The sequence below is a fragment of the Salibacterium salarium genome (assembly GCF_030813635.1).
GTDB lineage: Bacteria > Bacillota > Bacilli > Bacillales > Marinococcaceae > Salibacterium > Salibacterium salarium.
Genome location: NZ_JAUSUM010000001.1, coordinates 1 through 57,671, shown reverse-complemented (window position 1 = coordinate 57,671; position 57,671 = coordinate 1). Strand labels below are relative to the sequence as shown.

Here is a 57,671-nt window from a genome sequence, read left to right as displayed (position 1 = left end):
GGTATTATTAAATTCAATAGTGAAGTTATCACCGTTATCCTGGATCGTATACTCAGATTCATCCATCGAAGTAACTTCCACCGTCTCAGGTTTTAAGCTTAATCCCTCATTAGTAAAGACTTCCTCCAGGACAACATTATCCATAGAGTAATCGTCGTGGTTCAAGGTGATGTCCCACCACACTGTTTTTTCCTGATAATTCGGATCGTGATTACTTTTGTGCAAAATACCCTGTCCAAATTCTCTTTCCGCCCATGCTGAGTTTTCACTAGCAGTTACATCATTCCTTATTGTACCTCCGTCAAAAACACGATCTTTCGCTTCGGTCTGAAAGGTGATTTTATAAGCATTATTAATATTATTGTTGAACTGTAAGTCAAATCCACTCTCATCACTATCTGGCGTTACGTTATAATTTGTTACTATTTCAGATTCTGAGGCATTTCCATTTTGATCAATCGACATTTCTGTGACTTCAATGGAATCCGATACTAAGGCATGACTATCCGTGAAGTCATCTTCAAGAAGAGCATCTGCCTGACCAATAGATTTTTCATTGTAGTTGTATTTAATTTCCCAGGTAATTGTTTGATTCACATCATCATAGTTGATGGTATTTTTCTCAAGCGGTGTCCCTCTCTCTACAGCAACAGTTGCTGTCGCATCTCCTGCATTTGAGCCGTTTTCCAAAAGAGAAGCTGTGTTCTGAAACTCCGTTTTATTTTCATCTACTAATTGTGTTTCAAATACAGCTCGATAGGCTGAGCTGATATTTCCTCCAAAATCGATTGAAAAATCTCCACCCTCTGAACTCGTTCCGATACTGTATTGACTAGGGTCCACCAACTCACCGCGTTCTACTTCTCCGTTTAAATTTACGTTAAGGTGGTATAGTTCAATAGAGTCTTCAGTCAATTGCTGCCCGTCCTGAATAGGATCATTGAGAGAGGCGTTTTCAATAGTTTTCATTGTTTTATTGAAGTCTACTGTCCACTCCGCACTCTGAGCATTGTAGTCACTTTCGGGGATGCCCTGTTTTTCAACCGCCGAAGCGCCTGAGTTAAAATTTACTGGTATACTGACCGATTCTCCGCCTTGAATAGGGGTTACCGTTATGGTTTTGTCCTCTTCCACCTTTGTCGTTTCATCCATCTCCGTCCATACGCGGATTTCACCGTTGATATTCGAATACTCTTCAATAAATTCGTTAAATTCAACCGTCACTTCGCCGTCAGAGGTGACGGAAAAATGTCCTATATCTTCGCCATTAAACGGAAGTGGCTGATTATCAATGGGGTTGTAGACATTAAACTCCTGTGGAAGGTTAAACGTGAACTGAGCACCTTCTGTATATCCGTGACCATCCTCGAGTTCAAAGTTATACAGCAGTTCCACTTCAGAGTTGGAATTGACCGATTCTACCGGATTCCCTTCCTCGTTTAATAAATCCGCATTTGTTAATATATTCTCATTGATAGTAGTATTTTGAACTTGGACTTCCTGATCCTCTGTCTGCTGTGACTGCTGTTCTGTCAGTTCATCATCTTGGTCTTGAGACTGCTGATCCTGTTTCGTTTCTTCATCTATATTACTCTGTTGTTCGTCTGCAGCCCCCTCTTTATCGGTGTCATTCTGCGAATTATCACTGTTGCTCTCATCCATATCGTCCTGTTTTTCATTAGTTGTACTATCTTCACCTGTACTTTGTTGCTGGTCACCACTTGTTTCGTCCGTACTACTATCTCCCTCTTCGACAGTAGTGTCAGTGTCATCTGGATTGGTCTGTTGATTATCCGTTGTAGTTTCATCGTTGCTGTTCTGTGTGTTTTCTGTTGATTCCTCATCGGTGTTATTCTGTTGGTTATCTGTGGTTTGATCTTCGGTACTGTTCTGCGTGTTTTCTGCAGTGCTCTCACTAGCACCCGTTTCGGTCGCTTCCTGTTTGTTCGGTTCAGCAGCAAAAGCTTGATGGGTTATCCCCATTCCGCTTCCCATCATCTGAAAAATTAAGATGAATGTAATAATTAGTATGTTAATTTTTCTTCCCAACTTAATCTCTCCCTCTATATGTCTTTATGGACTTTCTGAACTAAATGCTGCCGACGATGAACTGGAGCAGCTCGCTGTTTGAACGGAAATTCCAGCGTTCGGAAAAGATACTCTCTCCTTTGCGCAGTACCCTCCTAGATTGTTTGAATTTGGAAACAAACATGAAAATATTTTGTATATAAAACAAAATTAAACATCGTATATATTAAAAAAACGGATAACCCACATGATTTCCCTCCTTTGCCTTTATGAGTTGACACTTATGTATTCATTATGGTGGACATTCGAACCCCCTGTATGGTGATTCTATTTAACTTTTGGTAATACTTGAGAATGATATATATGTACTTGAGATGCTTAAATAAAATAAAACCCGGAGAAAGACAAAGTCTCCGAGTTTTAGCTAGGGAAGCGGCGGCCTATTTTTTCGATATTGAAGCGGCGTCTGCTTAGCTATTTTTTTGAATACTTTAGTAAAATAGGTCTGATCATTAAAACATAATGACACCGCTATGTCAGAAATGGATATATCGGAATAATGAAGCATCCGCTTTGCTTCCTTTATCTTTTCTTCCAATATGTACCGTTTTAGTGACAGGCCACACTCCTGCTTAAAAACAGTCGATACATAGCCGGCGCTTAGGTTCATATGATCTGCCACACTCTGTACATCAACCCTTTCATTCAAGCGAGCATAAATGAAATCACGGATTTTCCGAACAAATGGAGTAAATGTTTCATGGCGCTCTTTTTGAACCATCGTGAAAAAAGAATCCAGGATCTTGCTATTTAATTCATTTAACTGTCTAAGATTATCTGCTCTTTCAATTTCAAATAAATAGTTGATGTTCATGGTCAATGCTTCAGAAGCCGGTACCCCGGATTCTATAATCGTCCTAGACAAAATAGTACCGATAGTAATTAATTTATTTTTCAGATGCCTCTGTGGATCTCCTGAGCCGAACTTTATATTTGATTGACTTTCAATTTCACTTAGCACTTCAAAAGTGGCTGGATCTGTCTCTCTAAAATAATCAAGAAACTCCTTTTCCAATGTATAAGGATAATAAACATAATCCGCATGAAAACCATTTAATTCTTTTGTGATCCAGTCATCGCTCTGAACAATCCCAGGATAATAATAGAAATAATGACGTACGATGCTATTCATCATAGTACGAACCGATTGGTGCTCAGATACATATGTACGATCTGTGTGAAGCATTCCAGTAAGCTGAAGTATTACCCGGCATTTTTCCGGTAAGGTATCTAAAGATTGGTACGGACCAACGATAATAAATCCTTCAAGTGTAGGAACCCACAAGGAAAAATAATAAATAGCTGTTTCTTTATCATGGAGAAAACATTCAACAGTTTCTACATTTTTATATAAAAAGGGAAATATTTCTTTTTCATTTTTGTTTTCATTCCAAAACTGTTGAGCAGAGGAAATAACAAATTTTTTTGAATAATAGCCAACAGCAATGTTCGTAATATTCGTAAACATTCGTATCAGCTCATTTAATTTAACATGATTCGTATCGAGAAACGTCATTGTAGCCCCCTCTTGATCTGCATTTACTGTAACTTTTAATATATCCAAGCATTGCAAAATCCTGGAGAGAAGCTTCTATTATATAATACTTACCTGACGTTTGTAATTTTTTATTAAAAAATGCCAAAAAATTAAATAAATATGCCAAAATGGATGTTTCCTTTGTTATATAATAATTGTTTTTTAAAATCGTTCTAAACAGAATCATCTCATCCAAGTCCACATCAATAGCAATATTATTGATCGGTTACATTTTCTACTGTACTATCATTAGCATTATGCCGATGCCTATTTGGAGTGTAGCTTTATTGTTAAAATATATGACCTGCATCCTTCATGCCTTATGGGCCTGATCCCAAAAATGCTAAATTTTTCTATTGTCTAATCTCACAAAAAAAAGACCGCACATCGCGGCCTTTAGGCTCCGGGCGGCGCTTCGCTTTCATCATGACGCCGATCCAGATTCACAAATTTATTATATTCCTTAATAAACGCAAGTTCTACAGCGCCTACAGGACCATTTCTCTGTTTAGCCAAAATAATTTCAATAATGTTCTGATCTTCGGTTTCTTGATCATAATAATCTTCCCGATATAAAAATGATACAATATCCGCATCTTGTTCAATACTTCCTGATTCCCGCAAATCCGACATCATCGGACGTTTATCCTGACGGGATTCGACACCACGCGATAGCTGAGATAAGGCAATTACCGGTACATCCAATTCACGAGCTAGTCCTTTCAGCCCTCTGGATATCTCTGAAACTTCCTGCTGACGACTCTCGCCTCCTCTAGATCCAGAACCTTGAATCAATTGCATATAATCTATCATTATCATGCCCAAACCACGTTCTTGCTTCAAGCGTCGACACTTGGCTCTAATTTCATTCACTTTAACGCCTGGCGTGTCATCAATAAATATACCGGCTGAAGATAAACTTCCCATCGCCATCGTCAGCTTCTCCCAATCTTCTTCCTGAAGCGAACCGGTTCTCATTCTAGTTGCATCAATGTTTCCTTCCGCACATAGCATTCTTTGTACAAGCTGAGATGCTCCCATCTCCAAACTAAACACCGCCACATTTTCCGCTGATTTAGTCGCAACATTTTGAGCAATATTTAAGGCAAATGCTGTTTTTCCCATGGAAGGTCTTGCTGCTACAATGATCAAGTCACTTCTTTGAAACCCAGTCGTCATCTTATCAAGCTCCGCAAAACCACTCGCGATTCCTGTAATGTCATTTTCGCGGTTTTGGAGCATTTCAATGTTATCATACGTTTCAATTAAAACATCTTTAATAGATACGAAGGCACTAGAACTACGCTGTTGAGCAACTTCTAGAATCGAACGTTCCGCATCACTTAAGATATCTTCTACTTCATCTTCTCCGTTGTATCCTTCCGATACAATGGTCGTTGCTGCATAAATAAGGCGCCGAAGAATCGACTTTTCCTGAACAATTTTACTGTAATAGTCCACGTTAGCAGCGGTTGGAACGGCATTGGCCAAATCTGTTAAGTAAGTGATACCGCCCACTTCTTCAAGCCACTCATAATCTTGCAGCGTAGAAGTCACTGTTACTAAGTCAATCGGGTTTCCTTTTTCCCCTAATTCAAGCATCACCCGAAAAATGCGGTGATGAGACACGCGATAAAAGTCTTCAGGTGCTAATCGTTCTGTGGCCGTAACCAGTGCCCCGCCTTCTAAGAATACAGCCCCTAACACGGCTTGTTCTGCTTCAATATTTTGAGGCGGAGTCCGGTCTGCCATTATATCGCTCATGTCCATCTTCCTGCCTTTCTCATACTAAATTATTCCAATAATAATTCTTCTTAGTGAAAAACCGACTTATCACCAACACTGTTGGTATAAGCCGATTTCAACCTTTACATCGTTTTTACTCTTCTACAACATGCACATCCACTGTAGCTGTCACTTCTTTATGAACCTTTATTGGAGTTTTTGTTACCCCTAGTGTGCGAATAGGGTTATCCAATTCAATTTTCCTTTTATCGACCTTCATTCCCATTTCTTTTAAGGTTTCTGCAATCTGCTTAGTGGATACCGCTCCGAATAAACGCCCGCCTTCTCCAGCTTTTGCTTTCACTTCTACTTTAGTATTTTCAAGTTCTTCTTTGAATTTTTTAGCATCTTCTAGTTGTTGCTGTTCTTTTTTCGCGTCACTTTCCTGCTTTGCTTTTAAATTTTTCACATTCCCAGCAGTGGCCTCAACCGCAAGCTTGTTTGGTAAAAGATAGTTACGGGCATACCCTTCAGAAACATCTTTAAGTTCGCCTTTTTTCCCTTTTCCTTTTACATCTTGTTGAAAAATTACTTTCATTCTTTTGTTCCTCCTTCCAAGTAGTCATCAATGGCTTCTTTAAGTTTTTCTTCCGCATCTTCTAATGTTGTATCCGCTAACTGTGTCGCAGCATTGGTCAAATGTCCGCCTCCATTGAGGGCTTCCATAATAATTTGGACATTCACTTCGCCCAGAGAACGGGCACTTATGCTAATCTTTTCATCATCTCGTTTTGAAATCACAAAAGAACCTTTCACATCGTTCATGGTTAATAGTGTATCTGCTGCTTGTGCTATAAGAATTTGATCATACGTTTCTTCTTTAGAGGCCTTTGCTAAGGCCATTCCCTCTCGATAAATAGAAGCTTTTTCTATTAAGTGAGATCTTCGGACGTATTGATCAATATCCTCCTTTAAGAGCATTTGAACCATGGTTGTATCGGCTCCGTGTGATTTTAAAAACGAGGCAGCATCGAAGGTTCGAGAGCCCGTACGAATGGCAAAACTTTTCGTGTCCACTATAATACCTGCGAGCATCGCTGTAGACTCCAGCGCATCCATCGATAACTTATTCGGTTGATACTCTAACAGTTCTGTAACTAATTCTGCTGTTGAAGATGCATATGGTTCCATATAGACCAATACAGGGTCTTGTATAAACTCTTCGCCTCTGCGATGGTGGTCTAACACGACTACTCGATCTACCGCATCTACTAAGCGGGGTTCTATGACAAGGGACGGTTTGTGTGTATCGACGACAACTAATAACGTATGACGGGTTAAATCATCCAACGCTTCCTCTGGTGTAATAAATTGTGACCACAAGTAATCATGATCCCCAACTTCCTCCATAAGTTTTTGTACGTCAGGATTGATATCACTAGGATCAACGACGACATAAGCGTCTGTATTGTTAACTTCTGCTACTTTCAAGACGCCAATAGCTGCACCGATCGCATCCATATCCGGATTCTTATGTCCCATAATAATAACTTGATCGCTTTCTAACACAAAATCGCGGAGAGCATGAGAAATCACACGAGCTCGAACCCTGGTTCTTTTTTCCATGGCATTGGACTTTCCTCCGTAAAAACGGACTTTCCCATTTGTTTCCTTAATAGCTACTTGATCCCCGCCTCTTCCTAACGCAAGATCAAGACTGGATTGAGCAAGGCTACCAAGTTCTCGAAGGGAAGAATCCCCACTTCCAATACCTATACTGAGAGTAATCGGGACTTTTTCTTTCCCGGTCACTTCCCTTATTTTATCAAGTATCTCAAAACGAGTATCTTCTAAGTCCTGAAGAGCTCTATGATTCATAACAGCAATGAAACGATCAGAAGAAATACTGCGCATTAATATTTGATTTTCACTCGCCCATTCATTCAAAGACGATGTGACGTGACTCATAAGTTTGCTTCGGATTTGATCATCCATACCCTGTGTCACTTCATCAAAGTTGTCCAAGTAAACAAGTCCGATAACGGTTTGTTCTTCTTCATATAACTCTTGGGTCTCTGCTGTGTTTGTCATGTCAAAGAAGTACAGTAACCGTTCCTCTTGTCTAATATATATCGTGTAATGTCTATCATTCAATGTTAGTTCTGTTTCTGTATCGCCTTTTTTAATGGCAGGAATTAACCCGTCTACAATTTTATCTAACGACTCACCCAGAAACTCTCGAGGGAGATAACTCATCATAAATGGGTTCGCCCATTGAACTTGATAATCTTGGTCATACAAAATAATCCCGATCGGCAGTTTTGTAACAGCTTCCTCTCCTGCCTTATTCACGCGATGAGTTAATGTTGTAATATATTTTTCAAGATCTCTTTCAAATGACTTTCTTGCTTGGAGAATGTATATAAGCATTAATGCCAACAATACAAATCCAATCACTCCAAGTACCCATTGATACATCATCAATAAGCCTATAAAAAGAGCCGCAACGACAAATAATGCTATGACGTGAAAACCGTGCCAACGTTTCATTAAAAACTCAGGCATAATGTCAACCCCTACTTCGTGTCAGATTCCAGACGCTTTTTCAATTGAAATCCTAAATCAATTATACCCAAAATTCGAGCCAGCAGAAGAACAAAGGGCGAAACTATTCCAAAAATGATTAAAATAACCGGAAAAATTTTAGGAACAGATTTAATATAACAATAATGGAATACCACCGTAAAACCTTGAACAGCCATGGCTACTTCCAACAAAGGAAACAGGTTCCACATCACTAAATCCATTACCGTCCCTTCTTCCACTCCGATCCAGTAAATGATGGAAACGACAAGATAATACCATAATAAAGAGCGGGGGAAATCCCACTTTCGCAGCGGCGGAAAAGGTTCTATTTCCATCTGCAAACGTCGGAGGACAAATTGAGCGATAAGTTGTGTAAGCAAGGCAAATCCAATCCCTGTGAACACTATCAGCAAAGGACCGATTTTTACAATCTGACTAATCATATCCTGCCAGACTGCCATATCCTCCGAAGCTTCTTGTCCTAACGATTCAAGCATCGACTCCGCCTGCTGTGTCGATTGTCTCATTACATCTTGTAAAGACGCCAACGGATCGATATCAAGGATTAGAATAGACCCGGCATAGAGAAATACCAACACCCCTATATATGCTATACTGCTTGCTGAAAACACCATCAAGGCTTCTTTTTTTCGTCGCATAAGTTCTCCAGCTGTCACCCCGCCACCGGCAGCCAGCAAAACAAACGGCAGTCCGACAAGCGTGCCTGTAAGAAAGGACAGCAGGAATGTCACCACTGCCATAATCAGTCCTGACTTCCAACCATATCTAACAACGAAAATAATGAAAGGCAGAGGTAAAAACAATAGTAAAATAGTACCGAGAAAAGGGACAAAAACAGAAAGAAGCAACATAACAATAAAAATACCGCTTAAAATGGCTCCTTCTGTTAACCTTCTCGTATGTTGCAATGACGTCACCTCATCTGTCTATTATCATTCATTTCACTTTTAGTCTATGTAGATTCCATTCGTCTATTGTAATCTATTCTCTCGAAAAAAGAAAGAAATCATTGATGAAGGAATACTGTTCCCACTTGATACAGGCAGGGACTACTTGCTTACCAGTCACTTGTATCAAAAATCAAACCTTTCATACTTGGCACCAATACAAGCTTATTATTTCTGAACGGATAAGAAAAACGGAGTTTGGAAAACCACCGCATAAAATCTTTTCGTTTTGTTATCATTCATCCACCTTGGAAAGCTCCTTTTGCTTTATTACAGGAATGTCTAATCGCAGTGGATGGACATTTGTTCCGTCCTTGATCTGCTTCGCTCCCGTAGAAATCGCGCCCCTTCTTCTATTCAAACAGGTTCCCCCAAAGAGCAGAAATTCCATACTTTCTTATCTTATAAGAAAAAAACGTTTCCCGAAACGACCGGGAAACGTTTTTAACAGCTAGTTTTACTGTTCCTTAACATATGGGAGCAGCGCAACGTGACGTGCACGTTTAATAGCTTTCGTCAATCGACGCTGATACTTAGCGGAAGTACCAGTCACACGACGCGGCAAAATCTTACCACGTTCAGAAATGAATTTTTTTAGAAGTTCTACGTCTTTATAGTCAATCTTTTCAATCTTATTGACTGTAAAGTAACACACTTTTCTTCTCTTACCTCTGCGACGTGCCATCGAGTTTCAACCTCCTTTAAGAAAGCTTGGCTTCCTTGTCATTGTTTATAAGATATTATTGGGAGACCTATTCTAAAATGGTAAATCGTCATCAGAAATGTCAACCTGTTGACCATCATTTGCAAATGGATCGTCATTAAGGTTGGAAGAACCGCCGCCTTGACCTTGTTGGCCGCTATTGGAACTTCCTCCCCCTGGCTGGGAATTAGCAAAGTCATTGCGGTTACCCGAACCACCAGATGCATTACGAGGTTCCAAGAATTGGACACTTTCCGCCTGAACTTCTACAACGGTAACACGCCGTCCTTCTTGGTTTTCATACCTACGGCTTTGTAAGCGGCCATCAATGCCGGCTTGACTACCTTTTTTCAAGTAATTTGCAACATTTTCCGCCTGTTTTCTCCATGCTACGCAGTTAAAGAAATCGGCTTCTCTTTCTCCCTGCTGGTTCGTAAACGGACGGTTAACGGCAATCCCAAAGTTAACGACAGCTACACCGTTTGGCGTATACCGCAATTCGGGGTCGCGGGTCAGGCGGCCGACCAAAACAACTCGATTTATCATTGGAACCCCTCCCAATTATTTAGTCATTAATCATCGTCTCTAACTACAAGATGACGAATGATGTTATCATCCATCTTAACTAGACGTTCAAATTCATTTGTAGTATCTGGCTCTGCCTTAATGTAAACTACGACGTAGTATCCATCTTTTAGGTCATCAATCTCATATGCCAGACGACGTTTTCCTTTTTCGTCTACTTTTTCTATCTCTGCTCCACTGCTTGTCAACACGTTGTTGTAACGTTCGATTGTTTGTTTCACACCGTCTTCATCAACGCTTGGAGCAATGATATAAAGCACCTCATATTTACGCACGTTGCGTCACCTCCTTTTGGTCTTACGGCTCTTCTTTTTCATAAAGAGCAAGGAGCAAAATATATTCTAGACATTTCACTCGCAACTTATGATTATAGCAGAACCAATCATCATTGACAATCTTTATTGGACACTTCTTTTTCTTAAACATACAGATGAAACCTATTCTTTCTGAAAGCATGAAAAAACCCCGTCTTTATTTATCAAGACTAGGGGTTCATATAGATGATTTTTATACATTGAAACGAAAATGAATAACGTCACCGTCTTTTACAACATATTCTTTTCCTTCTAATCTTACTTTTCCTGCTTCTTTTGCTGCATTCATTGAACCGTTAGCCATTAAATCATCATAACTAACCACTTCTGCGCGAATAAAACCTCTTTCAAAGTCAGTATGAATCACACCTGCAGCTTGCGGGGCTTTCATACCACTTCTAATCGTCCATGCTCTAACCTCCGGCTCTCCAGCCGTGAAGAAGGTTTCGAGTCCGAGCAGGTTATAGGCTGCACGAATTAATTGATCAAGGCCGGCTTCTTCTATACCGAGATCATCGAGAAATTCTTGTTTTTCTTCTCCTTCTAACTCTGCAATCTCGGATTCAATCTTCGCACATACAGTAATAACCTCAGACCCTTCTTGGGCCGCATAATCTTTCACGGCTTGGACGTATTCATTATCCTCATCACCAAGTAAATCCTCTTCACTTACATTTGCCGCATACAACACCGGCTTCATCGTCAATAATTGAAAGCCGTGAATCAATTTCAACTCATCTTCCGTTAAATCAAGACTCCGCGCTGGTTTTTCTTCTTGAAAGGCAGTGATCAGTTTTTGAAGCAGTTCATGTTCAGCCATTGCTTCTTTATCTTTGGATTTAGCCAACTTAGCAACCTTTTCCACTCGTTTTTCGACAGTCTCTAAGTCAGCCAGTATTAGTTCAAGGTTAATCACTTCAATATCCCGAATAGGATTAACACTTCCAGAAACGTGCGTAATATCTCCATCATTAAAACAGCGGACAACGTGCGAAATCGCATCCACCTGGCGGATATGGGATAGAAATTTATTCCCCAACCCTTCTCCCTTACTTGCTCCTTCTACAATCCCCGCAATATCAGTAAATTCGAATGCTGTTGGGATTGTTTTCTTTGGTTGGAACATGTCAGTTAATTTATCCAAGCGTGGATCCGGAACTTCTACGATCCCAACGTTTGGGTCAATCGTACAGAATGGATAGTTTGCTGATTCCGCACCCGCTTGTGTTATCGCATTAAATAAAGTGGATTTCCCAACGTTGGGAAGTCCAACGATACCAGTAGTTAAAGCCATGTCTTCATTCACTTCCTTTAAGATTTTCTGTTAGAAAAGGTAATAGTTCAAAGATTAAAAATATCTCTTTCGTTTTTCACCATTCCCAATTATAGAGAGAAGCATGGCAAAAAACAAGCGCCCTAAAAGCCGCGGTAGGTTCTGAATCGGACGTGTAGGGCTAACTGCACGTCCGAATGAGACTGGGAAGAAACCTCCATCGGCTGGGCGCTTGCGCTAAACATGGAAGACGCAAAAATATATATTTTCTATCTTACGGGAAAAGCGTAAAAGCATCTGCAATTTAATAAAACAAGTGCTGAAGACGTGACAATGTGCATGTTAACTTCTGCAACCTAAGCTTCTTCCGCTTTCTCAATGATTTTTTTTATTTTTTTTCGAAATTCCCTGCGCGGAAGCATTACACTATGTCCACATCCTTGACACTTAATACGTATATCAGCACCCATTCGAATAATTTTCCAGCGATTTTCACCGCATGGATGCGATTTTTTCATCTCCACAATATCGTTTAATGAAAAAGGCAAATCCGCCATTCTAGACACCTCATTTCTACCACTTAACAAGAAACTGAATATATGTAATATCCTATCCTATCTAATCAAAAGAGACAATCCTCAGCTTATTTTCTTTTTTCAACATTTCCCGGGAAATAGTGCAGATTCCTGATTTCTTACATTTGTCACGTCTTGTAATACACAATTAGGTAGAACAAGGGACGTTATCTTCGCTTTAGAAAAAAAGGATGTATGACTACGACGACCAGTAAATACAAATTTAACATTCCATATATAGGATATAAGAAGGAAACAAGTCTAGAAAAACCGAATTCCGTTAAAGGGATCATTAAACAAAGTAAAAATAGAGCCATAAACCAAGGACGAACGGAGAAAACGTGTCGAAGTCGATTGGATAAGCCGAATAACCCCGACGCCGCTGTAGTAAAAATCGCTGTCCATAATAACACTGCCATAAATGCCGTAATGGTGCTGGGAAAAGTCTTCAAAAGAGCAAATAAAGGAATTTCATACAGCATAATATCTTCAGCAGCTGCTAACAACGACTCATTATATAAAAACGATACACCACCCAAAGTAAGACCACTGCCAATGCTTGCAATCCAAATTTCACCTTTATGTTTAATTTTTTTGCCCGCTGCAGATAATACAGCAACAAGCGGTAATAAATTTAGTGCTGTAAAGGTAAAGGAGGATGTCCAATTACTTTGTGTTTTCCAATCTATTGTTTCCAATCCACCATGAGTCCAAAAAAAGGCAATTAATGTTACAGTCAAACTTATAATTAACACTGGTATTAGCACACTGTTTAAGCCCGTTAATCCCTCTACGCCTCGTACCGCAACGATAAGCAGGAGAACACACATAGAAATAATTCCAACCGAAAACGGGACATGAAAGTATTCTAATGCTGCGCCTCCACCAGCAATCATAATACCCGTTGTCGTAAATAAATAAAAAATAATAATCAAATCATATCCTTTTGCAAACCGTGGCCCCATAAGCTTGGACAATACCATGGAATAATCATCTGTCTGTTCTTGATAGCTTATGTTCAGTACAACGTAACAACATATAATGAATAAAAAGCTAAATATAACAATAGCTAGTCCACTTTCATGGCCAAAAAACTGCCAAATTTCACGTCCTGATGCATACCCGGCCCCTATTGTAGTACCAATAATTAAGAACATCCACTTCAGTCCATCAGCTATCATGTACAATTCTCCCTTTAATAAGACTCATATCAACGACCGGTCCATGTATAGAATAAATAAATGGTTCCTATACTGGAACTAATATGAAGAAGGAGAGACGAATATGCTTGGAAAAAACTCTGGTACCGCCTTTACCTTTCAAGTACATGTAGATGACGTACATGCTTCTTATCATCTTTCAACTCAATTGATAGAACAGCTTCAATCGATTTCGATGTACCAGGATATCGTTATCGTTTGCATCGGAACAGATCGCTCCACTGGAGACTCTCTTGGTCCGTTGATTGGATCCTCTTTGGAGAAAAGAATGCTGAAACGAATGTTTATTTACGGCACATTAAAAGATCCCGTTCACGCTGTAAATTTGGAAGAGACTTTACAAGAAATACATGTACGTCACCCTGATTCCTTTATCATAGCCATTGACGCATGTTTAGGCCGCCTTAAAAATGTAGGTAATATAAACTTTTCCAAAGGACCTGTTATTCCAGGAGCAGCCATGAAAAAAAAGCTCCCCCACGTCGGCGATATGCATATTACTGGCATAGTAAATGTTAGCGGAATGATGGAGTACTTTGTATTACAAAACACCCGTCTTCATTTAGTAATCGCTATGGCAGAGTCAATAGCAAGAGCTCTGGCAACAGCGGATAGAAAATTAAAGACGCCTACCGTTCCACCCGTATCGCCGCCAAATTCCTCTCCACGCACTATTTACAATACAGGTACTTGCAAAACAGAAAGCGCTTTATCCCTACAAAAAAACTCACCGCAATAAGAAAAGCGCAAGCAAAAAGCCTGTCATGGCACGGTGCTCACGACAGGCTTTCATACTCTCTTCTTATTCTTGGGCTGACTCATTGTCCAACAATTCCAAAATTCGTTGCAAATCATCATCGGTCAGGAATTCAATTTCTATCTTTCCTTTTTTCTTTCCTTTTTTTATAGACACAGACGTCCCAAAATACGAACGCAATTCTTCTTCTTTTGATTGAATAAATACAGAAGGTTTTTCTTTTTCTATATGCTTGGTTTGCGGGACTTCTTGATTGTTCAACTGCTGAACCATTTCTTCTGTTTGGCGGACATTCAACGAGTCTTTTTCAATTTTATCCACGACTTCGTCTGCTTTCTGCTTATCCTTTAAGCCAAGCAGCGTGCGACCGTGCCCCATAGAAATATCCTTATTTGCAATCTTTTTTTGAACATTAGACGAAAGTTGCAGTAGGCGCAGATGATTTGCAATATGAGGTCTGCTTTTCCCTAATCGTTTCGATAGCTCATCTTGAGTAACATCCAAATACTTCATCAGCTTTTCATAAGCTCTTGCTTCTTCTAGCGGGTTCAAATTTTCACGTTGCACGTTTTCAATTAAGGCAACTTCCATTAATTTTTCATCACTTAGATCTTTCACTACTGCAGGCACCGTGTCTAAACCAGCTTCTTTAGCTGCTCGAAAACGCCGTTCTCCGACAACAATTTCATATCCCTTAATACTTTTTCTCACAATGAGTGGTTGGAGAATCCCATGCTCTATAATGGAATCTCTTAATTCTTCAATGGCTTCCTCGGTGAATGATTTTCTCGGCTGATAGGGGTTGGGACGTAAATCTTTTGTTCTTACATCTTCTACTAGATTTTCTTCCGCGCTTGATTCTTCTGGAAAAAAAGCATTTAATCCTCGGCCTAATCCTTTACCCACCGGTCACCACTTCCTTTGCTAAGTCTAAATATACTTGGGCACCTTTGGATTTTGCATCATATAAAATAATCGGGAGTCCGTAACTAGGGGCTTCTCCTAGTCTTATATTTCTAGGTATGATCGTTTCAAATACTTTTTCTCTAAAATACTTTTTCACTTCTTCAATCACTTGAATACCTAAATTTGTGCGGGCGTCCAACATTGTTAACAGCACTCCTTCAATTTCAAGGTCTGTGTTTAAATGTTTTTGGACGAGCCTGATTGTATTGAGAAGTTGACTCAAGCCTTCTAATGCATAATACTCACATTGCACTGGAATTAATACAGAGTCTGAAGCAGTTAGTGCATTGATGGTTAATAGACCGAGAGATGGAGGACAGTCAATAATCATATAATCATACTCATCATCCATTTCAGATAAAGCCTTTTTCAACCTAATTTCCCTGGAAATAGTCGAAACTAATTCAATTTCTGCCCCAGAAAGCTGGATGGTAGATGGTACTACATCCAGGTTTTCAACACTTGATGGACGGATGACCTTCTCCACACTGGTGTCTTCTACAAGAAGGTTATAAATACATTCGTCTACATCGCCTTTTTCAATCCCAGCTCCGCTCGTTGCATTTCCCTGTGGATCAATATCAACAAGTAAAACTTTTTTGCCTATGTATGACAAGCAAGCACTAATATTCACGGCTGTCGTGGTTTTGCCTACTCCGCCTTTTTGATTGGCGATAGCAACGACCTTTGCCATCGGTACACCTACTTTCTTCTAGATCCCCAATCTATTTTGTCTATGGTAACTTATTCTCTTTCTTTCATAACTCTGCTTTTTATTCTATCACGTTTTAGACTGACTTTTGCAAAGGGTTTTCATTTAAGTATAAAATAATCTACCATTTCACCGGTAGATTATTTCTTCGGTATCCGAATAGTGAATTGATAATAATCTTCATGATCTTCTTCATCCGTATCGATATTCAAGCCGCTTTTTTCCACCATATCAACAGATTGCCGAATCGTATTCATCGCAAGACGCGTATCTTTCGAATAGTGTTTACGGGTTGGCTTAGGCTTTTTCGGTTTTTCCTCTGTATGATGTTTAATTAGCTGTTCTGTCTGCTTTACGTTTAGCTCTCGTTTCAATACTTCTTGTAAAATAAATTCTTGCTTTTCCGTATCTTTTACAGCGAGAAGCGCTCGAGCATGTCTTTCTGTTATTTGTTTATCCTTCAATGCTTGCTGGGTCGTTTCGTTTAAATATAATAGTCTTAATTTATTGGCAACAGTTGACTGGCCCTTCCCTAATCGCTGCGCTAAGCTTTCCTGAGTGAGTCCGTGCAGTTCCAACAATTTCGAATAAGCGGATGCTTCCTCAATAGCTGTTAACTCTTCTCTCTGAAGGTTTTCAATCAGAGCCACCGAAGCTGTTTGTGTATCATTAAAATTTTTAATAATTGCCGGAATCTCTTTCATGCCTAAACTTAATACTGCACGCCAGCGACGTTCTCCAGCTATAATCTCAAAAGACCCTTCCCTTTCGCGCACAGTAATAGGCTGCAAAAGCCCGTGAGTACGAATTGATTGTGCAAGCTCCGCAATCTTTTCCTCTTGGAAAATAGTCCGCGGTTGAAATGGATTGGCCGTTATTTTTTCAATAGGCAGATGCTTGATTTCGTCTTCCAAATAAACGTCATTTTCTTCTTGGCCTTCTTGTTGATCCCCCAGACCAAACCATTTTTGAAGCGATTGCTTCATTGCCTGACACCACCTTACTAGAAACTACAATCTATCTATATACGTTCTGTAAAATAGGATAACATACCTTCAAATATCCTCATTCTTTCTTTTATCTCATTCTATTTTACCATGCTTATATCGAGTGTCCACTACAAGCCTATAAAAGAGGTTTTTTTGCGGGAGTCCCTGCTTTTCTAGGATATTTTCGAGGGGTTGCGTCTACTTTTTCCATCGTTAGAATATACCGTTCACTTTCTTCATTTGGAAGTGTTAAGGCATGAGGAGAAAGCCATCTTCCGCCAATTGTTCGGCACGCTTTTCCCGCTTCTTTTTTTTCGTTTATGCCATTCGATCCTTTTAATGCCATAAAAACTCCGTCTTTTTTCACAAAAGGTAAACAGAGCTCCGTAAGTACCGGCATTTTTGCGACGGCACGAGCAATCGCGATATCATATTGCTCACGGTGAGAAGTATCGTGTGCAACGTCTTCGGCGCGTCCGTGGACAAACGAAACGTTATCTACGTTCAGTTCCTCGACAAGGCTTTCCAAAAAAGCAATTCTTTTTTTCAAAGAATCTACAATAACAATATGTAAATGAGGATAACAAATTTTTATCGGAAGGCTTGGAAAACCTGCGCCTGCCCCTATATCAATAATAGAATTATCTTTTTGAAAATCGTGAAAAAAAGTAGCGCTCAAGGAGTCGTAAAAATGTTTCTCATATACATCGTCTCTGTCGGTCAAACTCGTTAAGTTCACTTTCTTATTCCAATCTACCAACATTCTATAATATAAATCAAATTGATAAGACTGCTTCTCTGTCAAATGTATCCCTTGATGATGAAGCCAGTCCTCAAATGGATGGTCCTTCATTACTTAACCACCTTTTTTTATAAGTATGAAAACAGCTCCAGAAAGAATAAACCTGGAGCTGTCGTAATTAACATTTATGCTTCTGCTGTTTTTGCCAATTTTCCCTGCTCGATATACACTAGTAAAATGGAAATATCAGAAGGATTCACTCCGGAAACCCGGGAAGCTTGCCCTACCGAAATCGGCTTTACCTCGGATAGCTTTTGTATCGCTTCACTTGCCAAACCGGAAATCTGCGTATAATCAATATTTTGAGGTATCTTCTTTTCTTCCATTTTTTCCATACGTTCTACTTGTTCTAGTTGTTTTGCAATATATCCTTCATATTTCGTTTGAATTTCTACTTGTTCCCCAACATCAGGCGAAACAGATGCACCACCAGGAGCAAATGGAATAACATCATCATATCCTAATTCAGGTCGTTTCAACAGATGGGCCGCTGATACAGCTTCTTTCATCGGAGAAGATTCTTTTGACTCGAGCATTTGCTGCAACTCATCACTAGGTTTAATAATGGTATTTTCCAATCGTTCTTTTTCTTTAGCGATCGATTCTTTTTTACGAGTGAATCGCTCATAGCGATCCTCTTTAACAATGCCGATATCGTGTCCTATCTCCGTTAGACGCAAATCAGCATTATCGTGACGGAGTAGCAAACGATATTCCGCACGAGATGTTAGCAAACGATAAGGTTCATCTGTTCCTTTTGTAACGAGGTCATCAATCAATACTCCGATATAGGCATCCGAGCGATTTAAGATGACGCCCTCTTTGTTTTGTGCTTTACGAGCAGCATTTATTCCAGCCATAATTCCTTGACCAGCTGCTTCTTCGTAACCAGACGTTCCGTTAATTTGACCCGCAGTAAACAGGTTTTCTACTTTCTTCGTTTCCAACGTCGGCCAAAGCTGAGTTGGAACAATTGCATCATATTCTATAGCATACCCCGGACGCATCATCCGCACATTTTCAAGACCTGGAATGGTTTTAAGCATTTTAAACTGCACATCTTCGGGAAGACTCGTCGATAAACCTTGGACATACACTTCCGAAGTATTTCTACCTTCTGGTTCAAGAAATATTTGATGTTTTGGTTTATCATGGAAACGTACAATTTTATCTTCAATCGAAGGACAATAGCGTGGGCCTGTTCCTTCGATCATTCCAGAATACATAGGAGAACGAGTTAAATTATCATTAATTAGCGAATGAGTATCTTCTCCTGTATACGTAAGCCAGCACGGCAATTGATCGGTGATATATTTTGTCGTTTCATAAGAGAAAGCCCGTGGTTTTTCGTCTCCCGGCTGTTCTTCTGTTTGATCATAATCAATGCTGTTTCCGTTCACACGTGGCGGTGTACCTGTTTTAAACCTTTCCATTTCAAATCCAAGGGATTGGAGGCTGTGGGAAAGATTAATCGACGGCTGCATGTTGTTTGGGCCGCTCTCATACGCGAGATCCCCTAGAATAATTTTTCCGCGTAAATACGTTCCTGTCGTCACAACCACCGTTTTTCCGCGATAAGCGGCACCTGTATTAGTGATAATACCTTTACAAACGCCGTCCTCTACAATCAATTCTTCTACTAATCCTTGACGCAGAACAAGATTTTCTTCTTCTTCCAACGTATTTTTCATTTCATTTTGATACAAAAACTTATCTGCTTGCGCTCTTAAAGCTCGAACGGCAGGGCCTTTTCTTGTATTTAGCATCCGCATTTGAATATGGGTCTTATCAATATTTCTCGCCATTTCCCCGCCTAGCGCATCAATTTCCCGCACAACAATTCCTTTTGCCGGGCCGCCTACAGACGGGTTACAAGGCATAAACGCTACAGAATCTAAATTCAGTGTTAACATCAACGTTTTCGAACCCATTCGAGCAGCTGCTAATCCAGCTTCCACTCCTGCGTGTCCAGCGCCAACGACAATAACGTCATAATCTCCGCCTTCGTATTGCATGTGTTTAACCTCCTTTTTATTTTCCTAAACAGAACTGAGAAAACAATTGATCAATCAGGCTTTCATGAACATTGTCACCAACAATTTCTCCTAATTGTTCCCAAGCTCTCGTAATATCAATCTGAATCATATCTACCGGCACTTCCATTTCGGCTGCTTCTAAAGCGTCATTAACAGAACGTTTCGCTTGATTTAATAAACCGATGTGGCGGGCATTGGATAAATAACTTAAATCCGCTGTTTCTACACCTTCTTCAAAAAACAGATGAGAAATACTTTTTTCTAGCTCATCAATTCCTTCATCTTGCAATAAAGAAGCTTGGATAATCGGCCGTCCTGAAGCCAATTCCTTTATTCTGTCTACTTCCACTTCTCTATTCAAATCTGTTTTATTTAATATAATAACCGCATTCATATCTTCAATGGCTTGAAAGAGCGCTTCATCTTCCTTTGTTAGTTCTTCAGCACTATTAATGACCAAGAGAATAAGTTCGGCTTCATCCAATACTTGACGGGAGCGTTCTACCCCGATTTTTTCTACGATATCTTCCGTTTCTCTTATTCCTGCTGTATCAATTAAGCGAAGCGGCACCCCGCGAATGTTAACATATTCCTCAAGCACATCCCGTGTCGTACCGGGAACTTCTGTCACGATTGCTTTATTTTCATGAACAAGACTGTTCATTAGCGACGATTTTCCGACATTGGGACGTCCAATGATCGCTGTTGCTAAGCCTTCTCGAAGAATTTTCCCTTGTTTCGCAGTTTCCAGAAGATTATCTATTTCATCCCGAACACTACCAGCTCGTTCCGTCAACGTATCGAGGGTCATCGTTTCTGCATCATCATATTCTGGATAATCGATATTAACCTCGACATTCGCAACTGTTTCCAGAAGTTGTTGGCGTAAACGCCGAATTCTCTCAGAAAGCCGCCCTTCCATTTGTTTCATGGCCACATTCATTGCCCGGTCTGTTTTCGCACGGATCAAATCCATAACGCCTTCAGCTTGCGATAGGTCGATACGACCATTGAGAAAAGCCCGCTTCGTGAACTCACCTGGTTCTGCCAGTCTCGCACCTTGACTAAGAACAAGATCCAGTACTTTATTGACTGACACTAAGCCTCCATGACAATTAATCTCAACAACGTCTTCCCGGGTAAATGTTTTAGGGGCACGAAGGACAGAAACCATGACCTCTTCGACTGTTTCTTCTGTTTCCGGGTTTTGGATATGACCATAATGAATCGTATGCGTATCAACATTGGCCAACTGCTGTTTCCCTTTATACATTATATCTGCAATCGACAAAGCATCATCTCCACTAAGTCGAACGATGGCAATAGCACCCTCTCCAGAAGGGGTAGATATAGCTGCTATCGTGTCAAATTCCATCCTTCTCCCCCTCCTTCTTTTCATCTATTTTAAAGTATATATTTTTGTTTCCCTAACATAATAGAATATCATAAAGCTCCTATCAGGGAAAGGATTCAAGTTATGCACATGTTAATAACTAAATCATCATAACAATTATACTACCCGTTGTCACTTGTCCACAACTTAATAAAAAAACTTCCAATAACCTCCCGCGGTGGATGATAAAAAGTGCAAGCGCCCTGGATGGTGGAAGCCACTTCCTGTGGTAGTGGACGGACATTTGTTCCGTTATCTTGGTTGGAAAAGGAATAATGGAAGGGTGCGCGGACATCCGTTCAGCTAAAGACGGTTTCACGGGGCAGAACTCAAGGTTTTTATGCGATTAACGGAACAGACGTCCGATACATGGTTAAAAATGAGGAAAACGAGTCGAATAACGGATTAAATGTCGCCCAGTTTCTCTACTCTTCGTATCTGCTAGTGACAAACCGCCGTGCGCCATTCAAACCACTGCCTGCTTTAATTCTCTAAAAAAACACCTGCCGCAGCAGGTGTTTTCTTAAGTAAAGTTTTCGGTTAACGATTAAATTTTATTTCGGTGCGATAACTACATAACGATGAGGGTCTGTCCCATCTGAATACGTTTGGACATCATTATTTTTCTGAAGAGCAGCATGAATGATTTTTCTTTCCCTTGAAACCATTGGTTCTAAAAAGACCTTTTCTCCAGTCCGTTTTGCTTTTAAAGCCAGCCGATCCGCCAACTGTTCTAACGCTTCCCGGCGTCTTTTTCGGTAATCTTCTGCATCTAATATGATACGATAATACCGATCAGTATAGCGATTTGCCGCTAAATTAACAAGATATTGAAGAGAGTCCAGCGTTTTACCACGTTTTCCTATCATTACTCCCAAATCGTCGCCAGTTAATGATAGTATTGTTTCTTTCCCTGTTTCTTGGGTTTTCACTTCAACATTGACACCCATATCGGCGATGACTTGTTGAAGAAAATGCAATCCTTCTGCTACTGGGTCTATCTTTAATGATGCTTCCAAAACCGCTTCTCTTGAGCCAATTATCCCCAAAAAGCCTTTCGACGGCTCTTCGACTACCTTAAAATCAATATCTTCTTTTGTTGTTGCATTCAATTCGTCTAACGCTTTTGTTATCGCTGCTTCCACCGTTTTTCCCGAAACCTTTACTGTTTTCACTTTTTATTCTCTCCCCCCGATTTGGCTTCTGCTTTCGCATCTGCTCTTCGTCTTGCTCCGGGTCCCGTAATAAAATACGTCTGAATAATCATGAATAAGTTACCTACTACCCAATATAAGGCAAGGGCAGAAGGGAAAAAGAACGCAAAACCTGTAATCATAAATGGCATCATGTACATCAAAATTTTCATTTGAGGATTGTCGGAAACCATCATCATTTTTTGCTGAACAAACGTTGTGATACCAGCAATCAATGGCAGTATATAATCGGGTTCTCCCAATTGAAACCATAGAAAGTTATGATTACCGATCGCTTCGGTACGCATAATGGCGTGATAAAAAGCAATCAAAATCGGCATTTGGATGAATATCGGCAAACATCCCGCCAACGGATTGATTTTATGCTGCTGGAATAACTCCATTGTTTCTTTCTGAAGTTTTTGCTGCGTCTGTTGATCTTTCGCACTGTACTTTTCTCTTAACTTCTGCATTTCCGGCTGAATTTCCTGCATAGCGCGCGTACTTTTTGTCTGCTTAATCATTAACGGTAAAATCGCTGTTCTCAAAATAACCGTTACAATAATAATAGCCAGACCATAATCTTCTCCCGTGGCTTCTGCTATCTTTATAATTAACCACGAAAGAGGATAAACAAATATAGAGTTCCAAATCCCCTCACTGTCTTCTGTGATTGGTTGTTCAATATCCATACATCCTGTCATTAACAGCATTATGACAAAGAGCATTACCGTTAAGCCTATTTTCTTGTGCACAAGAGTTTCCTCCTTGGAAAAGTTTAACCGTTACATTATTTGTTCATGTTAAGCGTATGATAACGCTGACACATTTTGAAGTAACCCTTATTTATTTTAGCGGAGAGTGAGGAAGAAATAAAGGAATCATTTTTGTTTATAAGGCTTTTTATGTTTTTTTAGTACTCCAGCTACGTTCATAACGTGTTTCATGCTCTTTTTAATTTCTTCATAATTCATCTGCGTAACTGGCTTCCTCGCTATAACAATGTAATCCTTTCCTTCTTGCAGCTGGTCGCTCATCTCTCTTATTACTTCTCTTAATAAACGTTTAATACGGTTTCTAGTCACCGCATTCCCCATCTTTTTACTAACGGTCAGGCCTGCGCGAAAATGAGATTGCTCTGGTTTATTCAGCACATAAATAACAAATTGGCGATTGGCCGACGATTTGCCTTTCTCAAAAACACGGCTGAACTCGTGATTTTTCTTTATCTTATACTTTTTCTCCAACCCAGGCCCTCCATTCCCTATCCGTCTGTATGTAAATATAAAACTTCGTTTTTCAACAAAGTTTTACCGTAACATTCTTTATTATACCAATTACTTTTATACGCCCCACAGTGGAAAAAAGACCACTGTTAGAGCAGTGGTCTTAAGCAGATATTACTTTTCTTCCTTTACGGCGGCGGCTCTTAAGAACCTGACGACCATTTTTTGTACTCATACGCTCACGAAAACCATGTACCTTTTTCCGTTTACGATTATTAGGCGTAAATGTTGGTTTACCCATTTTATCTGCACCTCCTTCGAGGAATATCTTTTCATGGACATTCCCGTAAATTATATAGAGGATGCCTTCTTTTTGTCAACCTCGTCTCCTGTGCGATTTTAAACACAACTCGTTTTTAACATGTGGATAACTATTAACGGGAACAGCAACAATTTTCGACAATGTTATCTACAACTTACACACATAATCTAGTGGTGTTGATAATTCTTTTGCACAAGGTATTGATTGTGTGGATAACCTTTTCAAAAGCCGTTGTCTTCAGTATTTATTTTTGATATGATATATTTGTTTTTACTCTGGATAACTAATTATAGGTTGTCCTTTATCCACACATGTTGATAGGGGTGTGGATAAGATTCCACAAGGAGTGGATATATTTATACACAATGTTGTGAACAATGTGCATAAGCCGTATTTTTACTATATTATAGTTTATTCGACATTTATGCACAAAATTTGTTGGGAAAAACAAGTCGTTCCCATTATAAAAAACTAAACACATGTGTTATCACTGTGAAGGCTTCCATCTGCATATCAAGAGAGTTGGAGGCCTTTCTTGCCTTTTATGTTCATACCAGGGAGGCTTAGGAAAAGGAGGGAATAATCATGGAAAACATTACGGATTTATGGAATCAAACCCTATCGGTTATACAAAAAAAAGTAAGCAAACCTAGCTTTGAAACGTGGCTCAAATCAACCAAAGCCACAGAACTTCAAGACGATACCATTATCATTACAGCCCCCAATGAATTTGCACGAGACTGGCTTGAAAACCGCTATTCCACGCTTATATCTGACACATTGCAAGATATAACAGGGGCAGAATTATATGTTAAATTTATTATTCCTGACACAGAGGAACAAAACGATATTTCTGTAGAACAAGAAGTAAAAAAGACTCCGGTTCCATCGGAGAATCAATCCGATGATATTCCCAAAAGTATGTTGAATGATAAATATTCTTTTAATACGTTTGTCATTGGGTCAGGTAACCGTTTTGCTCATGCTGCTTCATTAGCTGTTGCAGAAGCACCAGCCAAAGCATACAATCCACTTTTCATTTATGGGGGAGTAGGTCTTGGCAAGACTCACTTAATGCATGCGATTGGTCATTATGTGATTGATCATAACCCTGAAGCACGGGTTGTTTATCTTTCTTCTGAAAAATTTACAAATGAATTCATTAATTCTATTCGAGACAACAAAGCTGTTAATTTTCGCAATAAATATCGAAGCGTAGATGTATTGTTAATTGATGATATTCAGTTTTTAGCAGGAAAAGAACAAACACAAGAAGAATTTTTTCATACGTTCAATGCTTTACACGAAGAAAGCAAACAAATCGTTATCTCTAGTGATCGGCCTCCTAAGGAAATACCAACCCTTGAAGATAGACTTCGTTCTAGATTCGAATGGGGACTTATTACTGACATTACGCCACCGGATCTCGAGACTAGAATTGCTATTTTACGCAAAAAAGCAAAGGCTGAAAAATTGGATATTCCAAATGAAGTCATGCTTTATATTGCCAATCAAATAGACACAAATATTCGGGAGTTAGAAGGTGCTTTAATCAGAGTTGTTGCTTATTCTTCTCTTATTAACCAAGATATGAATGCCGATCTTGCAGCAGAAGCTCTTAAAGATATCATTCCAAGCTCTAAACCTAAAAAAGTCACGATAGCAGATATTCAAAAAACTGTATCTGAGCAGTTCAACGTTCAAATTCAAGAATTAAAAGCAAAGAAACGAACAAAAACTATTGCATTTGCAAGACAGGTCGCTATGTATCTATCTAGAGAAATGACAGAATCATCCCTCCCTAAAATTGGTGATGAATTTGGCGGAAGAGATCATACGACCGTTATTCATGCCCATGAAAAGATTACTACAATGTTGAATACCGACACAGAATTACAAAAAAACTTACAAAATGTTATCGACAAGTTAAAAACATGATGTGTAGAACTGGTAATATTTATACACAGGTTTTCCACATGTTGATAACCCGTGACAATCGGCTTAATTTATATTTATCCACAGTTTGCACATAGCCTACTACTATTACTACTATTAATTATTAATAATATAATATATATAAAGGGAGATGACGTATGCATTTTGTCATTCAACGCGAACAATTTGTTCATAGTGTGCAGCACGTTAATAAAGCTGTATCTTCAAGGACAACAATCCCCATTCTGACAGGCATAAAAATAGACACTTCATCAGAAGGGGTAACATTAACAGGGAGTGATTCAGACATTTCGATTGAATCATTTATACCTAAAACCGATGAAGAAAATGAATACGTAGATATAAAAGAAACCGGCAGTATTGTACTCCAGGCAAGATTTTTTGCTGATATTGTAAAAAAACTACCTGGTGATGAAATTGAAATCTCCGTTCAAGATCAATTTGCGACAACGCTGCGTTCTGGATCTGTTGTGTTTAATCTAAATGGTTTGGACCCGGAAGAATATCCGCGTTTACCAAAGCTAGAAGAAAATCAAACCTTTTCTTTACCACAAAACCTATTAAAAGATATGATCCGCCAAACTGTCTTTGCGGTGTCCACTCAGGAAACACGCCCCGTCTTGACAGGTGTAAACTTTGAGAACGACAAAGAGCAGTTAACCTGTACTGCAACAGATAGTCACCGCCTTGCCATGCGGACGGTCGCAACAGAAACAGACAACGATGAGCTATCTATATCAAATGTGGTCATTCCAGGAAAAAGTTTGAGTGAGTTAAGGCAAATTCTTGAAGATACAAATGACCACGTACAAATTGTTGTAACGGACAGTCAAGTTTTATTTAAATTTAAACACTTGTTATTTTTCTCGAGATTGTTAGACGGTAAATATCCGGTAACAAACAATATGATCCCAGAACAATCCAAAACGACGATGGAACTTTCAACAAAAGATTTATTACATTCTTTAGAAAGAGCTTTGTTATTATCAAAAGAAGCAAAGAATAATGTAATTAATTTCAAGACGTTGGAAGGTTCAGTTATTGAAATTAATTCGGTATCAGCAGAAGTTGGAAAAGTAACAGAGAAAATAACGTGTCAATCGTTGGAGGGAGAAGACTTAAGAATATCGTTTAACGGTAAAAATATTATCGATGCATTAAAGGTTATTGATAGTGAGTTTGTGCATATCACTTTTACTGGAGCCATGAGTCCGTTTGTGATTAGACCAGGAGATCATAACCAAATGCTCCATTTATTTTCTCCAGTGCGAACGTATTAAACGAAAATTTTTTCAACGATACTAGCCTCCGGGTTCGAGATACCCGGGGGTTTTTTATAGGATATATGCATTTATAACGGTTTTCTTTTCTGTTCCTATTGGCGATATCCATATAGTTTAGTAAAATAGAAAGTGTGTCCATAATATGTTCGAAGATATTAACAACAATATAATTAAATAAATGTCGGCTTAAATCATAGAACCCGCCTAACCAGCACAATATTTCTGAAAATCCACTGTCGGTAGGTAAGTGATGCGGCTAGTGCAGGAGGTAATGAAGGATGAGTAGTCAAACAATCACTATAGAAACAGAGTTCATCACGTTAGGACAGCTTTTACAGGAAGCAGGAATAATTGATTCTGGCGGAATGGCAAAATGGTTTTTGTCAGAATTTGAGGTATTGGTGAACGGAGAACTTGAACAAAGGCGGGGCAAAAAACTATACCATGGAGCCGAAATCGAAATTGAGGAAACCGGAAGTATTACGGTTTTTTCAAATAAGCACTAGAGGGATATTGTGCATATAAAAGAACTTCGTCTTAAACAATTCCGCAATTATGATGCAATTAATCTGGATGTTGAAAATAAAGTCAACGTCATTCTTGGAGAAAATGCCCAAGGGAAAACAAACATGATGGAAGCTGTCTATGTTCTTGCATTTGCAAAATCTCATCGTACTTCCAAAGACAAAGAGTTAATGCAATGGGATCAGGACTTTGCAAGAATAGAAGCTGAAATAGAAAGAAAGCACGGTCCATTATCACTTGAAGTGATTGTTTCGAACAAAGGAAAAAAAACAAAAGTAAACGGCTTGGAACAGCAAAAATTAAGTGAATATATAGGGACGTGTAACGTTGTAATGTTTGCTCCGGAGGATCTTAACTTGGTAAAGGGCGGTCCTCATATGAGACGAAGATTTATCGACATGGAAATCGGTCAAATCAGTTCCGTCTATCTTTATGATTTAATGATGTATCAACGGGTGTTAAAACAACGCAATCAACTATTGAAAAATATGTTTCCGGTTCCTGATCAAGAGCAAGAAGTGATGTTAGACGTACTGACAGAGCAATTAGCACAAGCAGCAGCAAAGGTTATAAGCAAAAGGTTCTCCTTTTTACAATTACTTCAAAACTGGGCAAAAGATATACATCACCAAATCACAACTGGAAATGAAGAGCTTCGACTAACATACGCCCCCACGGCTGAGGTATCAGAAGACATGGAATTGTCGAAGATAGAGGAGAATGTGAAACTTAAGTTTCAACAGACGAGGCAAAACGAGATACGGCGGGGCGTTTCATTAAGTGGGCCGCACCGAGATGAGTTAACTCTAAAAATCAACGACAAAGAAGTACAAACGTACGGTTCACAAGGGCAGCAACGCACAGCAGCGTTATCATTAAAATTGGCAGAGATTGAATTAATAAACGACAACATCGGGGAATACCCGATTTTATTATTGGATGACGTTCTTTCAGAATTAGATCATCATAGACAGTCCCATTTATTAAATACAATACAGGGTAAAGTCCAGACATTTGTGACAACCACAAGTGTCCATGGCATAGAGCACGATACGTTAAAGCAAGCTTCCACATTTATAGCGGAAGCCGGCACATTGAAGCAAATGAAATGAGGTGGAACGAATGTTTATTCACTTAGGCGGAGATACCGTAATTCGTTCGAAAGATGTTATAACCATCGTCGATCAGGATACGCATGATTCTTCAAGTATAACGCAGCAATTTTTAGCTTCACGAGAAGAAAGCGATATCGAACGCATTTCATCTGAACAAACCAAATCTGTAGTTGTCACAACAGAAAAGATATATTTATCGCCCATTTCAACCTTAACGTTAAAACGCCGAGCGCAAGTGGTGTCAGATTATGACAATTATAACGAAGAAACGGAACAACCGAACGAATAATAGAAACAAAAGCGCACGTGCCGCATTTTTAACTATATTTTATAAATATTTAACGTAAATCAAATGACGAGATACGACTTTAAAAACGGTACTCGTGATGGAAGCGAAGGTGAAGAAATTGTCAGTAGAACAATACTCATACGACGAAAACCAAATTCAAGTATTAGAAGGTCTCGAAGCCGTAAGAAAACGACCGGGAATGTATATTGGAACAACAAGCAGCCGCGGTCTTCATCATCTTGTTTGGGAGATTGTCGATAACAGCATTGACGAAGCAATGGGCGGATATTGTGATCAAATCTTTATAACCGTAGAACAGGATAATAGTATTACAGTCCAAGATAATGGACGAGGGGTCCCTGTTGGTATCCAAAAGAAAATGGGAAGACCTGCAGTAGAAGTTATTATGACTGTTCTCCACGCTGGAGGTAAGTTTGGCGGAGGCGGTTATAAGGTTTCCGGAGGTCTACACGGTGTAGGTGCTTCTGTTGTGAACGCTCTGTCTGAAATGCTTGAAATTGAAATTCATAGAGACGGAGAAGTCTATTATCAAAATTATGAACGAGGTGTACCACAGCAAGATGTCCAAACGATTGGTACAACCGAAAAAAGCGGAACTAAAATTCATTTTAAACCAGATGGTTTGATTTTTGATGATATTACAGAGTTTGATTATGATACACTTTCTACGAGATTGCGGGAACTTGCCTTTTTAAACAAAGGACTTCGGATATCGTTTGAGGATAAGCGTGAGGAAGATATTGAAACAATTGAATACTTTTATGAAGGTGGCATTGCATCTTTTGTAGAATATTTAAACCGCCAAAAAGATCCTCTTCATGAACCGCCGATTTTTATAGAAGGCGAAAGAGATGAGATTCAAGTAGAAATAGCTTTGCAATATAATACGACGTTCACTAGTAATATGTACTCCTTTGCGAACAATATTAATACCCATGAGGGTGGTTCGCACGAATCCGGTTTTAAAACAGGTCTCACTCGAGTGATTAATGATTATGCCCGTAAGCACAGTTTATTTAAAGAAAATGATCCTAATTTAATCGGGGATGATGTGCGCGAAGGACTTACGGCTATAATATCTGCTAAAATTCCTGACCCTCAGTTTGAAGGTCAGACCAAAACAAAGCTTGGGAATAGCGAAGTGCGTACAGTGACAGATTCACTGTTTACAGAGTATTTTTCTCGGTTTATGGCTGAAAACCCTGATACGGCCAAACAAATCGTCGAAAAAGGATTGATGGCATCAAGAGCAAGAGATGCAGCCAAAAAGGCAAGGGAGTTAACCAGACGGAAAAATGCGCTTGAAGTCAGTTCCCTTCCAGGTAAATTAGCGGATTGTTCTTCTAATGACCCTTCTATTAGTGAAATTTATATCGTAGAGGGTGATTCAGCAGGGGGTTCCGCAAAACAGGGGAGAGACCGTCATTTCCAAGCGATTTTGCCATTAAGAGGGAAAATTTTAAATGTCGAAAAAGCTAGATTAGACAAGATATTAGCCAATAATGAGATTCGCACAATTATTACAGCACTTGGAACAGGGATTGGCGATGAGTTTGATATCGAAAAAGCAAGGTATCATCGAGTTATTATTATGACAGATGCTGATGTCGATGGTGCTCATATTCGTACATTGCTTTTAACATTTTTCTACCGCTTTATGCGTCCGCTGATTGAAAGTGGCTATGTGTACATTGCACAACCGCCTTTATATAAAATAACCCAAGGAAAAACGGTACGTTATGCTTACGTAGAAAATGAGTTAAATCAAGTTCTTTCTGAACTGCCTGAACAGCCAAAACCAGGATACCAACGTTACAAGGGGCTTGGGGAAATGAATCCAACGCAGCTTTGGGAGACGACAATGGATCCAGAAGCAAGATCTGTGCTGCAGGTTAACTTAGAAGATGCGATGAAAGCAGATGAGATTTTTGAAACGTTAATGGGGGACCGCGTGGAACCACGACGTGACTTCATTCAGGAAAACGCACATTATGTGCAGAATTTAGACGTGTAAAACAGCGGCCTTCAGCAGTCGCTGCCTTTGTTTGAAGAGACTGTATCAAGGGGGAAAATAGTAAAATACTGCTCTTTTGGTACAGTTTAGAATTGGGAGGTTTCAGGTATGGCAGAGAATGAATCGAGAGTGACAGAAATAAATATAGGCCAGGAAATGCGCACATCTTTTTTAGATTATGCGATGAGCGTTATTGTCAGCCGTGCGCTTCCGGATGTCAGGGATGGACTAAAACCAGTACACCGCCGCATATTATTTGCAATGAGTGAGCTTGGCATGACTCCGGACAAACCATATAGAAAGTCGGCACGTATTGTCGGGGACGTTATCGGTAAGTATCATCCCCACGGTGACTCCGCCGTCTATGAAACAATGGTTAGAATGGCGCAGGATTTTAGCTACCGGAATATGCTGGTTGACGGTCACGGTAACTTTGGTTCCGTCGATGGCGATGCGGCAGCAGCCATGCGTTATACCGAGGCGAAGATGTCTAAAATCTCCTTGGAAATGGTGCGTGACATTAATAAAGACACTATCGACTATCAAGATAACTACGATGGCAACGAACACGAACCGATTGTTTTACCAGCTCGATTTCCTAATTTATTAGTGAATGGAGCAGCAGGTATCGCAGTCGGAATGGCGACAAATATACCGCCGCATCAACTTGGAGAAGTTATTGATGGTGTATTGGCACTTAGTAAAGATCCGGACATGACGGTGGCAGACTTGATGGAACATATTCCAGGGCCTGATTTTCCCACCTCTGCGACTATTGTTGGTAGATCGGGAATAAGAAAAGCTTATCAAACAGGACGCGGGTCTATTACAGTCAGAGCTAATGCGTATATCGAAGAAAATAATAGTGGAAAGCAGTCCATCATTGTCGATCAACTGCCTTACCAAGTAAACAAAGCTCGTCTGATTGAAAAAATTGCAGATCTTGTTAGAGAGAAAAAAATAGAAGGTATTACAGACTTGCGCGATGAGTCGGACCGTACCGGTATGCGTATCGTTATCGAAGTTCGAAAAGACTCGAATGCCAATGTACTGCTGAACAACTTATATAAGCAAACAGCTCTGCAAACGAGTTTTGGCATAAATATGCTTGCCCTTGTAGACGGACGTCCACAAGTGTTGAATTTAAAACAGTGTTTAAATCATTATATCGAGCACCAAAAAATAGTTATTCAACGCCGTACTGCATTTGAATTAAGAAAAGCAGAAGCTAGAGCTCATATCCTAGAGGGCTTACGAGTTGCCTTAGACCACCTGGATGCTGTTATCGACTTAATTCGGGGATCAGAAACGACAGATATCGCACGAAATGGGCTGATTGAACAGTTTTCATTAAGTCATGATCAAGCACAAGCGATTTTGGAAATGCGTTTGCAGCGTTTGACTGGACTCGAACGTGATAAGATCGAACAGGAATACAGCGATCTCGTTGAACGTATAAAAGAATTAAAAGCTATTTTGGCAAGTGAGGAACGAGTTCTGGAAATCATTCGTGATGAATTAACCGATCTTAAAGAAAAATTTAACGATGAACGCAGAACAGTTATTACTGCTGGTGAAAATCAAATAGAAGATGAAGATTTAATTCCGCGTCAAAATGTTGTTATAACCATCTCTCATCAAGGTTACTTGAAACGTATGCCGATTGATACGTATCGTAGTCAGCGAAGAGGTGGACGCGGAGTGCAAGGGATGGGAACCAATGATGATGATTTCGTTGAACATTTGTTTACGACAAGTTCTCACCAAACTATTTTATTCTTCACTAATAAAGGGAAAGTGTACCGCCTGAAGGCTTATGAGATCCCTGAATTACAACGAACGGCAAAAGGGATTCCAGTTATTAATCTTCTACAGGTGGAAAAGGATGAATACATTAGTACAGTTATTCCAATTGAAGAATTCTCAGACGACGATTACTTATTCTTCTTGACTAAACAAGGTATCGCCAAGCGTACGAAGTTATCTGCATTCTCCAATATTCGCAAAGGCGGATTGTTTGCGATTAACATTCGTGAAGATGATGAATTATACGGGGTACGGCTAACCCACGGTGATGAAAGCTTGATTATCGGAACTAAACACGGAATAGCTATACACTTTAAGGAAGAAGACGTACGGTTTATGGGACGAACGGCTACCGGGGTTAAAGCTATTTCGTTAACATCGGATGATGAAGTTATTGGCATGGATATTGCAGATGCAGATAAAGATGTCCTCATTGTCACGGACAAAGGCTTTGGAAAACGTACCCCTATTAGCGAATTTAAAACGCAAAATCGTGGAGGTAAAGGTATAAAAGCTTGTAATCTCACGGAGCGTAATGGAACATTGGTTTCGATGCGGTGCATTTCGGATGATCGTGATATTATGATTATGACCATTCACGGTGTTCTTATCCGTATGCAGGCACAGGATATTTCAAGGCTTGGACGGTATGCCCAAGGGGTAACATTAATCCGTTTAGCCGAAGGAGAAGAAGTATCGACGGTAGCACCGGTCGATGAACCAGAAGAAGAAGAAACAGGAGAAGAATCAGAACAGCAGAACGAACAGCCACCCGAAGATGATCTAGAACCATTAGATACATCGGAAGAAGATAAGGATTTAGACCCTGAAAATGAAGAATAAATAAGCAAAGCTCAAGCACCCTGGGAAAACGTGGGAAATGCTGAATGCTTGCGCTACATGGAAAATGTAAAGATTTATTCTAAAAAAGAAAGTCTCCGGTAATCGTTCCGGAGGCTTTTCTTATATAATATAATAGTGCTTATGGCTGGATTTCGTTTATATTTCCCTTTTATTTACTACAAAACACCCATGTCTTACGGCTTGTATGTCATTTTATTATTTACCATTTTATATAATCTAGGACTATAGTATAATAAAAGAAAATAAAATTTGGAAATAAAAAGGAGAAAATTATGATTGTACGTAGAGAGCAATTAATAGAAGGATGCATCCTGACTGAAGACGTGTTTGCTGTTACATCTCATCCTATCATTAAAAAAAAGACAGTACTGACAGCGGAACATCTTGAAATACTGAAAGCTTTTTTTATAAAGAAGGTACAGGTGGAAGACACATTAGAAGATGGAACACCTTTTTCTCCTGAAGGACCAAATGAAGAAGAGGAAACAGAAACGGGAGAAGAAATTGTACAAGAACAACCGGCTACGTTTTTAGATTATTATGAAGAAGCGGTACAAGAATATAAGACATTATTCAATAAATGGGTAGGTGGTGCGAATGTTGAATTAGACAAAGTACGCAGTATACTTCATCCCCTTATTGAAAAGATGCAGGAATATCCTAGTAAAGTGTTATTGTTGCATCACTATAACACGAGAAATAATTATTTGTACCATCATGCCGTTTCAACAGCATTATTGTCTGTATATTTAGCAAAAAAATCAGGGATGGCAAAAAAAGAATGGCTTCAAGCAGGAGTAGCAGGTGCTTTGTGCGACGCAGGGATGGCTAAACTACCAACGGCGATTCTGTATAATAAAGAACACTTAGAAGAGCGGGAATATGAAGAAGTAAAAAATCACCCGTATTATTCGTATTCGATGGTAAAAGAAGCAAAGATGGTTAGTGAAGAAGTATTATTTGCGGTGCTTCAACACCATGAAAGAGAAGATGGAAGCGGATATCCATTACAAGTGAAGAATGATCAAATACATAAGCTAAGTAAAATAGTCAGTGTAGCCGACGTTTATCATGCAATGACAAGCGAGCGTTATTACAGTGACAAACAATCGCCTTACAAAGTCATTGATCAAATGAATAAAGAAGAATTTGGAAAACTGGATCCTCAAATATTGAAACTGTTAATGGATTCACTAGTAAATTTTTCAATTGGTGCGATGGTTCGATTAAGCAACGGGCAGGCTGCAAAAATTATTTACATAGATAATAAATATCCTGCTGATCCAATGGTTCGACTCCACGATACAGATGAAATGATTCAATTATCCAGTAAAGAGGAACCTTTTATTGAAGAGATTTTGTCGGAGTGAAAAATCGTTCAAATAAAGCAGGGGCATCACTGATTGTAAGCGTGAGATATTGTTTGATGAACGAGTAGTCCTCGGAATAGTGTTGGGTGATTACCTCTCCCCACCACTCTCCTTCATATCTGCAAATCATGCTTAAATTATACAAAACCAAATAATGAGCACTTAACGTGGAAAGTAATGAAAACGTTGAAAGAAGAGGGGGAAAGTATAGCTTTCCCCCTTTTTTTAATAATAAATCTTTCAAGCGTTCAGAAGGACTTTCTAGTTCAAAGGTAATAGCGCTCGTTGATTGTTGTTTAGCTTCACCGGTGTTTATGCCTGACTCTTTTAGTTGCCTATCCAATGACTTTATTTTATCCTGATTTATAAAAGAAAGATTGTCTACAGTAAGTAGTGAATGTGTCCAATGAACACGAGGAAGTGCATCATCACCTTTGATTTGTAAATATAATAGAAATAAAGGTTCCCACTTCATTAGTAAATGTTTCATTTTCCATTTATCCCCTACAGAATGTTTCATGTGAAACAAATGTTTAGAAAAGTGAGGATAAAACCCCTTTTTTTGAACTTTCACTTCGTCATTAAGAAACGTATATCCTTTCTTTTTCCTTTTTCTTGTGGTCACTCCATGCGAAAGAACTTCAACCGTGGTCGGATAAAATGGATCCTCTAATAGAGTAATTCCTTTTAATAAATGAGTTAAACCGTAAAATAAAAGGAGTGGTTGTGTGATAAGTGAAGCGTTCACAGCCTCCTTCCAATATGTACGCCCGATAAACCATTCATAATGGAATACAGGGGTATTGCGATAACTCCATTCCAATGCTTCTTTTTTAGAAGCGCCTCGAAAACGGTATGCCTGATAGAGAAACTGATGTAACACTTCTTGGGATTCATAAGCCTGGTAATAAGAAAAGAGTTCATCTGTTATAATGAAGGACATCTTAGAATACCTCGCACATTAGAATATATCAGAAATTTAAAACTTATTTCTTTTGCTCGTTCAACGGCCAAAAAAATGATAAGATATTAGAAAATCTTAGAGTTACTCTCTTCTTAGTGTAGACATTTTTTCGGTTAGTTATGAACACAACTCAGAATACTACCCGGTAGAAAAGGTTTTAAAATAACATGATAAAGAAAGGATGAGATAGTAATGCGAGAAGACAAGTTCGCAAAAGAAGGACTGACATTTGATGATGTACTATTGATGCCCGATCGTTCTGATATTCACCCTCGTGATGTGAAAGTGAACACATCTCTAACGGAAACGTTGAAGCTAAGTGTTCCTATCATCAGTGCTGGAATGGATACAGTTACAGAAGCAAGCTTAGGAATTGCAATGGCTCGTGAAGGCGGTCTTGGTATCATCCATAAAAACATGTCGATGGAAGAGCAGGCAGAGATGGTTGATCAAGTAAAAAGGTCTGAAAGTGGCGTCATTACAGATCCATTCTTTTTAACACCGGAACGAAAAGTGTACGATGCTGAGCACTTAATGGGGAAATACCGTATTTCGGGGGTTCCTATTGTAGATGAAAATCAAAAGTTAGTCGGCATATTAACCAACCGTGATCTTCGTTTTATTGAAGATTATGCGATTGAAATTAGAGAAGTGATGACAAGTTCAAATTTAATAACGGCTCCAGTGGGGACAACGCTAGAAGAAGCCGAGAAAGTTTTACAAAAGCATAGAATTGAAAAACTTCCACTATTGGACAATGATGGGACATTAAAAGGCCTCATTACTATTAAGGATATAGAAAAGGTCATTGAATTTCCTCATTCAGCGAAAGATAAGCATGGCCGTCTCCTAGCTGGTGCAGCAGTAGGAGTCACAAACGATGCTATTCATAGAGTTAATGCTCTTGTTAAAGCGGAGGTTGATGTGATTGTTATCGACACGGCTCACGGACATTCTAAAGGGGTACTAGACAAAATCGCAGAAATACGTAACGCCCACCCTACTTTAGCCATTATCGCAGGAAATGTGGCGACAGCTGAAGGGACACGAGATCTTATTGAAGCTGGAGTAGATGTCGTGAAAGTGGGGATAGGACCTGGTTCTATTTGTACGACCCGAGTAGTAGCTGGAGTCGGGGTACCTCAGATTACTGCTGTTTATGATTGTGCCAGTGAAGCTAGTAAATATGATGTACCCGTCATTGCAGATGGAGGTATTAAATATTCCGGGGATATCGTGAAGGCTTTAGCAGCTGGAGCGCATGCTGTTATGTTGGGAAGTATTTTTGCAGGTGTGAAAGAGAGCCCTGGAGATACTGAAATTTATCAAGGAAGACAGTTTAAAGTTTACAGAGGCATGGGATCAATGGGAGCAATGGAGCGGGGCAGTAAAGACCGTTATTTTCAGGAAAACAATCAAAAACTAGTTCCTGAAGGCATTGAAGGACGTATTCCATATAAAGGTCCACTTACAGATACGATTCACCAACTAATTGGTGGAATTCGTGCAGGTATGGGGTATTGCGGAACGGCTAATCTATTAGACCTTCGAGAAAATGCACGTTTTACCCGTATTACGAATGCAGGACTGCGGGAAAGCCATCCTCATGATGTCCAAGTCACAAAAGAAGCTCCTAACTACAGCCTATAAGACCAGGCTATAAATAGTCACTGTCTCCCGGGGGAGAATCCAATGATTTTTCTCTCAGGAGACAGTTTTTTTATTTCCTGGGAAATTGTTTTTATAAAATAGGTCCTATATCTATCTATTTTTTTATTTTTTCCTGTGATAAAATATCGTTTGTGTAAGTAGACCGTGGAGGTGCAGAATTTTGATAAAAAAGAAATGGATATCAACAGCAATCGCAGCAACCTTTAGTTTTTCCCTGCTCTTTAGTATGGAAAAAGGGGTAGAAGCGAATGAACCAGATTTAGCAGCAGACTCGGCCATCTTGGTCGAAGCGGAAACAGGAAAAGTTATTTATAATAAAGAAGCCGATGTCATTCTGCCACCTGCTAGTATGACCAAAATTATGACTGAATACCTTGTGAATGAAGCTGTTGCAAACGGTGATATTTCCTGGGATGACGAAGTAGATATAAGTGATAAGGTAATTCAAATTTCTCAAGATTATGATTTATCTAATGTTCCGTTGCGCGAAGATATATCTTATACCGCTGAGGAATTATATGACGCAATGGCGATTTATTCGGCTAACGGGGCAACGATTGCGCTTGCTGAACATGTAGCAGGATCAGAATCAAATTTTGTTGATATGATGAATGAAAAAGCGGAAGAACTAGGAATGACAGAATATGAACTAGTTAATTCAACAGGGCTTAATAATGAGTCAATGAACGGTTTGCATCCAGAAGGTACAGCAGCAGATGCTGAAAATATGATGTCAGCCAGAGCGATGGCGATATTGACATATCACCTATTGGATGAATACCCGCAAGCTTTGGAAGTAGCAAGTACTACCGAAAAAACGTTTAAAGAAGAATCAGCGAATGTGTTAATGGAAAACTGGAATTGGATGCTTCCTGGCAGTCTGGAAGAACAGTTGGATTATGAAGGGGTAGATGGTTTAAAAACCGGATACACAGATTTAGCAGGGAATGCATTCACTGGAACAGTCGAGCGTGATGGTACACGTTATATATCTGTTGTGATGCGCACGGATACACGAATGGCCCGTTTTGAGGAAACAGCTAAGTTGTATGATTATGGTTATAATGATTTTTCCTCTACAGAAGTGATTGAGGACGGCGAAACGTTTGATGAAGTGTCTTCGCTTCCTGTGATAAAAGGAAAAGAAGATAGTGTATCTGTTTCAGCGGGAGAGAACTTATCTGTTCTTATTGAAGATGGAAATGAAGACAATATTACGCCATCTATTCAAATAGACGAAGAACTATTGAACGAAGATGGAGAGCTTGAAGCACCGTTAGAGGAAGGAACAACGGTAGGTACTGTAGGAATAGATGGACAAGCGGATAGTGAATACTTAAAGGATGAGATGGCATCTTCCCAAGAAGTGCCGCTTGTTTTAGATGAAGAAGTTGAAAAGGCTGGCTGGTTGGCGCTGACAGCTCGTAGTATCGGTGGATTTTTCGGCAGTATGTGGAATAGCGCTTCTAGTTTTGTAACAGGATTATTTTAACAAGCGGAAAAGTTATAATGCTTTCTTCCAGTGGTGGGTAGTGTTATAATATGTGGTATAATCATATGTGCTATTTAAACGAGCAAAAACGATATAATAAATATTTTAATGAGAGTAGCAGGAGGAATGGAACATGGCAGATAGAGGGACAGACCGAGTAAAACGTGGAATGGCAGAGATGCAAAAAGGCGGCGTCATTATGGACGTTGTTAATGCTGAACAAGCCAAAATTGCGGAAGAGGCAGGCGCAGTTGCTGTCATGGCTTTAGAACGTGTACCAGCGGATATTCGTGCAGCGGGAGGGGTAGCTCGCATGGCTGACCCGACTATTGTGGAAGAAGTAATGAATGCCGTATCTATTCCTGTTATGGCTAAAGCGCGTATTGGTCATATAGTAGAAGCGAAAGTTTTAGAGTCACTTGGGGTAGACTATATTGATGAAAGTGAAGTCCTTACTCCAGCGGATGAAGTGTATCATTTAGACAAAAGTGAATATACTGTACCTTTTGTTTGCGGTGCTCGTGATCTTGGGGAAGCAATGCGTCGTGTCGGAGAAGGCGCTTCTATGTTAAGAACTAAGGGAGAGCCAGGCACTGGTAATATTGTAGAAGCTGTCCGCCATATGCGCATGGTTCAGTCTGAATTGAAAAAGATTAGCGGCATGTCCAAAGACGAACTCATGACAGAAGCCAAAAATTTAGGTGCACCATATGAACTTTTATTGGATATAAAAGAAACAGGCAAGCTACCAGTTGTTAATTTTGCAGCTGGAGGTATTGCAACACCTTCTGACGCATCACTTATGATGCAGTTAGGAGCAGATGGTGTGTTTGTCGGGTCAGGTATCTTTAAGTCTGATCATCCTGACAAATTTGCACGGGCTATTGTCGAAGCAACAACGCACTATCAAGATTATGATTTGATTGGTCGTTTATCAAGAGGTCTTGGCACTGCAATGCAGGGAATAGAGATATCTAACCTTGACCCGTCCGAACGTATGCAAGACCGCGGTTGGTAAAGGAGGCTTACTATGGTGAAGATTGGTGTTCTCGCTCTTCAAGGAGCTGTTCAAGAACACGTGAAAAGCTTAAAAGCTCCAGAGGCAGAAATTGTTATAGTAAAACGAGTAGATCAATTAGATGATTTAGACGGTCTTGTTTTTCCGGGTGGAGAAAGCACAACGATGAGACGTTTAGTTGATAAATATGATTTTTTTGAACCGTTGCAGAAGTTCGCTCAAGCGAAAAAACCAATTTTCGGAACGTGTGCCGGTCTTATATTAATGGCTAACCATATCGTTCATGAAACAACGGGCCACCTTCAAATGGTAAATATGGATGTTGAACGTAATGCATTTGGACGGCAACGGGAAAGTTTTGAAACCCGTCTTTCTGTCAAAGGTGTAGGGGAAGACGTGGAAGCCGTATTTATCAGAGCGCCACTTATAAGAAACGTTGGTGAAGATGTTGATGTGCTAGCGACATATGATGGTGAAATAGTAGCGGCTTGTCAGGGTCACTTGCTCGCTTGCTCGTTCCATCCAGAGTTAACCGATGACACTCGTTTTCATCAATATTTTGTTCAAATGGTACGGGAGTCTAAAGAAACAGCTGATGATACGTTGGCTGTAACATGATAAATCATAGACGGGCTATAATAACAACATGTCTAACATTCAGAGAGCCGGAGGTTGCTGCGATTCGGTTGTGAGAGTGTTGTGAATCCTGCCCTGAGTGAAAAAGGGAAATACAATGGTATAGTACCTTTTTCCGGTTCATCCTCGTTACTGGATCCAAAGAGGCAGGAATATCCTGCAAATTGGGTGGCAACGCGGGTGAAAACTCCCGTCCCTTCAACGAAAATAGGGACGGGAGTTTTTTGTAGTTTATAAAAGGAGGGCTAGCATATGCTTGATGTAAAAAAACTTCGAAACAATTTTGAAGAAGTGAAAGAACAATTAGCCAAACGAGGCGAAGATATTAAAAATATAGATGCTTTTCAGGAATTGGATGAAAAACGGAGAAGCTTGATTCAAAAAACAGAGGAATTGAAACAGCGAAGAAATGAGGTATCTCAGGAAGTTGCTCAACGAAAAAGAGAAAAACAAGATGCGGATGAACTGATTCAAGAAACGAAAGAAGTATCCGCAAACATAAAAAAGTTCGATGAAGAATTAAAACAAATAGAACAGCAGCTTGATGAGTTATTGTTGAGAATTCCAAATATCCCGCATGAAAGTGTTCCTTATGGAGAAAATGAAGAGGACAATCAAGAAATTAGAACGTGGGGAGAAAAACCAGATTTCTCCTTTGAGGCCAAGGCTCATTGGGACCTAGCTGGTGATCTGAACATGATGGATTTCGAAAGAGCTTCCAAAGTAACAGGCAGCCGGTTTGTGTTCTATAAAGGTGCCGGAGCGAGACTCGAACGGGCATTAATTAACTTCATGATGGATTTACATCAAGAAGAGCATGGGTATGAAGAAATTATGCCTCCATACATGGTTAATCGCGAAAGCATGACCGGCACAGGACAGTTGCCTAAGTTCGAAGAAGATGCCTTTAAAATAAGAGAAGAGGATTACTTCCTCATTCCAACAGCAGAAGTTCCGGTCACTAATTTACACCGTGATGAAATTTTATCGGTAGAGGATCTTCCACTGTTGTATACTGCTTATAGTGCATGTTTTCGTTCTGAAGCAGGGTCTGCCGGCAGGGATACACGTGGTTTGATTCGTCAACATCAGTTTAATAAAGTAGAATTGGTTCGGTTTGCTCTTCCAGAACAATCATATGAAGATCTTGAAACATTGACGGGGCAGGCAGAAAAAGTACTGCAGTTGTTAGAACTCCCTTATCGCGTGATGAATATGTGCAGCGGGGATCTTGGTTTTACGGCCGCCAAAAAATACGATATAGAAGTATGGCTGCCAAGCTATGAAGCTTACAAAGAGATATCTTCTTGCAGTAACTTTGAAGATTTTCAAGCGCGGCGTGCTAATATCCGATTTAAGCGTGATAAAAAAGCGAAGACAGAGTTTGTACACACATTAAATGGTTCTGGTCTTGCCATAGGACGAACGGTGGCTGCGATTATGGAAAATTACCAACAAGAAGATGGAACGATTAAAATTCCTGAACCTCTTCGTTCGTATATGGGCAATAAAGAATATATAAAGCACGGATGACGTGAAAAATAATATCGTCCTGTCTAGCAGATCATTTCTATGACAGGACGATGTTGTATTATATTATAATCTATAATAGTTTGAACAATCAAAAAACAATGAGGTCGAATTCTTGAAAAAGTACTAGATGTTTTTTATAATATATATAGTTTTACGAATTATAGTAGGATACGAGTTTTATGATTTCATTTTCGTGTGAGGAACAGATAAGCAAAGTGATTGCCTTCCAAACCTGTGACAGGTTCTGATGTTGCTCGCAAGACGGAGTCCCTCCGTTAGGAATCCCTGAGTGGTTGGGAGCTTGACCTTTTCCTATCTTATCAAAAAGGAGGAATGCCAGTTGCATTTGGACAAAACCGACATGCGTATTCTTGCTTATTTACAAGAGAATGGCAAACGTTCTTACAGTGAAATATCCCGTTATCTTGAAGTAAGTGAAGGAATGGTACGATCCAGAATTAATAAGATGTTGGACGATGGGGTATTTGAGTTTATTATTCATACAAACCCAAACAAAGTTGGGCTGCAAGTGCAAACCATTGTCGGCTTTTCAACTCAGCTTGGGAAGCAGGAGGAGATTGCAAGGGAGCTACAGAAGTTTCCAGAGGTTCGATTTGTTGGGGCTTTTTCTGGTAAACATGATTTAATTATTCAAGCCTACTTTGAGGATAATGATAGCTTGGTCAATTTTATTAATAAAGAACTCGCACATATTGAAGGTATTTTAAACGCAGATGTGAACGTAGAGCTAAAGCAATACAAAGATTCTTTTTCCTATGTTGTATCAGATTAAAAGGAAGTATAATTTTTACTCAAAAAGCCTTGCTATGATTTTGCTCATGTGATATTATTGTCGTTGTCAGTGAGAAAACTGCATTCATACGGAGGAGTACCCAAGTTCGGCTGAAGGGAGCGGTCTTGAAAACCGCCAGGGGGTTAACGCCCCGCGGGGGTTCGAATCCCTCCTCCTCCGCCATATTAAAAGATAAAATCGTAGTAATAAATGTACAAACTGTCAGCTTCTATTGAAAGCTGGCAGTTTTTTTAATGAAAAAGGTTTGAGAACCCTGCTATATGATAGTGGGTTTTTTTCTTTCGACATTCGTGAGGTATTGTTGAGTAATGTATTGTGCGAATGAGGAGAGTCTGAAATACTTATTAGTAAAGGAACTGGTTCAGTAGAAAATAAGAGGTGATGATAATGAGTCCATACAAATTTTACGATTCTGTTAGCGGGGAAGAATATACCCCAGACCTGAGACAATGGAAACCGAAGGCAGGTTTATTTATGATGAAATCTTATCCTGTCGAGTTTCCTGTAGAACGTATCATAAAAAGGCAAGCTACTATGTGGAGGTACGAAGAGGCGTTGCCAATAACGAAAGAAGAGTCATCAATCTCACTTGGGGAAGGAATGACCCCATTAATAATTTTGGATCATAAAAAACCCAACTTCCTTGTTAAAATGGATTATCTCATGCCTACGGGTTCTTTTAAAGACAGAGGAGCTGCTATATTGATTGCTAAAGCAAAAGAAATGGGAGCTCCATCCGTTATAGCTGACAGTAGTGGAAATGCAGGGACTTCAATTGCTGCTTATTGTGCAAGAACAAATATAGAATGCCATGTGTACACCCCCTCCTCCACCTCTGAGAAAAAGTTAGCACAAATTAAAGCCCATGGAGCACAATTACACTTAATTTCGGGAACTCGAGAGGAAACAACAATAGCTGCTAAAGAAGCTGTTGAAAAAGAAGGGGTCTTCTATGCAAGTCATGTGTATAATCCTTACTTTTATGAGGGCACAAAGACGTTTGCTTTTGAAATATGGGAACAACTTAACTTTGCTGCTCCAGATACATTGATATTACCAGTAGGGAATGGAACGCTTTTATTAGGAGCTTATATAGGATTTAACGATTTAAAAAGAGCTGGGGCTATTCAAAAAATCCCTAAAATCATTGGCGTACAGTCAGAATATTGTGCCCCGATAGAAACAGCATTTAGAGAAGATACTTCTGTTTCAAGTGTGGAAAACAAAGGAACGAAAGCAGAAGGGATTGCTATCGGTTATCCAGCAAGAGGTGATCAAATTATCGAAGCGGTGAAGAATACAAACGGTACTATCATTACAGCTCCGGAAAACCAAATTGATAGAGCGAAAAAGAACTTGGAACACAAAGGATTTTACGTAGAGCCGACAACTGCAGCCACCTATGCAGCTTATAAAAACTATGAAGAGAACATAGCAGACACAGAAACGGTTGTTATGTCTTTATGTGGTACCGGTTTAAAAAAATAGCATTTCAGTAGGAAGAGTCCTACTACCAAAGATAACTCTCAAACGAAGAAATAGAAGATAAAGAAAACGTATCCGTTCTGCCGGAATGAACGGAAGGTGAATGGTGATGGATAAAGGATGATTACGCCGACGAAACAACCACCTGTTGGGAGGTGGCTTTTTGTCTTTGCCGGCAACCAATCGGTTAATAATAATCACGTCTTTAAGGACCAGGCTTGTAATATTTTTTTTATGGATAATACCCCTTTTTTCATTTCTTCTTCCGTACAAGAGGCATAGGACAGTCTGATACTTTGGTTTGGATAGGGGCTGTACATAAAGCCTGGGTTAACTACGATGCCGTTATCTATTAACTGCGACCAGAGTTTTCGAATGTTAATCTCCTCTCTAAACGTAACCCAGATAAACAATCCCCCCTCTGGTATATTCCATTGGGCAACCTCTTGAAGATGTGTTTCTAGAAGATGGATGAAATAGTCTCTTCTTTGCCTTAATTTTTCCCGTAGTACTTGAAGGTGTTTTTCATAATTTCCAGAAGCGATAAAGTCGTATATTGCAAGTTGCGGTAGGTAACTGGATCCGTAATCCAACTGCATTCTTAAGTCGCTTAACTTCTCAATCACATCGGCTGGTCCAGCAATCCAACCGATTCTTAATGTAAGTGCTATTGTTTTAGAAAAACTTCCTACGAGCAATGTATGACCTGCCGTATCCACAGAAGCTATCGGTGGAGGAGGAGTGCTATCCAACCATAGGTCACGAAAAATATCGTCTTCAATGACGGGAATTTTATATTCTTTCGATAGTTTTGCTATTTCTTTTTTCGTTTCTAATGGCATTGTTTCCGTTGTTGGGTTATGAAAGGTTGGATTCACGTATAAAATCGAAGGCGATTTGTTCGATCGCAGTTGTTTTTCTAAGTAAGACGTGTCTAGTGTATTATTATGGAACGGAATCCCTTTCATCTGCATACCGGTGGTCCTAAATACATGAAGAGAGTGTATATAAGACGTCTGCTGGGCAAAGACATTGGACCCGTACTGTAATAGACCTAATGAAATAAGTTGAAGAGCTTGCAGTGCTCCAGAGACTATGAGAATAGAGTTTGTGCTATATTGTACTCCATTTTCTTGAAGATAGGAACGGACGGCTGTTTTTAACCGATTGTCCCCCGTCCCGTCATTGTATCCATAGGCATCATAGAGGTCAGCGACAGATCTTAAAGATTTTTGAAAGTCTTTTTTGGGGAAGAGATCAGGATGAAGCTCTCCTTTTCCTAATTGAATCATATTAGAATGAGTTTCTAATGTATTAATTTTCTTTACTGCTTGATTACTTGACGGGTGTACACTGAATTTTGAATAACGATTCCAGTTGATTTGCTGAGAAAGTGGTGACAACTGGGACGCTACGTAAGTTCCACTGCCTGCTTTTGACTCTATTAGTTCTTGATCTTTTAATACTTCTAAAGCATGAATCACGGTACTTCGATTCATTCCAAACCCTTTGGCTAATTCCCGCTGTGACGGTAATTTTCTACCTGCTGTCCATTCCCCTGTATTTACTTTTTTCTCTATATACTCAACAATTTTTAAATAATTGTAATGTTCATTTAAGAAAGATTCTCTCATCATTGATTATCCTTATCCCAAATTGGTTGGTGTGGCATATAAAAAAGTGGATGGTTTTTTTCACTCCTCTCTATTTTATCATACTCATTACCCCGTTCATGTCATTGAAGTTTAATCACAGGGGAAGGAGAGTCAGTTTTGATGAAAAATAGAGTGGTTTCAGCTTATTTATTGGCGGTGGTATTGTGGGCCTCTGCATTTCCTGGAATACGAGTAGGATTAGAATCATTTCATCCACTAGATTTGTCCCTTTTAAGGCTTCTTATAGGTTCATTAGGTTTGTTCGTGTTTGCCTGTGTAAAAGGGATGCCTTTTCCGGAATATAAAGACATCCCTATTATTTTGCTACTTGGCTTTTTAGGTTTTTCTGTATATCATACATCTTTAAGTATTGGAGAAATGACAGTGGTTGCGGGAGCGGCAAGCTTGTTAGTAACAACAACGCCACTTTTTTCGGCGATACTATCGGCAATATTTTTAAAGGAATCGTTTGGAAAATTTGGGTGGATGGGATCGATGATTGCATTTATAGGAGTTACCTTTATTACTCTTGGTACAAGCGGTACATTTCGCGTGGAAACAGGCATACTTATCATACTGATTGGGGCTTTGGGGGAGAGCTTTTATTTTGTATTTCAGTCTTCCTATTTAAAAAAGTATGGATTTCTTCCTTTCACAACATACACGATTTGGGCGGGGACATTATTTATGCTGATCTTTTCTCCCGGTATATTTGAGGCTATCACGTCAGCAACCATTGAAAGTACTTTAACTGTTGTATATTTAGGATTATTCCCGACAGTTGTTCCTTATTTTGCTATCGCTTATGTTACGTCCCAACAAGGGGCTTCAGAGGCAACAAGTTCATTATATTTAACTCCGGTGGCAGCCATTATCATCTCTTGGATCTGGTTGGGAGAAGTGCCCACCTTATTATCAATTGGTGGTGGAATGTTAACGTTAGCAGGAGTCTTTTTAACGAATGTTACAGTAAAAAAGATATAGAAAGCTTAATCTTCAATAGCAGAGCTAGAGTTATCATGAACGAAATTAGCTCCTTACTCGTAAATTCGTAGGTTAATTTGGAATGTTTAATGAATAAAAACAAAAAAACAAATCAGAGCTACATTACGGAAGGAGCTAGTTATTATGAACGATACCATAATATTTATAGGTTTAAACGTATCAAAGGAAAAAATTGAAGAACTTAATTCGTTGTGTACGTGTGAGAAAAATTAAACGTGAGTGAGATAAGCGCAGAACATCCAATGGTTTTTTTCGAAAAAAGACAGCCCATCACTAATGACTCCTCCATCATAACCTGCTGTTACTGACTCCATTTCACGCAATTCCTCTATCATTTGTTGGAAGTCCTGTACAATAACTGTGGCAGCGGTTGGTCCGTTGTAATCTTCACTAGGTATTTCTTGAATAGTTGCTGCATTTAACGCTTCTTGTAGTGAACCGATTGGGTAAAATCCTATCATTTTAATTCTTTCTGCTACCAAATCAATCATCTCACCAGTGTTTTCATACAGCATTTGTGTTTTTTCATGAATCTCAAAAAAACTGTTTCCAACAACGTTCCAATGAAGGTTGTGCAGCTTAATGAATAGTACCTGCAGATTGGCAAGGTATTGATTCATGTTTTCTGCTGCGCGTCGTGCTTCGCTTTGGTTTAAACTAATACTTTGTGGGGTTACTTTACAATCCATTTTCTCACTCCTAAAGCCCATTTTTTTTAACAATGACAGTATATGTGAAAAATGGGCTATGGGTTCATATTTAGTGGGAAATGTGTAATCATACTAAAAATATGTTTATACTATATACATTATGGGGTACTATATTAGATGTATTTGAAGTATTTTTATGGAAAAGAAAACAGCTTGAAACGGTTTAACATTATCTTGTAGTTTAAGCATTTCCACCCATGAAAGAAAAGTATTGACGACCTTCATATGCATATGTATAATATACCCCACACGGTATAAAAAGGTTGTAGAAGGGATGAAAAAAGAATGGAATATACAACAGAAATGAAAAATCGTTTGAAACGTGTTGAAGGGCAAGTTCGTGGCGTTCAAAAAATGATGAACGAAGATAAAGATTGTAAAGATGTCGTATACCAACTTTCTGCCGCAAGGTCAGCCATTGACCGCGCCATGGCTTACATTGTTGCTGAAAATCTGGAAGAGTGTATTAGAGAGCAGATGGAAAACGGCGGCGACACATCACAATACGTTCAAGAAGCGATTGAACTACTAGGGAAGAGTAGATAAGTATAAAAAACATTAAAATTTTTTAATTTATAATATACATATAGGGGTATATGTATATTGGACTTGTTGAAAGGAAGATGATAAGCGTTGGAATATAGTATATTATTTGTTATCGCACTATTTCTTATCGGTTTTGTTGGCTCTTTTATCTCTGGCATGGTCGGAATTGGCGGGTCCATTGTGAAATATCCGATGTTGTTATATATCCCCCCTTTATTAGGGTTTGCTGCATTCAGCGCACATGAAGTTGCTGGTATCAGTGCCATCCAAGTGTTTTTTGCAACCATCGGCGGAGTCTGGGCTTATCGAAAAGGCGGGTATTTGAATAAGTCTCTTATTTTATATATGGGACTCAGCATTTTAATGGGTAGTTTTATGGGTGCTTATGGATCTCATTTCATGACCGATAGCGGTGTGAACATTGTGTACGCCATTCTTGCTACTATTGCTGTAATAATGATGTTTGTACCCAAACAAGGCATTGATGATATATCTAATGAAAAAGTAACGTTTAATAAAGCGACAGCTACTATATTGGCGTTTATTGTCGGTATTGGAGCGGGCATTGTCGGAGCTGCCGGGGCGTTTATTCTTGTTCCGATTCTACTTGTAGTATTGAAGATTCCGACTAGAATGACAATTGCATCATCTTTAGCGATAACGTTTATATCGTCGATTGGAGCTACGGTAGGTAAAGTTGCTACCGGTCAAGTCTTACTCGTACCAGCAGCCGTGATGGTTGTAGCAAGCCTGATTGCCTCTCCAATAGGAGTGAATGTCGGAAAAAAAGTGAACACAAAAGTATTGCAAGGAATATTAGCTCTGCTGATTCTAGCAACAGCTATAAAAATATGGGTAGATATTTTCAGTTAAACAGTCAGTGTCATTAAAAAAGTAGTTGACACTTTTTATTATGTATCGTAATATACCCATACAGGTATTGGTAGTTGTATTTTTTTAACTCATGATATACCCCACGTAGTATTTAAAAGGAGGAAAAATAATGAGCATGAAAGTAAATGAAACGGTAGATGCAAAAGGGTTAGCGTGCCCAATGCCAATCGTGAAGACAAAAAAAGCAATAGAATCCATTCATGCAGGTGAAGTTTTGGAGGTGCAGGCCACAGACCGTGGGTCGCTCGCTGACCTGCAAGGTTGGGCTAAAACAACTGGTCATGAGTATGTTGGTAGTAAAGAGAAAAGCGATGTGCTTTATCACTATGTAAGAAAAGCAGATCCAGAGGAAACAAAAGCGGTAGAACCATTTCCGAACGAAGAAAACAATGAGCAATTAAAAGCTGTGCAAAATCAGGATGACGTCACTATTTTGGATGTAAGAGAACCGGCAGAGTTTGCATTTTCTCACATTCCTGGGGCGGTATCCGTACCTTTAGGTGAATTGGAAGAAAAAATGAACGAACTTGATGCATCCAAAAATATACATGTTGTCTGTCGTACAGGCAACCGAAGCAGTATGGCAGCTCAGATGTTGAAAGATAAAGGTTTTGACAAAGTTGTCAATGTAAATCCAGGCATGTCTGAATGGGATGGACCAACGGAAAGTATAGAATAATTGGAGGGGTACCAATGGGAATTCAAGCAATACAAGCCAAAACATTAGCTAAAAAAGTAATGAACCAAGAGAACTTTTTTATTCTCGACGTTAGAAATGAAGAGCAATTTAAGGATTGGAAAGTGGAAGGAAAAAACGTTGAAATAATGAACAAGCCTTATTTTGAACTGCTTGATGGAGTCGAAAGCATTGCTGAGGAGATTCCAACTGATAAAGAGGTTATTGTGGTATGCGCGAAGGAAGGATCATCTCAATTTGTCGCTGATCAACTAGCCGAAGAGATAGGAGGAGAATTCTTTTACCTTGAAGGTGGTATGAAAACATGGAGTGAACATCTCGAGCCAGTAAAAGTGGGAGATTTAGACGGTGGTGGAGAATTGTATCAGTTTGTCCGAATAGGGAAAGGCTGCCTTTCTTATGCTGTGATTTCCGATGGAGAAGCAGCTATCGTGGATCCGGTAAGATTAACGGATGCGTACACGTCCTTTTTTGAAGAAAAGAATGTGCAATTGAAGCACGCCATCGATACGCACTTACACGCTGATCATGTTTCCGGTGGTCGAACATTGGCAGAGATGTTTGATGCTGTGTATTGGCTCCCATCTGCAGATGCAACGGAAGTCACGTTTTCTTATCAGCCTCTTGAAGGCGAAACAACTATTAATGTAGGTGAAACCAATATCGATATCCAGGCCCTTTATTCCCCAGGACACACCATCGGAAGTACTTCATTGATTGTCGATAACAAGTATTTGCTGACAGGAGATATATTGTTTGTTGATTCGATTGGCCGCCCGGATCTTGCAGGAAAAGCAGAAGACTGGGTCGGAGACTTACGGGACACACTCTACAACCGTTACGTAGATCTGGACGAGCAATTGATTGTTCTTCCGGCTCACTTTTCAAAAAAAGAAGAACTTGATGAAAATGGCCGTGTGATGGCGCCATTAAAAGAGCTGTATGCTCGTAACCATGGATTAAACATTGAAGAAGAAGAAACATTCCGTAAAACAGTGACGGAAAATCTTCCGCCTCAGCCAAATTCATACGAAACGATTCGTCACACCAATATGGGGGCAACTTTTCCATCAGAAGAAGAACAGACAGAGATGGAAATAGGACCGAATCGTTGTGCTATTTCTTCATAAACAATGAATGACAAAAGGAGAGATTTTAAATGGATAGTAATAAAGTATTGAACGCAGAAGGATTAGCTTGTCCGATGCCAGTTGTGAAGGCAAAAAAAGAAATGGATAACCTTAAATCAGGAGAGGTTCTAGAAATACGCGCCACCGATAAAGGAGCTGCATCCGATATTCCGGCTTGGACGAAATCTTCAGGGCATGAATTGCTGGAGCAGGACGAAGAAAACGACATTCTTACATTTTGGATTAAAAAAAGCTAAGGAGGGATTGTAATGGCTGAAGAAAAAAATGGATCGACGATGATTGTCTTCGATGGCGATCTAGACAAAGCAATGGCTAGTTTTATTATAGCTACAGGATCTGCTGCAATGGGAAAACCAGTGACAATGTTTTTTACATTTTGGGGATTAAACGTCCTTCGCAAAGAAAATGTAAAGAGCAAGAGCGAGAAGACATTTATGGAAAGAATGTTTGAAAAGATGATGCCACGCGGACCGGGGAAACTGAAGTTATCGAAAATGAACTTCGGCGGAATGGGACCGAAAATGATGAAGAAAATGATGAAAAATCATAACGTGTCGTCCTTGCAGGAAATGATTGAAATGGCTCAGGACTTAGACGTGAAATTGGTTGCTTGTACGATGTCAATGGATGTAATGGGCTTGAAAGAAGACGAGCTAATCGATGGACTAGAGTATGCTGGTGTTGCTTCCTACTTGTCAGAAGCAGAAGATGCGAATATAAACCTATTTATTTAAGTAACGGAGCTGACCTAAAAGTCGTTAATAACAACTTTTAGGTCAGCTTTTTTAGGACAAATCAATGTTGAACATGTCCGTAATGAGGTTTTAAGGGACAAATAAAAAGTAGATGAATAACATTTTGTCTCGAATACGACCAATTCAGGACAAATCGTAACGAAAATCGATGTGACATGTCCTGAATCTTTATCATGCGAGACATTTCAAGGAAAGGACTGTTCCGAAAAGAGAAGTATGGACCGACAACAGTTCGGTATTGCTTCCGGACGAGGTGGAACTTCTCTACCTATGACAAAATACGTTTTTAAACGTGTCTTTATCGAAACAGGTTTTATATAAAGAAGGGCAACTATGATAATATGATTGTAGTCTGTATTTTTAAGGGAAAGGGCTGGCCGTCAAATGGAAGAAAAGGTTCAGGATGATCAATCATGGATGAAGCAGGCGATAAAAGAAGCGGAGAAAGCCGAAGACTTGGGGGAAGTGCCCATAGGCTGCGTTATTGTTTATAAGGACCAGGTCATAGGAAGAGGGTATAATCAACGAGAAATCACCCAGCAATCTTCTGCTCACGCTGAAATGATTGCAATCAAAGAAGCATGTGATGATATAGGCAGTTGGCGTCTAGAAGAATGTACATTATACGTCACCCTAGAACCTTGCCCGATGTGTGCGGGAGCGATTGTGCAGTCGCGCATACCAAGAGTGGTTTATGGTGCCCCGGATCCTAAAGCGGGATGTGCAGGTACGTTGATGAACCTTTTAGAAGAACATCGTTTTAATCATCGTTGTTATGTACAGGCTGATGTCCTTCATGACGAGTGCCGGGATCTTCTAACGACCTTTTTTCGACGACTTCGAAAAGAAAAAAAGATGAAAAGTCAGTCAACTAATGACGTAAAATAATGACGATTGGAATCAGAAAATCCCCGTGATATAGTAGGGATAGAATGAGCGAAAGCGGGAGGGGAAAACGGTGCGTCCAAATCAATTTTCTGCTGAAACAGCACAAAAACTTGCTGAAAAACTGAATATGCCGATAGAACATATTGTTCATACACCACCAAAGGTTATTATGGAAAAAATAGCCGAACTTGAAAAGAAAGAAGCAGAGCCAACTCCAGTAGAAGAAACGAATGACTAGAAACATTTGTCAAAACGTTTCTTCTATTGCGTTATGGCTAAAAAAAAGATATACTATGTAATGCGCTCTTAAGAAAGCGCCTAAAAAAGTTTACAAATTTGCCGTGCTAGATGGGGAGGTAGCGGTGCCCTGTACTTGCAATCCGCTATAGCAAGATTGAATCCCTTCTCGAGGCTTCGTTTCCGTGAGGTCTGACCTTTGTAAGTGGTGTTGACGTCTGGGTTCTGTGCAACGGAAATCCGTGAATCCTGTCAGGTCCGGAAGGAAGCAGCAGTAAGCGGACTCTTCTGTGTGCCGCAGAGTCGCCTGGACTGAGCTAACTGCTTAGGTAACGCTCATGGATTCATTGCCGACAGAAGGTGCACGGCTTTATACATAATGAACCAAACGGCTCCGAAGAGGGCTGTTTTTTTTGTAAAAAAATACAAATGACGCGATGACTTAGACTGATATGCGTTCTTTTTAGACATTTGTACTTTGAAAACTTAGGTTGAAATCGGTATAATGGTAAAAGGAAAGAAAGGAGGTCCCGGGGGTGAGTTATAAGGCGCTGTACAGGGTTTGGCGGCCGCAGGAACTACAAGATGTAGTCGGTCAGGAACATATCACAAAGACCCTTCAAAATGCTTTAGGGCAGGAAAAATTTTCACATGCTTACCTATTTAGCGGACCAAGAGGAACAGGAAAGACTAGTGCTGCTAAAATTTTGGCAAAAGCCATTAATTGTGAACAAGCGCCGGTAAGAGAACCGTGTAACGAATGTGATGCTTGTCAGGGAATTGCAGACGGATCTGTTGTAGATATTATTGAAATAGATGCTGCTTCCAACAATGGCGTCGATGAAATTAGATATATCCGGGATAACGTTATAGCTGCACCCAGGGACATCCGTTACAAAGTATATATCATTGATGAGGTTCATATGCTGTCAACGGGAGCTTTCAATGCGTTGTTAAAAACATTGGAGGAACCTCCGAAGCATGCCGTTTTTATTTTAGCAACAACGGAACCTCATAAAATACCGTTAACTATTGTTTCTCGTTGCCAACGTTTTGATTTTAAGCGGATTACTTCTCAAGACTTAGTGGCAAGGATGCAATATATTCTTCAAGAACAAGGCTGGGAAGCAGAAGAAAATGCATTGTATTTGATTGCACGTGCAGCAGAAGGCGGAATGCGTGATGCTCTCAGTTTACTTGATCAAGCGGTATCATTTTCAGAAAGTATTATAACCTCAGACGATGTTTTAGCTATCACAGGAACCGTTTCACAACAGTTTTTAACCAGAGTCGTCCGTTCTTTAAAAAACAGTGATACTCCGGCAGCTGTAGAAGCAGCCGATACGTTAATACGGGACGGCAAAGACCCACTTCAGTTTATGGAAGATATGATTTATTATTTTAGAGACATGCTGCTTTATAAAACAGCTCCGCGTCTTGATGAAATAATGGAACGTGTAACGGTAGATGAAAGTTTTGAAGAGCTTTCTGAAAAGACGGATATGGGATGGCTGTATGAAGTTATTAATCAATTAAATCAGTACCATCAGGAGATGAAGTGGGCGAGTCACCCTAAAATCTTTTTAGAAATGGCGCTGATCAATATTAGCCATGGAGCGGACAGTACATCTTCAAGAGAGTCAGGGGAAGCATCAGAAGAAGTAACGCTTCTTAAAGACAAAGTAGCTAAGCTCGAGCAGAAGCTAAAGAGTGTTGAACAATCCCCACCGCCTTCCCAACCATCTGCACCAGCAGTAGAGACCAACAAAGCAGCTCGCGAACAAACAACTAAAAATATATCTGCAGGGCTTGGTGGAGATGGGAAAATCAGAGAGATAATGACGAGGGCAACCAAACAAGAACTACAGGTTGTATCGAATCAGTGGAGTGGCGTGATGAAGGAAGTGAAGCAGGAAAGTGTACCTGCTCATGCTTGGTTAAGTGACGCAAAGCCAGCCGTTTGCGATGGAGAAACGGTAGTGCTTGCCTTTCAAAACGAAATGCACCGCAACATGGTGGACACTAAATTTCGTTCTTTAGTACAAGGGGCCATAGAAAGTTCGGTCGGTAAATCGTTGGATGTTTTAACGATTTTATCCGGTCAGTGGGAAAAACTGAAAGAAGAGTTTAAGAAGAAGCAACAAGGAAAAGAAGAAGACTCTACGGATGAAGAAGCAGCCGAGGATGACCCAGTTGTGGATGAGGCTGTGAAATTGGTAGGATCTGAACTTGTTGAATTTGAAGAATAATATTTTTAGGAGGGCATTAATATGAAAAATCAAGGAAACATGATGAAGCAAATGCAAAAAATGCAAAAACAAATGGAAAAGGCTCAGGAAGAATTAAAAGAAAAAACAGTAGAAGCAACATCTGGCGGAGGTGCTGTTAAAGTAGTTGCTGCTGGGGATAAACGAATTGTAGATGTTGAAATCAGCGAAGATGTAGTAGATCCAGAAGACGTTGATATGTTGCAAGACCTCATTCTCGCGGCGATGAACGAAGCGTTGAAAAAAGTAGATGAATTAACAGAACAAGACCTAGGTAAGCTCACTAAAGGAATGAATATCCCTGGAATGTGATAGGAGGGGGATGTGGTGCAATATCCAACACCTATATCAAAATTAATAGAAGGTTTTATGAAATTGCCGGGTATTGGCCCCAAAACGGCGAGCCGCCTGGCTTTTTACGTGCTCGATATGAAGGAAGACGATGTTTTGGATTTCGCCAAATCCTTAGTAAATGCCAAGCGAGATTTAACCTATTGTTCCGTTTGTCATCACATCACAGACATCGATCCTTGCAGAATATGTGAAGATAAAGAACGAGATCAGTCAGCAGTTTGCGTAGTTCAGGATTCTAAAGACGTGATGGCTATGGAGAAAATGAGAGAGTATTCAGGCCTGTATCATGTACTGCATGGTGCCATTTCCCCAATGGATGGTGTGGGACCGGAAGACATTAAAATACCAGAATTAATCAAACGTCTTCAAAACGATGATATTCAAGAAGTGATTGTCGCGACAAATCCGACTATAGAAGGTGAAGCTACTGCTATGTACATTTCTCGCTTGGTGAAACCCACGGGAATTAAAGTGACTCGTCTCGCGCACGGTCTGCCAATAGGAGGAGATTTGGAATACGCGGATGAAGTAACGCTATCCAAAGCCATTGAGGGACGTAGAGAACTTTAAGGTGGGGAAAACGGTATGTTGTTTCAAAAGAAAAGAATTCAACAAACGGAAAATGAAAGACTCGTTCATATGATTCAAACGGTGAAACAGGATTTAGACAAATATCAAAGAATTATAGATAGAAGTGTAGAACCGTCTTTGGATGTTCGTACCGCATTAAAACGAAAACGGGCGAAATACATGTTTTTGTTAAAAGAGGCCCGACACCGCCGTATTAACGGTTATTATAATGGATAGATAAACTGCTTCGAAGTAATCGAGGCAGTTTTTTTGTTGTATGCAAAGCATCTTTATGGACTATGGATGTTCATTTGTCTATGTAAAATAAATAACTCGAGGGATAAATGGACGGCTTGTACATATACATGAATAAAGAAGAAAGTACGGTAGAAAGGAGAAGGTTATGGATCCTATACTTTATATTTCTCTAGCAGGTGTTGGTGTTTGTTTGTTTTTTTTGATTGGAGGTGGGAAAAAATCTTTTAAATGGGTAGGTAGCATATTAGTGCGACTTATTGTCGGCGCTCTAGCTTTATTTTTTTTAAATGCTTTCGGAAGTGCATTTGATTATCACCTTCCTATTAACTTAGTAACTGTATTTGTTTCTGGTGTGTTAGGGATACCTGGAGTACTAATGTTAGTTGCGGTGGATCTTTTTATTATTATGTAACTGATTTTATTTCATTAGTTGACATTTTTCATTGAGCAGTTATAATGGGAAATCCCTTCAATTAATGTAGGGGACAACAGATAAAGATAATTTGAATCAAATAATTTTTTTTGAAAAAGGTATTGTGTTTTTTCGAAGCAGATGGTAAATTGGTATGCGTCGTTAAAGACACAGACATTCTTTGAAAAAAATCATAAAAAAAGATTTTAATTAATTATTGACTTTATTTTGAATGTCTAGTAAAATTTATTAAGTCGCTGATAAAGCGGTGAAACACAAAAAGCAGTTGTTCTTTGAAAATTGAATGAAAGTCAAGCGTCTGTCAATTCAAGCAACAAATATCGATTCAACATTGATTGAATCAATCAGTTAGAATCAAACATCTTTTTATTGGAGAGTTTGATCCTGGCTCAGGACGAACGCTGGCGGCGTGCCTAATACATGCA

At 39.6% G+C, this 57,671-nt stretch carries 55 protein-coding genes, 1 tRNA gene, 1 rRNA gene, 1 other RNA gene and 1 other annotated feature (1 of these 59 running past the window's edge); of the genes, 33 read left to right on the top strand and 25 right to left on the bottom strand.

What is annotated here, in order from left to right:
* From J2S78_RS00290 to J2S78_RS00235, 12 genes are all read right to left on the bottom strand, one after another.
* Positions 1 to 2,049: the 5' end (the start) of a SpaA isopeptide-forming pilin-related protein gene (locus J2S78_RS00290; RefSeq protein WP_306895199.1), read on the bottom strand. It extends 4,134 nt beyond the left edge of the window; 2,049 of the gene's 6,183 nt are visible here — the first part of the coding sequence; it begins with the start codon at positions 2,047 to 2,049; its stop codon lies beyond the left edge, outside the window.
* A gap of 403 nt (positions 2,050 to 2,452) precedes the next feature.
* Complete coding sequence (locus tag J2S78_RS00285; protein ID WP_306895196.1) at positions 2,453 to 3,652, bottom strand: helix-turn-helix domain-containing protein; 1,200 nt, start codon at positions 3,650 to 3,652, stop codon at positions 2,453 to 2,455.
* A gap of 369 nt (positions 3,653 to 4,021) precedes the next feature.
* Positions 4,022 to 5,389 (bottom strand): replicative DNA helicase, encoded by a 1,368-nt coding sequence (dnaB, locus tag J2S78_RS00280; protein WP_306895195.1) that lies wholly within the window; start codon positions 5,387 to 5,389, stop codon positions 4,022 to 4,024.
* Between the two features lie 115 nt (positions 5,390 to 5,504).
* Positions 5,505 to 5,948, bottom strand: a complete 444-nt coding sequence (rplI, locus tag J2S78_RS00275) for a 50S ribosomal protein L9 (protein WP_306895191.1) — start codon at positions 5,946 to 5,948, stop codon at positions 5,505 to 5,507.
* Positions 5,945 to 7,915, bottom strand: a complete 1,971-nt coding sequence (locus tag J2S78_RS00270; protein ID WP_306895190.1) for a DHH family phosphoesterase — start codon at positions 7,913 to 7,915, stop codon at positions 5,945 to 5,947. Before J2S78_RS00270 ends, rplI begins: the two co-directional genes overlap by 4 nt.
* Before the next feature lie 11 nt (positions 7,916 to 7,926).
* Positions 7,927 to 8,865 carry a YybS family protein gene (locus J2S78_RS00265; protein ID WP_306895188.1) on the bottom strand — a complete coding sequence of 313 codons (939 nt, stop codon included), beginning with the start codon at positions 8,863 to 8,865 and terminating at the stop codon, positions 7,927 to 7,929.
* 496 nt (positions 8,866 to 9,361) lie between these two features.
* Complete coding sequence (rpsR, locus tag J2S78_RS00260) at positions 9,362 to 9,589, bottom strand: 30S ribosomal protein S18 (RefSeq protein WP_306895186.1); 228 nt, start codon at positions 9,587 to 9,589, stop codon at positions 9,362 to 9,364.
* 72 nt (positions 9,590 to 9,661) lie between these two features.
* The gene (ssb, locus tag J2S78_RS00255) at positions 9,662 to 10,153 is read right to left on the bottom strand and encodes a single-stranded DNA-binding protein (protein WP_306895184.1); all 492 of its coding nucleotides are present in this window, start codon (positions 10,151 to 10,153) and stop codon (positions 9,662 to 9,664) included.
* Between the two features lie 26 nt (positions 10,154 to 10,179).
* Complete coding sequence (gene rpsF / locus J2S78_RS00250; protein WP_306895182.1) at positions 10,180 to 10,467, bottom strand: 30S ribosomal protein S6; 288 nt, start codon at positions 10,465 to 10,467, stop codon at positions 10,180 to 10,182.
* 232 nt (positions 10,468 to 10,699) lie between these two features.
* Entirely contained in the window at positions 10,700 to 11,800 is a 1,101-nt protein-coding gene (gene ychF, locus J2S78_RS00245; protein ID WP_306895180.1) for a redox-regulated ATPase YchF, read from the bottom strand.
* 335 nt (positions 11,801 to 12,135) lie between these two features.
* Complete coding sequence (locus J2S78_RS00240; RefSeq protein WP_306895178.1) at positions 12,136 to 12,336, bottom strand: DUF951 domain-containing protein; 201 nt, start codon at positions 12,334 to 12,336, stop codon at positions 12,136 to 12,138.
* A gap of 185 nt (positions 12,337 to 12,521) precedes the next feature.
* Positions 12,522 to 13,535, bottom strand: coding sequence for a YkvI family membrane protein (locus J2S78_RS00235; protein ID WP_306895176.1), 1,014 nt, complete (start codon positions 13,533 to 13,535; stop codon positions 12,522 to 12,524).
* Between the two features lie 103 nt (positions 13,536 to 13,638).
* Between J2S78_RS00235 and yyaC the strand changes: the two genes are divergently transcribed.
* On the top strand, positions 13,639 to 14,313 hold the full coding sequence (gene yyaC, locus J2S78_RS00230) for a spore protease YyaC (protein WP_306895174.1): 675 nt from the start codon (positions 13,639 to 13,641) through the stop codon (positions 14,311 to 14,313).
* A gap of 63 nt (positions 14,314 to 14,376) precedes the next feature.
* On the opposite strand, the gene J2S78_RS00225 is transcribed toward yyaC, so the two are convergent.
* The 10 genes from J2S78_RS00225 to rpmH form a co-directional block, all read right to left on the bottom strand.
* Positions 14,377 to 15,237: a ParB/RepB/Spo0J family partition protein gene (locus tag J2S78_RS00225; protein WP_306895172.1), complete on the bottom strand. Its 861-nt coding sequence runs from the start codon at positions 15,235 to 15,237 to the stop codon at positions 14,377 to 14,379.
* Entirely contained in the window at positions 15,230 to 15,991 is a 762-nt protein-coding gene (locus J2S78_RS00220; RefSeq protein WP_306895170.1) for a ParA family protein, read from the bottom strand. Before J2S78_RS00220 ends, J2S78_RS00225 begins: the two co-directional genes overlap by 8 nt.
* Before the next feature lie 158 nt (positions 15,992 to 16,149).
* The gene (noc, locus tag J2S78_RS00215) at positions 16,150 to 16,995 is read right to left on the bottom strand and encodes a nucleoid occlusion protein (RefSeq protein ID WP_306895169.1); all 846 of its coding nucleotides are present in this window, start codon (positions 16,993 to 16,995) and stop codon (positions 16,150 to 16,152) included.
* A gap of 139 nt (positions 16,996 to 17,134) precedes the next feature.
* The gene (gene rsmG / locus J2S78_RS00210; RefSeq protein ID WP_306895167.1) at positions 17,135 to 17,851 is read right to left on the bottom strand and encodes a 16S rRNA (guanine(527)-N(7))-methyltransferase RsmG; all 717 of its coding nucleotides are present in this window, start codon (positions 17,849 to 17,851) and stop codon (positions 17,135 to 17,137) included.
* A 74-nt stretch (positions 17,852 to 17,925) separates the two neighbouring features.
* A complete protein-coding gene (mnmG, locus tag J2S78_RS00205; protein WP_306895165.1) occupies positions 17,926 to 19,815 on the bottom strand; it encodes a tRNA uridine-5-carboxymethylaminomethyl(34) synthesis enzyme MnmG in 1,890 nt (629 codons plus the stop codon).
* Positions 19,816 to 19,831: 16 nt separating this feature from the next.
* Complete coding sequence (mnmE, locus tag J2S78_RS00200) at positions 19,832 to 21,211, bottom strand: tRNA uridine-5-carboxymethylaminomethyl(34) synthesis GTPase MnmE (protein WP_306895163.1); 1,380 nt, start codon at positions 21,209 to 21,211, stop codon at positions 19,832 to 19,834.
* Positions 21,212 to 21,783: 572 nt separating this feature from the next.
* The gene (gene jag, locus J2S78_RS00195; protein WP_306895161.1) at positions 21,784 to 22,404 is read right to left on the bottom strand and encodes an RNA-binding cell elongation regulator Jag/EloR; all 621 of its coding nucleotides are present in this window, start codon (positions 22,402 to 22,404) and stop codon (positions 21,784 to 21,786) included.
* A complete protein-coding gene (gene spoIIIJ / locus J2S78_RS00190) occupies positions 22,401 to 23,177 on the bottom strand; it encodes a YidC family membrane integrase SpoIIIJ (protein ID WP_306895159.1) in 777 nt (258 codons plus the stop codon). Before spoIIIJ ends, jag begins: the two co-directional genes overlap by 4 nt.
* 126 nt (positions 23,178 to 23,303) lie before the next feature.
* Complete coding sequence (gene rnpA / locus J2S78_RS00185) at positions 23,304 to 23,669, bottom strand: ribonuclease P protein component (RefSeq protein WP_306895157.1); 366 nt, start codon at positions 23,667 to 23,669, stop codon at positions 23,304 to 23,306.
* A 142-nt stretch (positions 23,670 to 23,811) separates the two neighbouring features.
* Complete coding sequence (rpmH, locus tag J2S78_RS00180) at positions 23,812 to 23,949, bottom strand: 50S ribosomal protein L34 (protein ID WP_125561845.1); 138 nt, start codon at positions 23,947 to 23,949, stop codon at positions 23,812 to 23,814.
* Positions 23,950 to 24,555: 606 nt separating this feature from the next.
* Between rpmH and dnaA the strand changes: the two genes are divergently transcribed.
* The 8 genes from dnaA (at position 24,556) to J2S78_RS00140 (ending at position 35,213) form a co-directional block, all read left to right on the top strand.
* Positions 24,556 to 25,908, top strand: coding sequence for a chromosomal replication initiator protein DnaA (gene dnaA, locus J2S78_RS00175; RefSeq protein ID WP_306895153.1), 1,353 nt, complete (start codon positions 24,556 to 24,558; stop codon positions 25,906 to 25,908).
* Positions 25,909 to 26,063: 155 nt separating this feature from the next.
* The gene (gene dnaN / locus J2S78_RS00170; RefSeq protein WP_306895151.1) at positions 26,064 to 27,206 is read left to right on the top strand and encodes a DNA polymerase III subunit beta; all 1,143 of its coding nucleotides are present in this window, start codon (positions 26,064 to 26,066) and stop codon (positions 27,204 to 27,206) included.
* Between the two features lie 281 nt (positions 27,207 to 27,487).
* Positions 27,488 to 27,715 (top strand): S4 domain-containing protein YaaA, encoded by a 228-nt coding sequence (gene yaaA, locus J2S78_RS00165; protein WP_306895149.1) that lies wholly within the window; start codon positions 27,488 to 27,490, stop codon positions 27,713 to 27,715.
* A gap of 9 nt (positions 27,716 to 27,724) precedes the next feature.
* On the top strand, positions 27,725 to 28,846 hold the full coding sequence (gene recF, locus J2S78_RS00160) for a DNA replication/repair protein RecF (protein WP_306895145.1): 1,122 nt from the start codon (positions 27,725 to 27,727) through the stop codon (positions 28,844 to 28,846).
* A 10-nt stretch (positions 28,847 to 28,856) separates the two neighbouring features.
* Positions 28,857 to 29,138 (top strand): extracellular matrix regulator RemB, encoded by a 282-nt coding sequence (gene remB / locus J2S78_RS00155; protein WP_125561835.1) that lies wholly within the window; start codon positions 28,857 to 28,859, stop codon positions 29,136 to 29,138.
* Positions 29,139 to 29,235: 97 nt separating this feature from the next.
* A complete protein-coding gene (gyrB, locus tag J2S78_RS00150) occupies positions 29,236 to 31,173 on the top strand; it encodes a DNA topoisomerase (ATP-hydrolyzing) subunit B (RefSeq protein WP_370871491.1) in 1,938 nt (645 codons plus the stop codon).
* A 108-nt stretch (positions 31,174 to 31,281) separates the two neighbouring features.
* The gene (gyrA, locus tag J2S78_RS00145; RefSeq protein ID WP_306895140.1) at positions 31,282 to 33,822 is read left to right on the top strand and encodes a DNA gyrase subunit A; all 2,541 of its coding nucleotides are present in this window, start codon (positions 31,282 to 31,284) and stop codon (positions 33,820 to 33,822) included.
* Between the two features lie 293 nt (positions 33,823 to 34,115).
* Positions 34,116 to 35,213 carry an HD-GYP domain-containing protein gene (locus tag J2S78_RS00140; protein WP_306895138.1) on the top strand — a complete coding sequence of 366 codons (1,098 nt, stop codon included), beginning with the start codon at positions 34,116 to 34,118 and terminating at the stop codon, positions 35,211 to 35,213.
* Here J2S78_RS00140 and J2S78_RS00135 read toward each other — a convergent pair.
* Positions 35,188 to 36,156: a YaaC family protein gene (locus J2S78_RS00135; protein ID WP_306895137.1), complete on the bottom strand. Its 969-nt coding sequence runs from the start codon at positions 36,154 to 36,156 to the stop codon at positions 35,188 to 35,190. The genes J2S78_RS00140 and J2S78_RS00135 overlap by 26 nt on opposite strands.
* Before the next feature lie 213 nt (positions 36,157 to 36,369).
* Between J2S78_RS00135 and guaB the strand changes: the two genes are divergently transcribed.
* The 8 genes from guaB (at position 36,370) to J2S78_RS00095 (ending at position 44,829) form a co-directional block, all read left to right on the top strand.
* Positions 36,370 to 37,827 carry an IMP dehydrogenase gene (gene guaB / locus J2S78_RS00130; protein ID WP_306895135.1) on the top strand — a complete coding sequence of 486 codons (1,458 nt, stop codon included), beginning with the start codon at positions 36,370 to 36,372 and terminating at the stop codon, positions 37,825 to 37,827.
* A gap of 181 nt (positions 37,828 to 38,008) precedes the next feature.
* Complete coding sequence (locus J2S78_RS00125; protein WP_306895133.1) at positions 38,009 to 39,340, top strand: D-alanyl-D-alanine carboxypeptidase family protein; 1,332 nt, start codon at positions 38,009 to 38,011, stop codon at positions 39,338 to 39,340.
* A gap of 133 nt (positions 39,341 to 39,473) precedes the next feature.
* Positions 39,474 to 40,358: a pyridoxal 5'-phosphate synthase lyase subunit PdxS gene (gene pdxS, locus J2S78_RS00120; RefSeq protein ID WP_306895131.1), complete on the top strand. Its 885-nt coding sequence runs from the start codon at positions 39,474 to 39,476 to the stop codon at positions 40,356 to 40,358.
* A gap of 12 nt (positions 40,359 to 40,370) precedes the next feature.
* Positions 40,371 to 40,976: a pyridoxal 5'-phosphate synthase glutaminase subunit PdxT gene (gene pdxT, locus J2S78_RS00115; protein WP_306895129.1), complete on the top strand. Its 606-nt coding sequence runs from the start codon at positions 40,371 to 40,373 to the stop codon at positions 40,974 to 40,976.
* Positions 40,975 to 41,195: a binding site (T-box leader), on the top strand. It overlaps the preceding gene by 2 nt.
* Before the next feature lie 51 nt (positions 41,196 to 41,246).
* Positions 41,247 to 42,527 carry a serine--tRNA ligase gene (serS, locus tag J2S78_RS00110; protein WP_306895127.1) on the top strand — a complete coding sequence of 427 codons (1,281 nt, stop codon included), beginning with the start codon at positions 41,247 to 41,249 and terminating at the stop codon, positions 42,525 to 42,527.
* Positions 42,528 to 42,867: 340 nt separating this feature from the next.
* The gene (locus J2S78_RS00105; protein ID WP_306895124.1) at positions 42,868 to 43,320 is read left to right on the top strand and encodes an Lrp/AsnC family transcriptional regulator; all 453 of its coding nucleotides are present in this window, start codon (positions 42,868 to 42,870) and stop codon (positions 43,318 to 43,320) included.
* 90 nt (positions 43,321 to 43,410) lie between these two features.
* Positions 43,411 to 43,503, top strand: a tRNA-Ser gene (locus J2S78_RS00100).
* Between the two features lie 225 nt (positions 43,504 to 43,728).
* Positions 43,729 to 44,829: a threonine synthase gene (locus J2S78_RS00095; RefSeq protein ID WP_306895122.1), complete on the top strand. Its 1,101-nt coding sequence runs from the start codon at positions 43,729 to 43,731 to the stop codon at positions 44,827 to 44,829.
* A gap of 194 nt (positions 44,830 to 45,023) precedes the next feature.
* Here the strand turns inward: J2S78_RS00095 and J2S78_RS00090 are convergent, their stop codons facing one another.
* On the bottom strand, positions 45,024 to 46,463 hold the full coding sequence (locus tag J2S78_RS00090) for an aminotransferase-like domain-containing protein (protein WP_306895120.1): 1,440 nt from the start codon (positions 46,461 to 46,463) through the stop codon (positions 45,024 to 45,026).
* 138 nt (positions 46,464 to 46,601) lie between these two features.
* Here J2S78_RS00090 and J2S78_RS00085 point away from each other — a divergent pair, with 138 nt between their 5' ends.
* Complete coding sequence (locus tag J2S78_RS00085) at positions 46,602 to 47,465, top strand: DMT family transporter (RefSeq protein ID WP_306895118.1); 864 nt, start codon at positions 46,602 to 46,604, stop codon at positions 47,463 to 47,465.
* A 230-nt stretch (positions 47,466 to 47,695) separates the two neighbouring features.
* On the opposite strand, the gene J2S78_RS00080 is transcribed toward J2S78_RS00085, so the two are convergent.
* Positions 47,696 to 48,175 carry a Dps family protein gene (locus J2S78_RS00080; protein ID WP_306895115.1) on the bottom strand — a complete coding sequence of 160 codons (480 nt, stop codon included), beginning with the start codon at positions 48,173 to 48,175 and terminating at the stop codon, positions 47,696 to 47,698.
* A gap of 306 nt (positions 48,176 to 48,481) precedes the next feature.
* Here J2S78_RS00080 and J2S78_RS00075 point away from each other — a divergent pair, with 306 nt between their 5' ends.
* From J2S78_RS00075 to J2S78_RS00005, 15 genes are all read left to right on the top strand, one after another.
* A complete protein-coding gene (locus J2S78_RS00075) occupies positions 48,482 to 48,742 on the top strand; it encodes a metal-sensitive transcriptional regulator (protein WP_125562694.1) in 261 nt (86 codons plus the stop codon).
* Between the two features lie 87 nt (positions 48,743 to 48,829).
* The gene (locus tag J2S78_RS00070) at positions 48,830 to 49,615 is read left to right on the top strand and encodes a sulfite exporter TauE/SafE family protein (RefSeq protein WP_306895113.1); all 786 of its coding nucleotides are present in this window, start codon (positions 48,830 to 48,832) and stop codon (positions 49,613 to 49,615) included.
* A gap of 130 nt (positions 49,616 to 49,745) precedes the next feature.
* Positions 49,746 to 50,315: a sulfurtransferase TusA family protein gene (locus J2S78_RS00065; RefSeq protein ID WP_306895110.1), complete on the top strand. Its 570-nt coding sequence runs from the start codon at positions 49,746 to 49,748 to the stop codon at positions 50,313 to 50,315.
* A 14-nt stretch (positions 50,316 to 50,329) separates the two neighbouring features.
* Positions 50,330 to 51,463, top strand: a complete 1,134-nt coding sequence (locus tag J2S78_RS00060) for an MBL fold metallo-hydrolase (RefSeq protein ID WP_306895108.1) — start codon at positions 50,330 to 50,332, stop codon at positions 51,461 to 51,463.
* 29 nt (positions 51,464 to 51,492) lie between these two features.
* Positions 51,493 to 51,720 (top strand): sulfurtransferase TusA family protein, encoded by a 228-nt coding sequence (locus J2S78_RS00055; RefSeq protein ID WP_125562686.1) that lies wholly within the window; start codon positions 51,493 to 51,495, stop codon positions 51,718 to 51,720.
* A gap of 12 nt (positions 51,721 to 51,732) precedes the next feature.
* A complete protein-coding gene (locus tag J2S78_RS00050) occupies positions 51,733 to 52,218 on the top strand; it encodes a DsrE/DsrF/DrsH-like family protein (RefSeq protein ID WP_125562684.1) in 486 nt (161 codons plus the stop codon).
* A 405-nt stretch (positions 52,219 to 52,623) separates the two neighbouring features.
* Entirely contained in the window at positions 52,624 to 53,127 is a 504-nt protein-coding gene (gene tadA / locus J2S78_RS00045; RefSeq protein WP_306895103.1) for a tRNA adenosine(34) deaminase TadA, read from the top strand.
* Between the two features lie 70 nt (positions 53,128 to 53,197).
* A complete protein-coding gene (locus J2S78_RS00040) occupies positions 53,198 to 53,365 on the top strand; it encodes a YycC family protein (protein ID WP_306895100.1) in 168 nt (55 codons plus the stop codon).
* 101 nt (positions 53,366 to 53,466) lie between these two features.
* Positions 53,467 to 53,732: signal recognition particle sRNA large type (gene ffs, locus J2S78_RS00035), an RNA gene on the top strand.
* Between the two features lie 168 nt (positions 53,733 to 53,900).
* Positions 53,901 to 55,613 (top strand): DNA polymerase III subunit gamma/tau, encoded by a 1,713-nt coding sequence (gene dnaX / locus J2S78_RS00030; protein ID WP_306895098.1) that lies wholly within the window; start codon positions 53,901 to 53,903, stop codon positions 55,611 to 55,613.
* 21 nt (positions 55,614 to 55,634) lie between these two features.
* The gene (locus J2S78_RS00025; protein WP_125562677.1) at positions 55,635 to 55,943 is read left to right on the top strand and encodes a YbaB/EbfC family nucleoid-associated protein; all 309 of its coding nucleotides are present in this window, start codon (positions 55,635 to 55,637) and stop codon (positions 55,941 to 55,943) included.
* Between the two features lie 15 nt (positions 55,944 to 55,958).
* Positions 55,959 to 56,555, top strand: a complete 597-nt coding sequence (gene recR, locus J2S78_RS00020) for a recombination mediator RecR (RefSeq protein ID WP_125562675.1) — start codon at positions 55,959 to 55,961, stop codon at positions 56,553 to 56,555.
* A 15-nt stretch (positions 56,556 to 56,570) separates the two neighbouring features.
* Positions 56,571 to 56,792, top strand: a complete 222-nt coding sequence (locus J2S78_RS00015; protein ID WP_125562673.1) for a YaaL family protein — start codon at positions 56,571 to 56,573, stop codon at positions 56,790 to 56,792.
* A 166-nt stretch (positions 56,793 to 56,958) separates the two neighbouring features.
* Positions 56,959 to 57,225 (top strand): pro-sigmaK processing inhibitor BofA family protein, encoded by a 267-nt coding sequence (locus J2S78_RS00010; RefSeq protein WP_306895092.1) that lies wholly within the window; start codon positions 56,959 to 56,961, stop codon positions 57,223 to 57,225.
* A 387-nt stretch (positions 57,226 to 57,612) separates the two neighbouring features.
* Positions 57,613 to 57,671: ribosomal RNA gene (locus J2S78_RS00005) — 16S ribosomal RNA — on the top strand; the annotation flags it as partial.

Coding starts and splice junctions, on each gene's coding strand:
- dnaB (WP_306895195.1), bottom strand. CDS start 5,389: ATGAGCGATATAATGGCAGACCGGACTCCGCCTCAAAATATTGAAGCA.
- rplI (WP_306895191.1), bottom strand. CDS start 5,948: ATGAAAGTAATTTTTCAACAAGATGTAAAAGGAAAAGGGAAAAAAGGC.
- J2S78_RS00270 (WP_306895190.1), bottom strand. CDS start 7,915: ATGCCTGAGTTTTTAATGAAACGTTGGCACGGTTTTCACGTCATAGCA.
- rpsR (WP_306895186.1), bottom strand. CDS start 9,589: ATGGCACGTCGCAGAGGTAAGAGAAGAAAAGTGTGTTACTTTACAGTC.
- ssb (WP_306895184.1), bottom strand. CDS start 10,153: ATGATAAATCGAGTTGTTTTGGTCGGCCGCCTGACCCGCGACCCCGAA.
- ychF (WP_306895180.1), bottom strand. CDS start 11,800: ATGGCTTTAACTACTGGTATCGTTGGACTTCCCAACGTTGGGAAATCC.
- J2S78_RS00240 (WP_306895178.1), bottom strand. CDS start 12,336: ATGGCGGATTTGCCTTTTTCATTAAACGATATTGTGGAGATGAAAAAA.
- J2S78_RS00235 (WP_306895176.1), bottom strand. CDS start 13,535: ATGATAGCTGATGGACTGAAGTGGATGTTCTTAATTATTGGTACTACA.
- yyaC (WP_306895174.1), top strand. CDS start 13,639: ATGCTTGGAAAAAACTCTGGTACCGCCTTTACCTTTCAAGTACATGTA.
- J2S78_RS00220 (WP_306895170.1), bottom strand. CDS start 15,991: ATGGCAAAGGTCGTTGCTATCGCCAATCAAAAAGGCGGAGTAGGCAAA.
- noc (WP_306895169.1), bottom strand. CDS start 16,995: ATGAAGCAATCGCTTCAAAAATGGTTTGGTCTGGGGGATCAACAAGAA.
- rsmG (WP_306895167.1), bottom strand. CDS start 17,851: ATGAAGGACCATCCATTTGAGGACTGGCTTCATCATCAAGGGATACAT.
- mnmG (WP_306895165.1), bottom strand. CDS start 19,815: ATGCAATACGAAGGCGGAGATTATGACGTTATTGTCGTTGGCGCTGGA.
- mnmE (WP_306895163.1), bottom strand. CDS start 21,211: ATGGAATTTGACACGATAGCAGCTATATCTACCCCTTCTGGAGAGGGT.
- rpmH (WP_125561845.1), bottom strand. CDS start 23,949: ATGGGTAAACCAACATTTACGCCTAATAATCGTAAACGGAAAAAGGTA.
- dnaA (WP_306895153.1), top strand. CDS start 24,556: ATGGAAAACATTACGGATTTATGGAATCAAACCCTATCGGTTATACAA.
- dnaN (WP_306895151.1), top strand. CDS start 26,064: ATGCATTTTGTCATTCAACGCGAACAATTTGTTCATAGTGTGCAGCAC.
- yaaA (WP_306895149.1), top strand. CDS start 27,488: ATGAGTAGTCAAACAATCACTATAGAAACAGAGTTCATCACGTTAGGA.
- remB (WP_125561835.1), top strand. CDS start 28,857: ATGTTTATTCACTTAGGCGGAGATACCGTAATTCGTTCGAAAGATGTT.
- gyrB (WP_370871491.1), top strand. CDS start 29,236: ATGGAAGCGAAGGTGAAGAAATTGTCAGTAGAACAATACTCATACGAC.
- gyrA (WP_306895140.1), top strand. CDS start 31,282: ATGGCAGAGAATGAATCGAGAGTGACAGAAATAAATATAGGCCAGGAA.
- J2S78_RS00140 (WP_306895138.1), top strand. CDS start 34,116: ATGATTGTACGTAGAGAGCAATTAATAGAAGGATGCATCCTGACTGAA.
- J2S78_RS00135 (WP_306895137.1), bottom strand. CDS start 36,156: ATGTCCTTCATTATAACAGATGAACTCTTTTCTTATTACCAGGCTTAT.
- guaB (WP_306895135.1), top strand. CDS start 36,370: ATGCGAGAAGACAAGTTCGCAAAAGAAGGACTGACATTTGATGATGTA.
- pdxS (WP_306895131.1), top strand. CDS start 39,474: ATGGCAGATAGAGGGACAGACCGAGTAAAACGTGGAATGGCAGAGATG.
- pdxT (WP_306895129.1), top strand. CDS start 40,371: ATGGTGAAGATTGGTGTTCTCGCTCTTCAAGGAGCTGTTCAAGAACAC.
- serS (WP_306895127.1), top strand. CDS start 41,247: ATGCTTGATGTAAAAAAACTTCGAAACAATTTTGAAGAAGTGAAAGAA.
- J2S78_RS00095 (WP_306895122.1), top strand. CDS start 43,729: ATGAGTCCATACAAATTTTACGATTCTGTTAGCGGGGAAGAATATACC.
- J2S78_RS00090 (WP_306895120.1), bottom strand. CDS start 46,463: ATGATGAGAGAATCTTTCTTAAATGAACATTACAATTATTTAAAAATT.
- J2S78_RS00085 (WP_306895118.1), top strand. CDS start 46,602: ATGAAAAATAGAGTGGTTTCAGCTTATTTATTGGCGGTGGTATTGTGG.
- J2S78_RS00080 (WP_306895115.1), bottom strand. CDS start 48,175: ATGGATTGTAAAGTAACCCCACAAAGTATTAGTTTAAACCAAAGCGAA.
- J2S78_RS00075 (WP_125562694.1), top strand. CDS start 48,482: ATGGAATATACAACAGAAATGAAAAATCGTTTGAAACGTGTTGAAGGG.
- J2S78_RS00065 (WP_306895110.1), top strand. CDS start 49,746: ATGAGCATGAAAGTAAATGAAACGGTAGATGCAAAAGGGTTAGCGTGC.
- J2S78_RS00060 (WP_306895108.1), top strand. CDS start 50,330: ATGGGAATTCAAGCAATACAAGCCAAAACATTAGCTAAAAAAGTAATG.
- J2S78_RS00055 (WP_125562686.1), top strand. CDS start 51,493: ATGGATAGTAATAAAGTATTGAACGCAGAAGGATTAGCTTGTCCGATG.
- J2S78_RS00050 (WP_125562684.1), top strand. CDS start 51,733: ATGGCTGAAGAAAAAAATGGATCGACGATGATTGTCTTCGATGGCGAT.
- tadA (WP_306895103.1), top strand. CDS start 52,624: ATGGAAGAAAAGGTTCAGGATGATCAATCATGGATGAAGCAGGCGATA.
- J2S78_RS00025 (WP_125562677.1), top strand. CDS start 55,635: ATGAAAAATCAAGGAAACATGATGAAGCAAATGCAAAAAATGCAAAAA.
- J2S78_RS00015 (WP_125562673.1), top strand. CDS start 56,571: ATGTTGTTTCAAAAGAAAAGAATTCAACAAACGGAAAATGAAAGACTC.
- J2S78_RS00010 (WP_306895092.1), top strand. CDS start 56,959: ATGGATCCTATACTTTATATTTCTCTAGCAGGTGTTGGTGTTTGTTTG.